Below are 56593 nucleotides of genomic sequence, written 5' to 3'. Positions count from 1 at the left end.
ACGACTACATTCATGGAAGGATGGCTCCAGACTGGGCTTCAAGGCGCCGGAAAGTGGTTGGGGCCGCGCCCGCTGTCAAGCCGGGAAATGATTAACCGTCTTCTTGATAGGCCAAAACTGTCAGCGAAATGAAAAGCGCGCAGAGGGCAGGGGACCAGGCCGCGATCAGCGCTGGGATCGCGCCCGACGAGCCGAAGCTCGAGGCGATTTGGGTGACAAAGAACAGCGCCACAGCCGCCCCTGCGCCCACCGCGATCAAGCGGCTGGTGCCACCCAACCGAGAGAGCCGCAGGCAGACAATCGCGCCGATGAGAGCCATCGCTGTGTACAGGACAGGAAGCGATGTAAGCCCGAACCAGCGCATCGAGAACCGGGACGTATCCAGCCCGGCGCGGCTCGTTTGACTGATAAACGAGGGTAGACCCCAAAACCCGATCGTATCCGGGGACGTGAAGCGAGAGAGTAGCGTATTGGGATCAAGATCGGTCTCAATCGCTAAGCTGGCAAGTTCTTGCGGCGGGTTGCCTGGTGTGTTCTCGATCAGATTGGAAAGCTGCCAGAAGCCTCCTGATATACGTGCGGTGTCAGCATCGATGCGGCGCGTGAACCGAAATCTTGAGGTAGGCCGCGCGCCTTCATAAATGCGGCCTTCCTCCAAAAATCGAACCTTGGTGAACACCTGGCCAGTGCTGTCGACCGTCGCAGCATGGATGACGATTTGGCTATCATCGGTGCCTTGACGCAGCCAAACGTCTGACCGCTGCCGCTCGACCACTTGCCCGCCCGCTTGCAATAAATTGGCGCGGGTTGTTTCGAACCGTTCAGACAAGTGAGCGCCGAGAGGATTGAGCACCATCATTGCGAATAGGCCGAGACCCGCTGCCATGACCATGACTGGCGCCAGGAATTGCCAAGCCGATTGCCCGGTAGCGCGGATGACGGAGAGTTCCGAACTTTTCGAGAGCTGATTGTACGCAATCATCGCCGCAACCAGGACCGCAAAGGCCAGAGTCTCTTCCAGAAGGCCCGGCAATTTCATCAAAGACAATTGAACCGCTGTCAGGGGCGAGAGATCTATATCGCCGCCTACTGTCCGTAACTGTTCAACCACATCGACGAGCATAATGGTAATCGCGAAGATCCCGATCACCAGCCCGAGCGCCATCAGGCAGCGCATAAAAACATAGCGTTGGATCATCGAGCCCGTCACGTTTTCGGGGCTCCTTTGATCCGATTGCCGCTGACGAAGAGCACATAGGAAAGCCCGCCGATTGCCGCGATTGGCACGATCCATTGGCCAATATTCATCATCGCGTCACTGCCGCTTTGCGACTGGACGGAGAGTTGCACGATGATCAATAGCAGCGCTCCGCCTGATGCGATGACAATCCGTCTCGAATACCCGCGACGACTAAAATTACCGCCCATCACCGCGAGTGCCGCCAATAAGGCCATAGCGATACTGATCAGAGGTGAGGACAATCTCGAATTTGCCTCGGCGAGGAATTCCACTTCGTTTCGGCGCTCATTATAACTTGAGCGATCAATGAATAGGAGTTCGTGCAAGAATCGGTCTGAGGCCTTTAAGACCAGTTTCCCATCCTCCCGCGTGAACGGGGTGAGATCAAAGGTGGATTGGTCGGAATAGAGGATATTCAAGATCCCATTTTCATCGAAAAAGTGAATCTGCACATTGAACATGACAATGGCGGGCTGGCCGTCAATTTCGATAAACCGGCCACGTTCCGCCAAATAGTCTCGGGCATCGGGTTGCCCCACGCGCTCGGCGATTTGCACGCCAATCAGGTCGGCGCCTTCTTGCTCTCGCGCGAACACAGTGAGATTGGCATCTGGCGTTGTAAACTGTCCCGGACGCACCAGCGACGAAGCGAGATCGGCGCGGGCTTCGCTAATTGTTTCGCGCATTTCGCGTTGAGCTGAGGGTTGGATCCAAAGATTGACCCCCAAATGCACGACAGCGCCGAGAACCGAGAGCCGGATGATTGGCGAGGCCACCTGCCAACGCGTCATCCCAGCTGCTTGGGCGACAACGATTTCGCTGTCCCGATGCAATCGATTGAGCGCCCAAATCGTCGCTACGAACATCGCCATCGGTGTGAGCAAAGCGACGATTTGCGGAACGCCCAGGGCGACGATTTTGAAAAAGGTCAGCGCACCTTGGCGATTGTCGACAATAATTTCGGTTTGAGACAGGCCTTGAGCCAAGATTGCAAGAACGGTGAGACCGCCCACAATTATCAGCACAGATCGCAAAACGCGATTGAAGAGATAGCGCTGGACTTGGTTCATGGGTGTTTTTTGTTTGTTTTCCTGTCTGTTTTTCCTGACTAGCGAGTTGCACGCGGCGCGTCGATGCTTACTTTGCGGCTCAAACGGAGTTGTTGCATGAAAATTACATTCACAGATGCCGCAAAAGGTGACATCCACGGATTCCTCGTCGATCAGGGCGGAAAATTGCCGCAAGCTGCAGAAGCGCTGGACGCGGAATCAGGCGGTCTGATTACAGAAGCCATGAAGTCTGGCCGCTTTGAAGGCAAAGAAGGACAGCAAGCGATTGTTGTTCTGCCAAAGGGTAGCGCAGCCAAACGCGCGCTCTTGGTCGGCGGCGGCAAAGCCAAAGCCCGCTCAGATCGCAGCCTCGAGCGGATTGGCGCGCGGGTCTATAAAGCCCAAGCCAATAGCGGGTTTAAAACGCTCGCCCTCACCGTCGACGATCCAGACGCAGGGGCGCGCATCGCTCTGGGTGCAAAGCTCGCGGCCTATCGATTCGATGATTATCGCACCAAGTTGAAAGAAGAAGACAAGCCGACATTGGCGACCGTTTCAATTGTCACAACAGACACCAAAGCTGCGAAAGCCGCATTCAAACCGCTCGATGCCGGTGCAGATGGCACCTATCTGGCGCGCGACCTGGTCAACCTGCCGCCAAATGATCTCTATCCAGGCAGTTATGCCAAAAAGATCGAAGAACTCGCTGAGCATGGTCTCGAAATCGAAATTCTCGGTGAGAAAGAACTCGCGAAACTTGGTATGAATTCGATGCTCGGCGTCGGCCAAGGCAGTGTTAAAGAATCAAAGCTCGGGATTATGAAATGGATGGGCGGCAAAGCTGGCGAAGCACCAGTCGCGCTGGTCGGTAAAGGTGTTTGTTTTGACACTGGCGGCATTTCGCTCAAGCCTGGCGCAGGCATGGAAGACATGCGCGGCGATATGGGCGGCTCAGCAGCTGTGGTCGGCACAATGCTGGCGCTGGCGAAACGCAAAGCCAAAGCGAATGTGGTCGGCTTGGTGGGCCTGGTAGAGAATATGCCAGATGGCGATGCGATCCGGCCCGGCGACATTCTAAAGTCCGCATCTGGCCAGACCATCGAAGTTCAAAATACGGACGCCGAAGGACGTTTGGTTCTCTGCGATGTGCTTTGGTACACACAAGAACACTATAAGCCTTCGACAATCGTTGATCTCGCCACGCTAACTGGCGCGATCGTCATTGGCCTGGGGCATCATCATGCGGGCATGTTCACCAATAATGACGATTTGGCTGACCAACTAACATCTGCTGGGCTTGCCGAAGGCGAGCGCGTTTGGCGGATGCCGCTCGGGCCGGAATATGACAAACAGCTCAAGTCCAAATTTGCCGACATGCGTAATATTGGCGGACGTGCAGCAGGTTCGATCACCGCCGCGCAATTCCTTCAGCGTTTCATCAATGAAGGTCAAACGTGGGCGCACTTGGACATCGCTGGCGTCGCCTGGGTTGAGGGCGAAAAAGCGCCAACCGATCCAAGCTGGGCGAGTGGGTTCGGACCGCGCCTGCTTGATCGTTGGATCGCTGATAATCACGAAGGATAATCTATGAGCGAGGCCCCAAAGCCAGAATGGTGGTTCTACCATCTTCAGCGCACCACGCTGGAACGGGCAGTGGGGCCTTTGCTTGAGAAATGTCTAGAACGCGGCTGGCGGGTGCTGGCCGTTAGTCCTGAGGCTGCGCGACGGGCCGCCCTGGATGAGGCGCTTTGGACCTATGATGATCAAAGCTTCCTGCCCCACGGCCAAGCCGAAGCAGAAGGGCTTGAAGCTGGCAAGCAGCCTATCCTCATCACGAAAGACACTGACAATCACAACCAAGCCGCCGTAGCGCTTCTCATGGATGGCGTAGACTTGCCAGTCGATGCCGCCTTTGAGCGCTGCATGGTGATGTTTGACGATGGCGACGGTGCGACCCGTCAAAAGGCCCGTGAACAGTTCAAAGCCGCCAAAGATGCCGGCTTAGTCGCGCGTTATTTTCAACAAGGTGGACGTGGCTGGAAGGAAGCTGGAACCTAAATGGAACTCATTCTCGGGAATATGAACTACTCGTCTTGGTCCATTCGAGCGGCTTTGGTGGTGCGAGGAAGCGGCTTGGACATTCCGGAACGCATTGTGCCTCTGGGCTTTGCGGAAACGCGGGAGACATTGATCAAGGAGACGGGCTCGCACACAGTGCCGGTCTTGCGCTCCGGCGCTCTGATCATTCGCGACAGCCTCGCCATCGCTGAATGGATCGCGGAAAAAGCTGCGCCAGGGCGTGTCTGGCCAGAAGACGAAAACCGCCGTGCCGTCGCGCGATCAGTCTGCGCTGAAATGCACTCGAGTTTCACCGGCCTGCGCAGTCAAATGCCCGTCGATATCCGGTCACGACATGAAACGCCTGCGATTGAAGGTGATCTGGAGACAGATATTGAGCGCGTTAAAACGATTTGGGCGACGCTCAGAGCGGAGCACCATGGAGCCGGGGACTTCCTATTCGGCGCTTGGAGTGCGGCAGACGCCTTTTATGCACCTGTGGTAACGCGATTTCGAACCTACGGTTATGCGCTAGAGGGGGCGCTTGCCGATTATTCTGACGCTGTGTGGGAGCACAAGCTGTTACAAAATCTTCGCGCACAAGCCGAGGCCGAGCCGTGGGAAATAGAAATGGGGTATCTCGGACCTGCGCGCGCTTGGGTCCGCGAATAGGCTAGTGCTTCTCACCAGCGGGTTTGGTGATCAGCGTGATGACAAAGACGATAAGCGTCAAAATCCCATAGCTGCCGACAACTTTGAGCGTGTGGTCCGGCAGTGATCCGGTCCACAAAAAGTAAATCCCGTAACCGGCAGCGATCACTGCAGCGATAGCAAGCATCATTCGTAGTGTTCCGGCCATAGAAAGCCTCCTCTTGTCCGGCTCGAATTTAACAGACTTACATCCAGTTATGAAGAATTGATGGCATCCTGCGTCCAGCGGTTGCCGGGGACACATTGCGTCGTTATAGGCGCGCCAAACCTTCATATAAATATTACAGGAGCCCGGCATGGCTGGCACTCGCACATTTTCGATCATCAAGCCTGACGCGACTGCGCGCAATCTCACCGGAGCGATCAATAAAGTGATCGAAGAGGGTGGTCTTCGCGTCGTGGCTCAGCGCCGCATTCAGATGACCCAAGCGCAAGCTGAGCGTTTCTACGACATTCACAAAGAGCGCCCATTCTTTGGTGAGCTGGTTGAGTTCATGACCTCGGCGCCAGTTGTGGTTCAGGTCCTCGAAGGCGAGAACGCTGTTGCGCGCTATCGTGATGTCATGGGCGCGACAAATCCTGAAGAAGCTGCAGACGGCACGATCCGTAAGCTTTTCGCGAAATCTATCGGCGAAAATTCTGCGCACGGTTCAGACAGCGACGAGAATGCCGCTCTCGAGATCGCGCAATTCTTCAGCGAGGCTGACATTGTCGGCTAAGCGTCTGATTGAAGACAGATAAAGAGACGAGCTGTGTCACCGCAGCTCGTTTTTTTGTGCCCGATTTTGGCGTGAGATTATCCGCGCGCTAAGATGTCTCTGGCTGCGATTGCCGCAGCTTTGGGGTAGAGCATATGTTCCGCTGGCAGCACTCTGGCCGCTAATGAATCGGCAGTATCATCCGGTAAAACAGGGACGCGCGCTTGGGCAATGACGTCTCCTTCGTCGACACCTTCAGTGACCCAATGAACAGAACAGCCCGCCTCTTTATCAGCCGCATCAATCGCGCGCTGATGGGTGTTTAAACCCGGATATTTTGGCAGCAGCGATGGGTGGATATTGATCATTCGACCTGACCATAGGTTGACAAACCATGGCGTGAGAATGCGCATGAAACCGGCGAGAATGATCATTTCGACGTTATGGTCAAGCAGCGTGGCTTGCATCGCGCGCTCAAACGCTTCCCGATCTTTGCCGAAGGCTTTGTGATCCACCACAATCGTATTTGTGCCGGCCTCAGACGCGTGTTCTAAGCCTGCCGCCTCTGGCCGATTTGAGAGTACGATCACTGGTGAGATGGGGTAGTCCGCCGCGCTAGCAGCTTCCAAGATCGCCGACATGTTCGTTCCGCGACCCGAGATCAGGATGGCCGTTCGTAAGCGCGTCACGCGTCTACCAAATCACCTAGGACAACCGCCGGTTCGCCCATTTTTTGAAGTTCAGAGAGGACTGCGTCCACTTTGTCGGGGGAGACGGCTAAGATCATCCCAATCCCCATATTAAATGTGCGGTGCATTTCATCATCATTGGTTTTGCCGACATCTTGCAGCCAATCAAAGACAGCGGGTGGTTGCCAGGCAGAGCGATCCACACGCGGGACCAGATGATCCGGACACATGCGAGGCGTGTTTTCGGTGACCCCGCCACCGGTAATGTGGGCAAGTCCGTGAACCAGGTCTTGCTTCAGCAAAGGCAGAACCTGCTTTGCGTAGAGGCGCGTTGGCGTCAGCAGCGCTTCTCCCAAGGCTTGCGCATTCGAGAATGGTGCAGAGTCGGTGTAAGAAAGCCCCGAGCGCTCGACCACTTTTCGGATAAGCGAATATCCATTCGAGTGCGGTCCGCTAGACGAAAGACCAATCAGGACATCGCCAGCCGCCATATCCGCATGGCGCGGCAATATGTTTGCGCGTTCAACCGCACCGACCACAAAGCCAGCGAGATCATAATGTCCTGGCGGGTACATGCCCGGCATTTCTGCTGTTTCGCCGCCAATCAGCGCGCAGCCAGATTGTTTGCAGCCTTCCGCGATGCCAGAAATCACTTGTTCAGCAATCCCGTTCTCGAGCTTGCCGGTGGCAAAATAATCGAGAAAAAACAGGGGTTCAGCACCTTGCGCGAGCACATCATTTGCGCACATCGCAACCAGGTCTATGCCAACCGTTTCGTGAATGCCGGTTTCAAAGGCCAGCATCAATTTTGTGCCGACTCCATCGGTACCAGACACCAGAACCGGGTCATCCCAACCGTCTTTTTTAAGATCAAACAGGGCGCCAAAGCCGCCCAGGCCGCCCATAACCCCCGCGCGTTTAGTCGCTTTTGCGAGCGGGCCAATCGCTTTGACTAAGTCTTCGCCTGCCTCAATATCGACACCGGCATCGCGATAAGACAGGGAATCAGATGTGTTCGTGCTCATGGCGCGCGCGTTAGCATGCAGGCTGTCAGGTGACCAGCGTGCATATACGGTTCACGTTCACTCTGACACTTGGTAAGAAAAGATAAGTTAAGAGGCTCAACACTATGATTCGTCTGCTCATCCTGGCGTTCGCGCTGATCACTTTCGGGGCCTTCGGCTCACAGGCACAAAGCCGAGATGCGTACACAATTAACGGCATCGCTGTTGACGAACGCGCGCCAACAGTCGGCGAGGCACAGATGAAGGCCTTTGCATCAGCTAAATTGATTGGGGCACGCCGCCTAATCGAGCGACTCACTTTGCCGGAAGACCGTCAGGCCGCAACAGATCTGATCATAGATCAAGCGTTAGCCGACCGGATCGCAGCGGCCGTTGATGTTGAAGAAGAAGTTGCCGGGGCAGGGCGCTATCGCGGCCAACTCGCTGTGGTCTATAATCCAGCGCAAGTTCGCGCCGCGTTGAGCCAAGTCGGACTGCCTTACACCGACAGTATGGCGCCGCGCGCAGTTCTGTTCACCACCGCCTCCAACGGTATGGACCTAGCCTGGAACCTGGCCTGGGAAGGCCCGCCCAAAGGCAGCCTGGTGCCGCTCATCGTCAGCCGCGCGACTGGATACTCATCGGAAACGCCTTGGGAAACATTGGAAACTGAAGTCGCGATCAACGGTGCTCAGCGCGCCATTTTCGCTGATTTGCGAGGATCAGCAGGCGGATATCGGGTTGATTTGGTCTCGGTCACGCCATCCGGTCCGCGTCGGATCGGGATCACGACCCGAGCGGCCACCCTGCAAGGTGTTATTGATGCGGTTGCTCTTCGATTGAATGATGATTGGAAACAGACCTCAATTGTTCGCGACACGTCACGGACCCTGATTGAAGCGACCGTCAAATACACTTCTCTAACCGAATGGATCACGCTTCGGAATGCGCTCGCGCAATCGCCGCTTGTCTCGAACTTCCAAACCCGCGCGATCTCGACAGATGGTGCGGTGGTCGCTTTTGCGTTTGCAGGCAATGGTGAGCGCTTGACGAAAGACCTTCGCGATCGGGGCGTGGTGATCAATGCAGACCCAATTGGATGGGTTATGACCTCCGCTATTAGTCCCGGACGCCTGATCGAAAGCCAGTAAAGTATGCCGCCTTCGAGGCAAATCCCAATTCAATACCCGGAGGCGCGGCTCAGTTTTGAGAGCATGGCGATGACCCCTGCCAACAGGTCGATCTGCGCCGCGCTGCGAAAGCCCGACCGATGGCCATATCATGCCTTTTGTTTGATTGGCGCGGTCGGCAGCGGGATTTCGACAATTGCTCAAGCATGGGCGGACGAGAGAGAGGCGCGTTATCTTAGCGCCAAAGCCTTCTCAGACCTCGGGATCGGCGAGATCGAGGCTTTGACCGACAAAGACCTCGCCATCGATGATGTCGAATCGCTCTCCAATGCGGAGACTCTGTTACTGACCCTGAGCAGTATCAAACGTCATGAAACGCGGATCTTGCTCGCAGCGCACAGCGTGCCGAGCCTTTGGCGTATTCAGTCTCCCGATCTCAGGTCTCGTCTCCAAGCGGCGCCTTTGGCCGAACTTCCAGCCCCAGATGAAGAGCTTATGCGGGCCCGTTTGCGGCGCGCATTTGCACGTACCTATTTAGACCTTCCAAAAACCGTAGAGGACTATCTTGTCACGCGGATTGGCCTGGATTACTCGCTAATCGAACAATCCGCTGAGATTCTGGCAGGAGCGAGTGGAGATCGCGCCCTTACCATTCCGTTGGCGCGCGAAATTCTCGGGGAAGAATAGACTGCATCATCGCAGAAAGAGTTGATCACATGAGTGTTGCGAGCAAAGCGCCAACGGCCGCCTCAGAGCGCTACATCAACCGGGAGTTGTCCTGGCTGAAATTCAATGAGCGCGTTTTGGAAGAAGCAAAGAATGGTCAGCATCCTTTGCTCGAGCGGCTACGTTTTCTTTCAATATCGGCGAACAATCTCGATGAGTTCTATATGGTTCGCTATGCCGGGCTGCGGGAGCAGGTACGGGCGGGTATCCAAAAGCTCAGCATCGAAGGCCGTACTCCGGCAGAGCAAGTTCGCGATATTGAGGCAGCGATCAAGCGGCTGATCAAGGATCAACAATCGTGCTGGGCGGAGCTCAGGTCTCAGCTTCATGATGAACAAATCGAAGTGCTCTCGATCTCCGATATGAAACGCACCGACATGACCTGGCTGAAGGAACTGTTCGAGACCCAGATTTTCCCAATTCTCACGCCACAAGCGGTTGATCCCGCGCATCCGTTTCCCTTCATTCCTAATCTCGGCTTCGCGGTCGCATTTCAGCTCAATCCGAAGGATGGCGCCGGTGAGTCTATGGTTGGCCTTGTGCCGATGCCGGCATTCTCAACGCGGTTCATTCGCTTGCCAGACAAGAAATCCGGGCTGTTGCGCTATGTCCGGCTCGAAAGTGTCATCGCGCATTTTCAGGACATGTTATTCCCGGGCTTTGATGGCGTAGGCCATTGTGTTTTTCGGATCGTACGCGATAGCGATATCGAGATTGAGGAAGAAGCCGAAGACCTGATCGCTGAGTTTGAGATTCTGCTTAAACAACGCCGCCGGGGTCGGATCGTCAGGATCCACATTGATTCCGACGGTCCAGAAACGCTGAGAAATTTCGTTGCGCGGGAAATCGGGGCTGAAAGCCGGGATGTCACGCTGATTGACGGCATGCTGGGCATGAAAGATCTTTCAGGCTTGATCGCGAAAGATCGACCAGAACTTCTGTTTCAGCCTTTTGAAGCGCGTTTCCCTGAGCGGATCCGAGAGATGGGCGGCGATTGTTTCGAGGCGATCCGCGCCAAGGATATCTTGGTTCATCATCCTTATGAATCGTTCGACGTGGTGGTTCAATTTATCCGCCAAGCCGCGCGCGACCCAGATGTGATTGCGATCAAACAAACCCTGTATCGCACGACTTTGAATTCGCCGATTGTTGCGGCGCTGATCGAAGCGGCTGAAGAGGGCAAGAACGTTACGGCTTTGGTTGAAATCAAAGCCCGGTTTGATGAGGAAACCAATCTGCGTCTCGCGCGGGATTTAGAGCGGGCGGGCGTCCAGGTTGTTTACGGCTTCATAGATTACAAAACCCACGCAAAAGTTTCGCTGATTATCCGGCGCGAGCAGGACGGCCTGCGGACCTATACGCATTTCGGGACCGGAAATTATCACCCGATCACGGCGAAGATTTATACAGATTTGGCGCTGTTCACCGCTGATCCCGCCATGGGCCGGGATGCTGGGCGTCTGTTCAACTATATCACCGCTTATAAAGAGCCGCCCTCTGTGGGGCCGGGGCTCGAAAAAATCATCATGTCGCCGTTCGCCATGGAAGCCTATTTGATCGAGCAGATCAAAAAAGAAGAGAAGGCGGCGAAAGCAGGCAAGCCGAGCGGCATCTGGGCCAAGATGAACTCGCTCGTCGATCAGGACGTCATCGACGCCCTATACAAAGCGAGCCAAGCTGGGGTTCCGATCCGCCTGGTCATTCGCGGTATCTGTTGTCTTCGCCCCGGCGTGCCGGGCCTATCCGAAACGATCCAGGTAAAAAGTCTTGTCGGCCGCTTCCTTGAACACTCTCGGATCGTCTGTTTTGCGAATGGGGAAACGCTTCCGTCAGAGCAGGCAAAAGTCTACATGTCCTCGGCGGACTGGATGGACCGTAATCTGAAACGCCGAGTTGAGGCTTTGGTTCCGATCGAAGTGCCAACCGTTCATCGCCAAGTGCTCAATCAAATTATGGTTGCCAATCTAAACGACGACGCGCAGAGCTGGGATATGGGCGCAGATGGCAATTATAAGCGGATCAGCAATAAAGGGTCCGATGGCGGCTTCAGCGCGCACAAATATTTCATGGACAATCCGAGCTTATCTGGACGCGGAAGCGCGCTTGTGGTCAGCGAACCCCCGCGCCTGGCGCCGCGAAAACGTGAGCGAAAAGCCAAATGAAGTCCGCCGAAAAGATTGCAGTCGTCGATATCGGGTCAAACTCGTGTCGAATGGTGATTTACGAGCAATCAGGCGCCGCGCTTATCCCATACTTCAATGAAAAGGCGATGGCCGGCCTTGGACGGGACTTATCAGAGACGGGACGGCTCTCCCCCACCGGATCTGAACTTGCGCTGCAAACGTTTCACCGGTTTCGAGCCATCACCGCCAGCTTAAACATCAAAAACGTTCGCGCCGTCGCCACTGCAGCCGTACGCGAAGCCTCTGATGGGCCTGAGTTCAAGAAACGCGCAGAACAGATCCTTGGCGCGCCGATCCAGGTGCTCAGCGGCGCGGATGAGGGCCGTTTGTCCGCTCTCGGCGTGTCTATAGGTTTTATCAATCCAAAAGGTCTGATTGCGGATCTCGGCGGCACCAGCATGGAACTTCGGCCCGTCGAACGCGATGCAGTGGGCGAGTCCTTTCTTTAAGGGCCCTTAGCACGCGCTATGGATGCAGATCTCCCGTTCGATAAACGCCGCAAGGCGATGCGGAAAATCCTGTCTGACAGCAGCCTCGTCAAACGTGCCTCTGGGCAGGATCTATTCGCGGTAGGCGGCGCCTGGCGCAATGTTGCCGCGGTCCATATGATGCTGCGAGACTATCCACTGCGCGTCGCGCATGGCTACAAAATGTCTCAGGCCGATGTCGAGAATGTCATCGAAGCCTCGGAACTCTCGCAATCAGATAAGCTAACCCGTGAGCAGCTTCTGGGCGTGTCTAAACGGCGGTTCGAAACACTCCCGCACGCGGCCCTACTGCTCAAGACGCTTATGGAACGGCTCGATATCGAAAAGGTCACCATTTCTTCCTTTGGCCTTCGCGACGGGGTCGCAGCGGACGGGATAAAAGTGGACGGTGCGAGCGGTCTGCTCGATGCCGTGCCGCTCTTCCTGCGATCGACGCCGCAAAGCCTGAACTTTGGGCGTGAGCTCTTTAGTTTTCTCCAACCCATCTCAAAACAGTTCAAGAAATCTGAGACCCTCTTGCGGGCGGTTTGCGCGATGGCGGACGCAGGAGCGCGTATGCACCCTGATCACCGGGCGCAACTGGTCTATGAGCAAGTCCTGCGGGCGCCGGTGCCATCAATGAGCCATTCTGAGCGTCTGTTCGCTGCCTATGCCGCCGCCTCACGTTATACGTTCAAATTCATTGAAGACCCGCGCTATGCTCGCTTGCTTGGCCTCGCAGCAAAACGCCGCGCGAAAGTGCTCGGGACAGCGATGCGTTTGGGTTGTGTTTATTCCGGCCGCTCAGGCAGCATTCTGGCGACGGCGAAACTAGCGATCAAAGACCAGTCTCTGCACATGATTGTTGATAAGAAATACAGCGATCTTGTGTCCGAAACAGTTGAACGCCGTCTCGCGCAACTGGCAGGGCTGATGCAATTGCAGCCACGTTTATTGGTCGAGTAAGCGCTACAGCTCGAATAGGCGAACTTGCCCGTTTTCAAATGATAACGCCAATTTGCCCGACAAAAGCGCGAGGGCTTTTTTGCCGAATAGCTCATGCCGCCAGCCATTTAGAGCGGCGATGTCTTTTGACGTTTCACCGCGCGCCAGCCGCTCTACATCCGCTGAATTAGCAATCAAGCGAGGCACCACATTCGCTTCATCGCTAACCGCTTTGAGGAGCACTTTCAGCATTTCCGGCGCGCCGGCGGGCATCTCTGGATTGTGCTGCCGCTTTGGCAGTTTCGGCGCGTGCGCATCGGGATCTTGGATGGCGGCATAAACGGCGTCCATCAGGCCTTCCGCATATTTCGAGCGAATGAACCCTTTTGGAACCGCGCGTAGACGCTCAAAGGCTTTCTCAGATTGCGGTTTTTGATCGGCAATCTCTTGGATCGCGTCGTCTTTTAGGATCCGGCGCCGTGGTTTGTTGAACACTTGCGCTTTGTCTTCCCGCCAACCCGCAACCGAGGCGAAAACGGCTGCATATTCCTTATTGGGCTTGCGCATTTTAAGGCGCTTCCAGGCATTTTCTGGTGATGTGTCATACAAAGCGGGATCTTCGAGATCCGCCATTTCCGCTTGTGCCCAGCTCATCCGGTCTTGTTCTTTCAGCCGGTCGAGCATGATCAAATAGGCGTCGCGCAAGTGGGTAACGTCACCCATCGCGTAGACCAGTTGTTTGTCGGTGAGTGGACGCCGCTTCCAATCGGTGAACTGGCTCGACTTATCGATCCGGCGTTTAAGTACGCGTTGGATGAGATTGTCATAGGAAACAGAGTCACCAATCCCCAGCGCCATGGCCGCGATTTGCGTATCGAATACAGGGCGAGGTGGATGCCCAATCAGTCGATTGAAAATCTCAAGATCCTGCCGGGCGGCGTGGAAGACTTTTGGCCGGCTCTCATCCGCCAACAAGGTCAAGAACGGCCCAATGTCCAAGTCTTCCGCCATCGGGTCGATAATGACCTCATAGCCTTCGCAGGAGGCCTGTATCAGGCAAAGCTCAGGCCAATAAGTTGTTTCGCGGTGAAACTCGGTATCGACGCAGATGAAGCTGCCTTCAGCCAGACGCTGACAGGCGATATCAAGTTCAGATTGTTGGGTAATTGGGGTGAGATGCTCTCGATTCATTCGTGTGCCCCTAAATGAAGCCGCGCGGAATTGCGACCCTCATTCTGCAAATTAGGCACGACTAATCAGATTTGCGTTTCAGCAAAGAGCGCGGTTTGAGCGTAACATCAGACTCATGGTTCGTATGCGACGGTCGCGTCGGCTCAGGCAACGGTTCTTCCATCAAGACCCATTCTTCTGCCTCGCCAGCAGCTTGATGTTCTTGAGACGTAGTCCCGCGTAGCGAGGTAACGATGTCCATCATATTGGTGTCAGCTTGCGCGACGACGCTATCGCCGTCTGAGACGTTCTGGCTGGATGGGCGGGCGCTCACAGCGAGATTGCGGAACCGCATCCGCATTGGAGTCGAGACAGCACTCCCAAAGGCAATACATTCCCGGTCTGCGAGAGAAGACAAGAAAGCCAAAGTCGAACGCGAGCCATTCGAAATTGCTTTTCGCATTACGTTTTGGTCTTCATCATTACCCAATCGTAGAGAGAACACCGTGTTACACTGCGAGAGAATGGTCGGATCGAGCTCGTTCGGGCGTTGGGTAATAATCGCCAGTGAAACGCCGTATTTCCGGCCTTCTTTCGCGATCCGGGCGATGGCATCGCGGGTAGGGGCGAACGCGCTGCCGGCATCGCTTGGAATATAACGGTGCGCCTCTTCGCAAACCACCAAAGTCTTCACTTTTGACTGGCTGGCGAGCGCAATATCGAAGGCCAAGCGGCAGAGTACGGATGCGACGGAATTTACAACTTCGGACGGGATACCGGACATCTGGAAAACGGTGATCGGTTTTCCGGCGATTGGCACGCGATAGATATTGCTTAGGACGCTATCAATTCGGTCGGTCGCATCATGCGATCCAAACAAAAAGGCAAATCTCGGATCATTGATCGCCGCTTCAATCCGCGATTTTAGCAAGCGGAGCGTCAAACGTCTTAGTGCGCCGTCCAGAGACCCAATTTCTTCTTCGATGAGTTTGAGCAGATCTGCGAGGCGATAGGGGACCGGCGTGTCCGCCGTAAACGAGCCGCCGCTTCCAGCTTTGCGGCGTACGCCATTGCCTGCGCCATAGCGATAAATTGTCTTCGCCTTGGGAATGAATTCGCGTAGCGCATCGACTTCTTCTTCAGAACCTTCGCGGCCGCGAAACACAACCTGTTGAAATTCTTCGAGATTCAGGAGCCAGAAGGGCAGGTCCAAAGACTCTGCTGTAATCGTATTGGCTTTGTCGCCAAACGCGCTCGTATATTCATTGTGCGGGTCGAGGATTAGGATGCGCTGGTTCGGCTTATGCTTAGCGATCAGGTGCAATAGCAAGGTTACCGCGGTCGATTTACCTGTACCGGTCGTCCCCACCACGGCGAAGTGACGCGACAAAAGGGCGTCGACAGAAACGACTGCTGGGATATCGGCGGCCTGGCTGAGCGCTCCGATGGTAACCGAAGATTTATCGCTTGATCGATATATTGTTGTCAGATCCTTTTTGCGGATCCGGTGCGCGATCGCGCCTATGTACGGATATTGCGTAATCCCGCCAGAAAAGACCATGCCGCGATGATCATCTGCTCGGACTTCCCCAGAGAGTTCAACACGCAGTAAGATAGTGTTCTCGCCGTCTGGATTCCAGCTGTCTGACTCGTTCTCGACGGTGTGCAGCAGGCCAACGACGCGGTTTTTGCCAACTTGGATAGAGATCAACTGACCGACGGCCCAATAGGAGTCTGAGGCTTCTGTATTGCCTGCAACGGTCGAGATCGTAGCCTCGGTACCATTACATTCAACGACAATGCCCTCGGCGCGGTCGCGCAGCAAAGGACCAACATTTTCTGCTTCAACAGGAATCGGTGACTGATTCGACATAGGTGCAGTTAAATAAGCAGGACTGAAAAAGCCGTTAATATCTCGCTGTCTCATGTCCGGTGCTGGTGGGCCTTGACATTCTGAGCCCACGAGCGCCAAAAGCCGCCTTTATTTCTCCTCCCAAACGGAGCGTATCATGCACGCCTATCGCAGCCATACCTGCGGCGAACTTCGCAAGTCCCATGTCGGGAAAACCGTCAAACTCTCTGGCTGGCTTCACCGCCGCCGCGATCACGGCGGAGTAATGTTTATCGACCTGCGCGATCATTACGGCCTGACCCAATGTGTGTTCGATCCCGACTTCCCGGCTTTTGCCGTGGTTGAACGCCTTCGCACGGAGAGCGTGATCACGATTGAAGGCGAAGTCCTGGCGCGCGACGCAGAACTCGTGAATCCAAATCTCGACACCGGCGAGATCGAAATCCGCGTGAAAGAAGCGTCGGTTCAGTCTGAAGCGGCAGAATTGCCGCTGCCTGTATTTGGTGAGCCTGATTATCCTGAAGATATTCGCCTGAAGCACCGTTATCTCGACCTGCGCCGGGAAACGCTGCACGCGAACATGATCTTGCGCTCCGAAGTAATCGCTTCAATCCGCCGCCGCATGGTGGAGCAGGGGTTCACGGAGTATCAAACGCCGATCCTTACTGCATCTTCGCCAGAAGGCGCGCGCGACTTCCTCGTGCCATCGCGCCTGCACCCAGGCGAGTTCTATGCGCTGCCGCAAGCGCCGCAGCAATTTAAACAGCTGCTTATGGTCTCTGGCTTTGACCGCTATTTCCAAATCGCCGCCTGTTTCCGCGATGAGGATGCACGAGCAGACCGCTCACCCGGCGAATTCTATCAGCTCGATATAGAGATGAGCTTCGTCACCCAAGAAGACGTCTTCCAAGCGATTGAGCCTGTTATGGCCGGCGTGTTTAACGAGTTTGCGGACTGGCAAGGCAAAGGCCGCGTGGTGCCGGAAGGCCCGTTCCCTCGCATTCCATATGCTGAAGCCATGGCCAAATATGGCTCGGACAAACCGGACCTGCGCAACCCGATTGAACTCGTCGATGTCACTGACTTCTTTGAAGATGACAGTAAGACCGGCTTCTCGATCTTTGCCAAAATCATCAAAGGCGGCGGCAAAGTCGTTGCTATTCCGGCGCCGAAGGCGACTGAGACCCAATCTCGGAAATTCTTCGATGAGATGGACAAATGGGCGAAGAAAGAAATGCAGGCCCCAGGCCTCGGCTATGCACGTCTACGCGCCGGCGAGGATGGCACAGTTGTCAGCCAAGACCCGGTCCTCAAGAATTTTGACCCTGAGCATTTGAAGGCCTTCCTCGAAGCCACAGGGCTCGGTGATGGCGATGGCATCTTCTTCTCAGCCGGGATGAAAGGCGACGCCTATAAGCTCGCTGGCGCGGCGCGGACGAAAGTTGGCCAAGAACTCGACCTTATTGAATCAGGCGTGTTCCGCCTTTGCTGGATCGTGGACTTCCCGATGTATGAGTGGGACGAAGACAATAAGAAAGTCGACTTCTCGCATAACCCGTTCTCGATGCCGCAAGGCGGTCTAGAGGCTTTGGAAGCCGCTAAGACAGACGAAGACCTGCTGGCGATCAATGCGTTCCAGTATGACATTGTTTGTAACGGCTATGAGCTATCCTCAGGCGCGATCCGGAACCACCGTCCGGACATCATGCTGAAGGCCTTCGAAAAAGCTGGCTATGGCCCAGAAGTGGTCGAAGCTGAGTTTGGCGGCATGCTGAACGCGTTCCGTTATGGCGCGCCGCCGCATGGCGGGATCGCTCCTGGTGTTGACCGGATCGTCATGTTGCTCGCGGATGCGGATAATATCCGTGACGTCACGCTGTTCCCGATGAACCAGCAAGCGCGCGATCTGATGATGCAAGCGCCAAGCCCGGTTCGAGACGAACAGCTGCGTGAGCTTCACATCCGCCTCGCACCGCAGGTGAAAGAGAAATAGCCGTCGTTCCGAAGATACCTGCGCAGGCAGGTATCCATGGACGGCTATCTGCCACTGCGCACAGACTTTCTTTCGGTCCATGGACCCCAGCCTTCGCTGGCGTCTGCGGAGATCGTGATCGGTGAATTCCGCCACCTCCTGTGGACGAATCCGGTTCAGGCGCTTAGGAGCGTCATCGCACATAATACAAGGTCGATCCCATGTTCGATATTCGCGCCATTCGCGACAATCCTGAAGCGTTCCGTGAGGCTTTTGAGCGCAAGCAAAAAGGCTTAGGCGAGGTGGTCTCGCACATGTTGGATCATGACGCCGCGGTCCGCAAAGCCGTCTCGGATAAGCAGGAAGCTGAAGCTGCGCGCAATGCGAAGTCGAAAGAGATTGGCAAGGCCAAAGCCAGCGGCGATGAGGCTTTGTTCGAACAGCTGCGCGCCGAAGTTGCTGCGGCCAAAGATGTGATCGAAGCGGCAGGTGAGCAAGAAGCCGCCGCCCGCAAAGAACTCGATGCATTGCTCTATGGCACGCCCAACATTCCGATGCCGGAAGTGCCGGAAGGCGAAGATGAAGCGGGCAATCTTGAGCAACACAAATGGGGGCAGCCGAATGCGCATGTCGGCGGTCGCAACAATGTTCAGGATCACGCAGATCTCGGCGCGGCGCTGAAGAACAGCATTGGTCAGCCTTTGATGGATTTCGAAGCGGCGGCCGCGATGAGCGGCGCGCGGTTTGTTGCTCTGCGCGGACAAATGGCGCGCCTAGAGCGGGCTTTGGCGACCTTCATGCTGGATATTCAGACTGGTGAGAATGGCTATGAGGAAGTCAATCCACCGCTTCTTGTGCGCCCGGAAGCGTTGGTCGGGACAGGGCAGTTACCAAAGTTCGGGGAAGATTCCTTCGAGACCACCGATGGCCATTGGCTGATCGCAACGTCTGAGATTTCGCTCACCAATCTTATCCGCGAACAAATCTTGAGCACCGCTCAACTCCCAATTCGGATGACTGGCCACACACCCTGCTTCCGCTCTGAAGCGGGCAGTGCAGGGCGGGACACCAAAGGCATGATCCGCCTGCACCAATTCAACAAAGTCGAAATGGTCTCTATCGTCCGCGATGAAGAAGAAGGCCTGGCCGAGCTTGAGCGAATGACGAAATGCGCTGAGGGCATCCTCGAAGCGCTCGATCTGCCCTACCGCCGGATGCTGCTCTGCTCAGGCGATATGGGTTTTGGCGCGCGCAAAACCTACGATCTCGAAGTTTGGTTGCCGAGCCAGAATACTTATCGCGAGATCAGTTCCTGCTCTTATTGCGGTGACTTCCAAGCCCGCCGCATGAGCGCCCGCTGGCGTCCCGCGCCGAGCGAAGAGAATGCCAAACCGAAACCAGAATTCGTCCACACGCTGAACGGTTCTGGCCTCGCGGTTGGGCGGACGCTCGTGGCAGTGCTCGAGAACTATCAGAATGAAGACGGCTCGATCACGATACCAGAGGTGCTGCGGCCTTATATGGGCGGTCTAGAGGTGGTCTCTTGAGGATCCTGCTGACCAATGATGACGGTATCAATGCGCCTGGCCTTGACGTCTTAGAACATATCGCGCGCGAACTTAGTGATGATATCTGGATTGTGGCCCCAGAGCTGGAGCAATCCGGCAAAGGCCGCGCGATCTCTCTGACGGAGTTTGTCCGCGTTCGTAACATCGAACCGCGGCGCTATGCGGTCAACGGAACGCCCAGCGATTGCGTGCTCTTGGCGCTCGACGAGTTGATGCCCGAACGGCCTGACTTGATCTTGTCTGGTGTCAATGCTGGCCAGAACATCGCCGAAGACACAACCTTTTCCGGTACAATTGCGGCCGCGCTGTTCGGGATGCAGCATGGTGTGCCGAGTATCGCCCTCAGCCAGTCGCGTGGCTTTCAAAACCCGCATTCCTGTCCATGGGAAACACCGACCGAATGGGGCGCCAAAGTGCTGCGCCCGATCATCGACAAAGGGTGGCCGAATGATCTGGTGATCAATGTTAACTTCCCTGATCGCGCGCCGGACGATGTCGCTGGTATCAAATTTACGCGCCAAGGGCTCCGGGATGAGCGGATCATTCGCACAGAAGCCCGCGAAGACCTGCGCGGCAATGATTATTACTGGATCGGTTATCGCGGAAAACTCTCAAATCCGGACGAGGGGACGGATCTGCGCGCAATCTATGATGGTTACATTTCTGTATCCCCCCTACATGTGGATTTGACGCATGAGGCTTTTCTCGCTGAGATGCGAGAGACATGGCCGACCTGATTCCTGACCCCTTGCGCGCTGCGCGACTTGTCCTCTCTTTGCGACGCCAGGGGATCACAGATGATGGTGTCTTAACCGCGCTCGAAACGGTCGATCGCGGGGTTTTCGTTTCCGATGACTACAAAGCGATGGTGGCAGAGGACTGCATGCTGCCAATACCATGTGGCCAGAGCATTCCCCGACCGATTGTGACGGCGAAGCTGCTCCGCGCGCTACAAATCCCGCCAGGTAAAGAAACCCGCGTTCTGTTGATTGGGTCAGGTAGCGGATACACAGCCGCGTTGCTGAGCCAGACGTGCCGGCATGTCTATGGCGTCGAACGCTATGAACGGCTGGTTGAGCAGTCCAGAGCGCGCCTGGAAGAGCTTGGCGTCGACAATGTCACCATTCGACATGGCAATGGCCTCACAGGCCTCCCGCAGCACGGACCTTATGACCGCATTCTTCTGGCTGGGGCGATTAAAACGATTCCATCCGTACTGATCGATCAATTGGCGAAAGATGGATTGCTCGTCACCCCGATCGAACACAGCAATGGCCCGCAAATTCTGAGAACCGTTAGCGATACAAAAGAAGTGTTAGACGAACCGATGCCGGATCGGTTGGCATTATTGTCTGAAAGCAGCGCTCTAACGCTTTAGCTTAATCGGTATCCGGGCTGTCACACTCGCCTTCGATGGCGACGCTCACACCATTCGCTGCGGCATCGCAGGCATTTGGATAGGTCTGACCATCACAGCCGCAGACAGGCATGTATTCGCGGGTGCAGATTTGCGGAATAGGCTGGCAGGTGCCGGCGCCATCCATCACCTCAAGACATTGCCCAGGCTCTTGTTTGCAATAGTAATTTTCAGGACACTGTAGCGCGGCGATCCCACCGCAGGCCTCTCCCGTTGGGTCGATAACCGGCTCTGGGGTCTCAGGTGCGGAGACCTCGGTCACTTCTGGTTCGGAAATATTCTCTGTAGGCTCCTCCGCTCCGCCGCAAGCGGCAAGTAGAACGAAATAAGCTGATAAGACTAGTCGACGCATTTGTCGCTCCCCGTCAGGCCCATGCGACTCTCTAATAAATAAGAAAAACCGGCGAGGCTATAGGCCACCGCCGGTTTCGTTAATTTTAATGAAAATGCTGCAGAATTAGGCTTTAGCAGCGGCCTCTTGCAGGCGGGCAAAGATATTGGCGCCGTGACCAGAGCCAGAATCAAAGTGCGTTTGCGTGCTCGTGTCGGTGATTTCGTCCCATTTCGCTGCGACCGCTTCAGCCGTCAGAGCCTCGCCTTGGCCAACAAAAGCGCCATTGGTTTCAACGATTTGCGCCATTGAGAAGGCGCCAGCGCCGGCTGAGAGGATCATTCCGGTTGGCGCATCTTCCTTGACCAGGTTCATCACACCCGGTGTGACATATTCAGGCTTGAGATTGTCGAGCATCGCTTGAGGCATCAGGCCTTCGGTCATGCGGGTTGCCGCAATAGGACAAACAGCGTTGATTTTGATGTCGTTTTTGGCGCCTTCAATTTTCAGCGTGTTCATCATGCCAACGACACCGAGCTTGCCTGCGCCATAATTGGCTTGGCCAAAGTTGCCATACAGGCCGGTGGAAGAGGTGGTCACGACGATCCGGCCGTAATTTTGCTCTTTCATGATGTTCCAAGCGGCGTGAACCGGTTTGAATGTCCCGCGCAAGTGTACATCGAGGACCAGATTGATGTCGGCAGTCGTCATTTTGGAGAATGACTTGTCGCGCAGAATGCCCGCATTGGCGATGATGATATCGATCCGGCCAAAGGCATTCATTGTGTCATCGATCATTTTCTGAACGCCAGCATCATCGGCAACAGAAGACCCATTGGCGATCGCTTCTCCGCCCATGGCTTTGATCTCAGCGACAACCGCTTCAGCCGCCTCAGAATTTCCACCAGAGCCATCCATTGACCCGCCAAGATCATTGATCACGACTTTTGCGCCGCGTCGGGCGAGTTCGAGGGCGTGCTGTTTGCCGAGGCCGCCACCAGCGCCAGTGACAATAGCGACGCGGTCATCAAAACGAATGGACATAAGTGTGTCTCCTAATACTTTTACTCATTGTGCGAGTGCGAAGGCCTTCCACCATCCGCTGACGTAAACGTCAAGCTGCGACGCTGCGTTACCTCTTGCCTTCGAAATTGGTGCGTGGTCCGTACGGCCAATAGGCATTACAGGAGGACACCATGCTCGCTTATGTTACGCTCGGGTCGAACGACACGAAAAAAGCGCTCGAATTTTATGACCAAGTGCTTGCCGAGCTCGGGGCCAGCCGGTTTTTCGACAATGGTCGCCTCTACTTTTACGGCACCGGCCCAGGCCAGCCCATGCTCGCCATTGGTGGTCCGTATGATGAAGCGGCCGCGACAACTGGGAATGGCGTCATGCCCGCGATCGCAGCGCCAGATAATGAGACGGTGGACCGAGTATACGCGAAAGCTATCGAACTCGGCGCCGCAGATGAAGGCGAACCGGGTCAACGCATGCCGACTTTCTATGGCGCTTATTTCCGCGATCCGGACGGTCATAAAATTTGTATCTGTAAACTCGGATAGGCGCCTCGCTGACATGTGGACTAGCCCGCGCGGAATGTGCGGGCTAGGTCTTAATCCGGGAAACGTAATGAAGAGGATTGGCGATGGAATGGGGTTGGGACAATGCACGCGCGATTCTCGGAATCGTGATGATTTTTGGCATCGCGTGGGGGCTGTCGAGTAATCGAAAAGCCTTTCCATGGAAGATTGTACTCGGTGCAGTGTGTATCCAGTTCGGGTTTGCGCTGATCCTATTTGGTATTCCGATCATTCGTGAGGCGCTCTTCGCCGCCAACGTGGTCGTGGATAGCTTGATTGCCGCGACAGCCTACGGCACCGCGTTCGTCTTTGGCCCAACCTTCGGCACGCAGGCCGGGTGGGAGGAGCTTTCAGGACAGCCTGGGCCGATTTTTGCGGTCCATCTCTTGCCCCTCATTATTGTTGTTGCGGCTTTATCAGCGATCCTTTGGCATTGGCACATCTTGCGTTGGGTGACCAAAGGCTTTGCCTCAATTTTCCGCCGCTTCATGGGCCTAGGCGGGGCGACCTCGCTCGCTGTCTCGGCCAACGTGTTTATGGGCATGACCGAAGCGCCAGTTCTGGTGAAACCCTATTTGAAAGGTATGACCCGATCAGAGATCTTTATTCTGATGGTCACGGGCTTTGCGACTGTCGCAGGTAGCGTGCTCGTTCTTTACGGCGTTTTCCTGCAAGACGTGTTGCCCAATGCGCTCGGACAATTGCTTGCCGCTTCGTTGATTGCTGCGCCAGCAGCGGTGGCTCTAGCGCTGGTGATGGTTCCGGAAAGTATCGAGGCGAAACAGCGCGCGCATGAGCCTGATTTCGAGTATGAATCGACCATGGACGCGTTTGCGACCGGGGCTTCTGATGGTCTGAAAATCCTCGCGAACATTGTGACGATGTTGATCGCGGCTTTCGCGTTACTTTATCTCGTAAATGCAGGGCTTGGCGCACTGCCAAACGTTGGCGGAGAAACCTTGTCGATCGAACGGATCCTGGGTTGGGTCTTCGCACCGATTATGTACATGGTGGGTGTGCCGATGAATGAAGCGGCGCAATCGGGATCGCTGATTGGCATCAAGACGGTGCTGACCGAATTTGTCGCCTTCCTTCAACTCGCTGGAGAAGGCGGAGAAGGCCTGTCACAGCGCACATCGATGATCACAGCGCACGCCATTTGCGGCTTTGCGAACTTTGGGTCGATAGGCATCCTGATTGGCGGTCTTTCAATCATTGAGCCAGCCCGACGGACGACGTTCCTTGAGCTGGCATGGAAGACTTTGGTCGCGGGGACACTCGCAACATGTTTGTCTGGTGCGGTGGTGGGCGCGCTGCCAGCCGCACTCTTCTTCGGAAGCTAAAAGGACCCCGAATGCTGAAACACTCGCTTTACGCCTCGGCGGCGCTCGTGCTTGCAGGTCAGGCGCACGCGCAGTTTGCATATGATGAAGCCCAGCAAGAGGTGTCAGCGCAAGTCGCGGCCTGTTTAGAGGAGCGAGGCTTACCGGCCGATGCCAGCTCCCCTTTCTGCCCCGAGCGGACCAATCGTGTATTGGCGACCATTACAACCTTTGGGGATCGGAGCCCAGAAGGTGCCGGTGCGGTTTCGATCTTAGATGCAGACGCGATTGCCTCGATCGCGGCAGATCATCCAGCAGAGATTCTGAACACGCTGCCGGGCGTAAATATTCACACCAATTCAGGGCAAGAGCATTTGATTGCTATTCGCTCGCCGGTGCTGACCGGCGGCGCGGGGCAGGGGAGTTTCCTGATCCTAGAGAATGGCGTCCCAACGCGTTCGCCTGCTTTTGGCAATGTGAACAGCTTGCTTGAGCCCCATCACGAGACCGCTGAGGCGATTGAAGTTGTACGAGGGCCAGGCTCGGCCAAGTATGGTTCAAACGCCGTGCACGGCCTGATCAACGTCATCCTGACAGACCCCAGCGGCGAGCCCCTGCGCCAAGCCAATGCCTCTTATGGCAGTCTCGGGCGGTACAAAACTGATCTGATCTATGACCAAGGTTATGTCGGCCGGGCGTCGCTTTCTGTGCAAAAGGACACGGGCTGGCGGGACAATACGGGCCTGTTCCAGTTAAAGGGGTCGGGCGTGGCTGAAACGGTCTATGCGGGTTGGAATGTCACCGCTTGGGCCTCTGCCTCCTATCTCGAACAAGAAACCGCCGATTTCATTCAAGGGCCAGACGCCTTTGAAGATCGCGACATTGCCAAAGCGAATGATGATCCGCTCGCCTATCGCGACGCTTGGTCAGCACGTGGTGCGCTTCGTTTAGAGCGTGAGGTTGCGGAAGGTACGCTAACGCTGACGCCATTTGCGCGCACCCAGCAAATGGATTTCCGCCAGCATTTCTTGCCGTATCGCGGCTTTGAAAAGAACGGCCATACCGGGATTGGCGTTCTGAGCCGATATGAGCGTGCCCTATCAGACGCACTGACCTGGCGTGTCGGGGTCGATATCGATCTCGCGACAGGCTATTTGCGCGAAACCCAACCTGCACCTTTTGGTTTCTTCCCGGGCGACTCACGGTTCCCTGTTGGCGTGCATTATGACTATACGGTCGATACGATTGTTGGCGCTCTTTGGGGAGAGGCGGATTGGGCGGTATCTGAGGCGCTGACAGTCTTGTTTGGACTACGCGGAGAGGCTCACGCCTATGATTACTCCACTGATGCGGCAGTCGGTATCAATGGCCGCTTCAATGTGCCCGCGGATCGGACAGACGAATTCGACTTTGTGACGCCTAAGATTGGGCTGGTCTATGAGGCCACCGACGCGATTAGTCTCTATGCAAACTACGCGCGCGGCAGCCGAGCACCTCAGGCCAGCGATCTCTATCGGCTACAGTCTCAGCAAGGTGTGGCGGAAGCCGAAGTCGAAACGCTGGACAGTTTCGAAATTGGCGCGAGAGGCTCTTTGGCGGGCGGCGACCTGGTCTTTGATGTGACCGCCTATACAGCTGAGAAGGACAATTTCTTCTTCCGCGACTCTGATGGCCTCAATGTCACAGATGGCGAAACCCGTCATCAAGGCGTAGAAGTCGCGGCGCAATGGCAAATCAGCGATCAATTCGTCTTAGGCGGTAATGTCAGCTGGTCGGATCAGATCTACACCTTCGATCGCGTGGTCGGTAACGGCTCCGAAGTGATCCGAAATGGAAATCAAATCGATACTGCGCCGGAATGGTTGGCAAACGGATCGTTCACATGGTTACCAAACGATAAGTTCAGTCTGCAAGTATCGGCCAATTATGTTGGCGAATATTTTACCAACCCCGCGAACACCCAAGACTATGATGGGCACCTGATTGGCAACCTTCGCGCCGCTTATGCGGTCTCCGATGCGCTCGAAACCTATATGATTGTTCGGAACATCACGGATGAGAAATATGCCGACCGCGCCGATTTCGCATTCGGCAATCAACGCTTCTTCCCGGGTGAGCCGCTCAACCTTACGGTCGGCATTCGCAAAACGTTTAACTAATCGCTCTCAAGGAGAGAAAGATGCAACTCTATCACGCCCCCAAAGCCGTAAACCCCGAACGCACCTACAATTTCCTCAAAGCCAAAGGAAAATTGGATGCCGTAGAACTGGTCGAGATCTCGATCATGAAAGGCGAGCACAAGCAGCCTGACTATCGCGAACTCTCTCCATTTGCGCAGGTCCCGGTCCTGGTTTTGGATGATGGCACTACGATCACCGAGAGCCGCGCGATTTGCAGTTTCTTTGAGCATATGTTCCCAGAGCCGAACCTGATGGGATCAGACGCCAAAGAAAAAGGTCTAATCGAGATGTGGGATCGCCGGGTTGAGTTCATGATGATGATGCAATTCGCCACATGGTTCCGGAATGCGCATCCGATCATGGCCCCACTCGAAAACCCGCAGCTTCCAGACGCCGCCGCAAAAGCCGAAGCGAGTGTGAAAAAGTTCGCCGAGCGGTTGGATCAGCATCTTGATGGCAAAGACTGGATTGCGGCAGATCGGTTCTCGATCGCCGATATCACGCTCTTCCTGACCTGCGGCTTCTGCGGAGTCATGCAATGGAAGCCTCACAAAGAATATGAGCACATTTCACGGCACTTCGGCACAGTGAAAGAACGTCTAGCTTAAGATTTCTCGCAAAACCCGGCCAATCTCTCCGAACAGGTCCTGTGGCACTAGTCCAGGACCAATGCGTTCGGCCGCTCGGCCATGGACCCAAACCGCAGCGCAAGCGGCTTCGAATTGAGGCATCCCTTGCGCGACAAGACCGGCGATGAAGCCCGCTAAAACGTCTCCCGTGCCAGCCTTGGCCAGATAAGGCGTGGCGGTCTGGTTTTCGACCGTTCGACCCGATGGATCGCAGATCAGAGTCTGCGCGCCTTTTAGAACAAGCACGCATTGATTACTCCGGGCGGCATTACCGGCCGCTTCGGTGCGATTGTCTCCGATGGGGCAGAAATAACGCTCAAACTCACCCGCATGCGGCGTGACGATGGAATCGCGAAGCGCGACTTGGCCCAACAGTCGAATAGCATCTGCGTCCAGCACAAAACGGACGTTCGCATCCGTTCGATTTAAAGTGTCCGCTTGTGCCTCAGAGATTCCGCCAGGCCCCGCCAGAACCGTATTTACATTCCGGCAATTTGAAAGCGTTTCCGCTTCAATCATGATATCTGGAGGCAAACAGGTGCGGTACAAGTCTAACCGTGCGGTATTCAACACTGTCACCAATCCGCTGCCGATGCGCGAGCACGCTTCAGCCGCGAGCCGGGTGGCTCCTGTATATCGGTCAGAGCCGACAATGACCGCGTGCCCGCGTGAATATTTGTGGTCGTCAGGGCCAGGGACTGGAAAACTATCACGCCAAAGCTCAGGAGTGTTGATCTCGACCATGGCTTACTCTGCCGCAACAGGCTCCGTAGATTGCGCCTCGAGCCAAGCAGACACATGTTGCAAGGCTCGTGCTGCTTGCACGCGTTTCTTGGCGCGACCTTTATCTTTGCCGCGCAGGCGTTTTCCGGTTTCAGGATCCTTCGTCGGAACCAGATCCGGATCAGCCGGTGGGAAGAGGCCGAAGTTGATGTTCATCGGCTGGAACGTCGCTTTGCCTTCGAGATGCCCGCCCGTGATATGTTTGACTAGAGCGCCCAGTGCTGTGGTTTCCGGCGGGTTGGGAAGATCCAAGCCAAGCCGATCCGCGGCCGCAAATCGTCCTGCGAGTAAGCCCATCGCTGCGCTCTCGACATAGCCCTCAACGCCGGTGACCTGACCCGCAAAACGCAATCGCGGCATCGATTTGAGGCGCAGGCGCTGATCGAGTAATTTCGGCGAGTTCAAGAACGTGTTGCGATGGATCCCGCCAAGACGCGCGAATTGCGCATTTTCTAGGCCAGGGATCATTTTGAAAATATCAGACTGCGCGCCATATTTCAGCTTGGTCTGAAACCCGACCATGTTCCAAAGGGTTCCAAGCGCATTGTCTTGACGCAATTGAACAATCGCGTGGGCTTTGACGTCAGGATTATGCGGATTGGTGAGGCCGACAGGTTTCATGGGTCCAAAGCGCAGCGTCTCCCGCCCACGTTCCGCCATTACTTCAATCGGCAAACAGCCTTCGAAATAGGGCGTGTCTTTTTCCCAGTCTTTAAACTCGGTTTTATCGCCATCGATTAGGGCGTCGATAAACGCGTTATACTGATCTTCATCCATGGCGCAGTTGATACAGGCCGCGGTGTCTCCGTGCGGGCCTGGTTTGTCATAGCGCGACTGTCGCCAGGCTTTATCCATATCGATGCTCTCGAGATAGACGATAGGCGCAATGGCATCGAAGAAGGCGAGATCGGCTTCCCCGGTCTCTGCGCGAATGGCTTCTGCCAAGGGCACAGATGTGAGCGGGCCGGTTGCGATAATCACGCTCGACCAGTCCTTCGGCGGCAAACCTGAAATCTCTTCGCGCACAATTGTGATCAACGGATGCGCTTCAAGTTTCGCTGTGACGGCTTCAGCGAAGCCTTCGCGGTCGACAGCCAGCGCGCTGCCGGCTGGCACTTGGTGTTGGTCCGCGGTTGGAATGATTATCCCATTCGCCCGGCGCATTTCTTCATGCAGAACGCCGACGGCGTTTAACTCATGATCATCAGAGCGGAACGAGTTTGAACATACGAGTTCGGCCAGCTTATCGGTTTGATGGGCATCGGTGCCTTTAACGCCGCGCATTTCGTGCAGGATGACGGGCACGCCCATATTGGCCGCTTGCCAGGCTGCTTCCGAGCCCGCCATGCCGCCGCCGATAATATGAATGGGATCAATTTCAGCCATGATCGGGGATTTGCGTCTGATCCTGAGCAAGGTCAAGCGTAACGTGGCAGACAAGGGCTAGGCATAGCGTTAGACGCTCTCTAAATGGGGCGAATGACACAAACTGAGCTTTCTCCCGAATCCGTCCTCTCCACCCTAGTCGAGGCCTGCACCAAAGCAGGCGCGAGCGCAGCTGATGCCTCGTTTGGGCGCTCGGATGACGTTAGCGTTGAAGTGCGTGAGGGCAAGCTCGAAGGGATTGAACGCTCTGAATCGCAAGGCGTCGCGTTGCGATGCTTTTTTGGGCAGCAACAAGCTTCTGTTTCCGGTTCAGATACCTCGCCCGAAGGTCTAGCAACCCTGGCAGAGCGCTGCGTCGCCATGGCCAAAGTCGTTCCAGAGGATCCTTATTGCGGTATCGCTCCTAAAGCGGACCTTGCGACAGATCTGCCAGCCATAGACGTGACTGGCGACGGGGAAATCGCGACAGAGGTGTTAGAACGCGATGCTCTTGCAGCAGAGGCGGCAGCGCTTGCGGTTGAAGGCGTTCAACAAGCCTCGGGTTGCGGGAATGGCTGGAGCACCAGTGAGCGTTGGGTCGCGACAAGTAACGGTTTTTTCGCCACCCGCAAAAGCGGATCAACCGGTCTTGGTTTAGCCGCTGTTGCTGAAAAAGATGGTGCGATGGAGCGAGACTATGAGAGCCGATCAGTCCGTCGTCTCGAAGATCGCCCTTCGCCTGAAGACATTGGCCGGATTGCCGGCGAGCGCGCAGTCGCACGTTTGGCGCCGCGCAAGATCAAAACCCAAACTGGGGCGGTTCTCTATGATCGCCGCGTAGCTGGTAGCCTGATCGGCGCATTTCTATCCGCGATCAGCGGCCCCAGCGTCGCCCGAGGCGTTTCGTTTTTGAAAGATCAACTGGGCGAACAAGTCTTTGGCGATGGCATTAACCTGGTCGATGATCCGTTTCGTTTGCGCGGCATGGGTACCCGCGCGCATGATGGGGAAGGGCGTGCGGTCTCTAAGGTGAATTTGATCGACAATGGGCGCCTCACGCGCTGGCTCTTAAATGGCGCCTCTGCAAAACAGCTCGAGATGTCACCGAATGGCCATGCCAGCAGTGGCTTCGGCTCGACGCCGGGTGTCGGTGTCTCAAATGCCTATATTGAAGCCGGCGCGAAAAGCCCTGCTGAGCTGATGGCGGATGTGGGGAAAGGCCTTCTTGTGAGCGATATGTTCGGCCCGTCGATCAATCCAAACACTGGTGACTATTCCGTCGGTGTCGCTGGATTTTGGTTTGAAAACGGAGAGATCCAGCACCCTGTCTCAGAGGTGACCATTGCGGGCGATTTGCCGGGTATGTTTAAGCGCCTTGTTCCTGCCTCCGATCTAGAGTTCCGCGGCACGCGCGACGCCCCATCACTTCTCATCGAGGATATGTCGATTGCAGGGGAATGATCTCGACAAAGAAGATCTAGACATCCTGAAGCGGGTTGCCCGGGAAGCCGGTGAACTCGCCCTCGACTATTTTGAGCGCTCCGACGTGCGCTTCTGGGATAAATCGAAAGACCATCCCGTCACCGAAGCAGACCTGGCCGTCAATACGTTGATCCGAGACCGACTGATGGAGGCACGCCCGGACTATGGCTGGCTGTCGGAAGAAACAGCGCTGTCCAACGAGACGCGGACCGCAAATCGCGTCTGGATTGTCGATCCAATAGACGGCACCCGCGCCTTCATGCGTCAGGAGCCTTATTGGTGCATCGGAATCGGGGTCTTGGAGCGCGGGTTGCCACGGGCAGGTGTTATTCACGCCCCCGTGTTGAAAGAGACTTATTCGACTTATTCAGGCGGCGGCGCGTTTCTGAATGGAGAGCCCATCCATGTCAGCGATTGCAGCCAAGAAAAAGGCTGCCGAATCATCACCAATGAAGGCATGTTGACCCATCCTGCTTGGCCCGTCCCGTGGCCCGAAATGGAGCTTGCCAAGCCGAAGCCTAATGCAACGCTGCTCCGCCTTTGCTGGGTGGCTTCTGGGAAGTTTGATGCGGTGGTGACACTATGGCGCAAATCTGATTGGGATTTGGCGGCAGGCGCTTTACTCGTTCAGGAAGCGGGCGGTGTCGCGACAACCCATCTCGGCGAGCCGTATCTGTTTAATCGCGGGGAACCTGCACAAAGAAGCCTGTTGGCGGCTGGAAACACCCTGCATTCCCTGTTATCAGCGCGAGTCAAAGGGGTGCGCTTGCCAGATCCGAACTGGACGGTTCGCCCATTCGATTCGACACAGACGACGGAGCGCCAAATCATGGCCGAGACATCTGAAGCTAAACAACTTCTCCACATTGTAATTGGAGGCGAACTTAAAGACGTAACCGATGTCGAGTTTGAGGATCTCTCAAAAATCGATTTTGTCGGTGCATTCCCGAGCTACAAAGCCGCATATGACGCCTGGAAAGGTGCCGCGCAGCGGACTGTAGACAACGCTGAAGTGCGCTACTTCATCCTGCACGCCCACAAGCTGCTCGACCCAGAGACGGGTGACCACCATCACGTCTAAGACGTCCGAAACGCTTAAAAAATCGGGCAGTCTGTTCAGGCTGTTTACGACGTATTTTCGTCCGCACTTGGGATGGTTTCTTGCCGGAACGTTGTTCGCGGTTCTCACAGCATTGTTCGCCAATGCCTATGCCGCTATTTTGGCCTTTGTCGGCAATGGCATTCAAGGCGCGATAGAAAACCCAGATGGCAGCACGGATTGGGTCTGGTGGGCTGCGGGCGGCATCGTCGCGCTAGCAAGCGGGCGCGCCTTGTCGCTCTATCTGATGACCATTCTGAACAATACCGGCGTACAGCGCGCCTTGGTGGATGTTCAGCAAGTGCAATATGATCACCTGATCGACGGTGATTTTGCGCGGTTAAGTGGCGATGCCTCGGGCGGGTTCGTATCGCGCTTTATCAATGACGTGAATGCCATTCGCGATGCCGGGCTGCGTTTCGCCAATAATTTCACCAAGAGCGTCGTCACCGTGGTTGGCGCATTCGGCATTATGCTCTGGCTCGACTGGCAGCTGACACTGATTCTGCTCGTGGTTTACCCGATAGCGTTTTGGCCGGTTATTGCGCTTGGAGAGCGGGTGCGCAAACGCGCGAAACGGGCGCAAAAGCAAGTCGGTGATGTAACGGCGTTGCTCTCTGAGGGTTTCCAATCGCACCGGATCATCAAAGCTTATGGGCTCGAGAGCTATCAGAAAGACCGAGCCAAGCTCGGCTTTGTTGAACGCTCACGTCTATTCTTGAAAGTTCTTACCGACAAAGCGGCGGTCGATCCGATTCTTGAAGTCACCGGCGGTGTCGCTCTAGCGGGTATCCTTGGCTTCTCCGCCTGGCGAATTGCTAGCGGTGACAGCTCGCTGGGTGCGCTGCTTGGCATCATAGGCGCTATTGGTATCGCTGCGCCCGAACTTCGCGCGCTCGGAACCCTTAACGCTGTTGCGCAGGAGGGTGGGGCGGCTGCGGATCGCGTTTTCGAAGTTGTCGACCAAGTTCCAACGGTCGCTGACAAAGATGGCGCCATGACCCTGAGCAAGGTCAAAGGCGACATCCGGTTCGAAAATGTTGCTTTCAACTATCCTGATGGCACGCCCGCACTGAAAGGGTTGTCTTTCGATATCGCTGCGGGCGAGACCGTCGCCTTTGTGGGCCCAAGTGGCGCGGGCAAGTCGACCATCTTTAACCTCATCCTGAGGCTGTACGATATCAATGACGGCACGGTTGCATTAGATGACATGGATTTGCGGGACTTGGATGCCGGTGCCTTGCGCTCGCTGTCCGCGATTGTCTCGCAGGATACCGCGTTGTTCGACGACACGGTCGGCGCCAATATTGCGCTTGGCCGGATTGGTGCGAGCGATGAAGAGATTCAGCGCGCTGCAGAAGCTGCGAACGCGCATGGCTTCATCTCAGAGTTACCAGATCAATATCGTACTGAGGTCGGCGAAATGGGGCGCAACCTGTCTGGTGGCCAAAGACAACGCGTGGCATTGGCGCGTGCCATTCTGCGTGATGCGCCCATTTTGCTGCTGGATGAAGCCACCTCAGCCCTAGACGCAGAGAGCGAGGCCAAAGTCCAAGCCGCGCTGTCAGAGTTTGCGCAAGACCGCACAACATTGATCATCGCGCACAGACTATCGACGGTCCGCGCGGCCGACCGCATCATTGTGCTCGACGATGGCAAAGCCGTCGAAAGCGGCACACATGATGAGCTTATGGCGCTGGATGGTGCTTATAAAAAGCTGGTTGAGGCTCAACTCAACTAAGTCGGCGCGCCAGCTTGCGGGCGTTCGCCGGGGACATGCTCGGCGGCTGATCTCAGGAATCGCGCGATTTTTTCAGATGTCTCAGCGCCTTGGACCGCGATTTGGCGATGCGCGATGAAGGTTGGCACGCCGGAAATACCCATTTGGCGGAAAAAGTTTTGCTCATTCCGGGTGTTCTCAACGTCGGCCTCGCCGGCGAGTAAATCAGAAACCAAATTGGCATCCAGTCCAATCTTGGCGGCGATGGTCACCAAGGTCTCATGGTCGCCAATGTCTTGGCCGTTTGAGAAGACGGCCTCGAACAAAGCCTCTTTGGCTTGCAGGCCTTTGCCTTGGCCTTGCGCCCATCTCACAACACGGTGGGCGTTAAAGCTGTTGGCGCGACGGGTGATACAGTCAAAGTGGAAGGGGATGCCTTCTTCCTCGCCATATTGGATGAGCAGATCGCGCATTTGATTGGATTTCTCGCGGCCTTGGTCGCTGCCGAAGCGCGCTTTCATATATTCCTTATAATCGGTGCCACCTGCGGGAACGGTCGGATCGAGTTCAAACGGGCGAAACAGGATTTCGACCTCGAGCTCTGGCACCAGTTCAATCGCGCCTTGTAAGCGCCGCAACCCAACCCAGCACCAAGGGCAGGCCAGGTCCGAAACCATTTCGATATGAAGTGTCATCTGGTGGATCCTTCCGCGGCGTGGGCTTTTAAGTGAGCAATGTCGACAATGGCGAGCGTTTTACGGTGCGTCGCATTGAGACGTACAGGCGGCGCAACGCCCATTTGTCGAGCTTCTTCCCAGCGTGAGGCACATAAGCACCATTGGTCGCCTGGCTTTAGGCCCGGAAAACGATATTCAGGCCGCGGAGTGATCAAATCATTTCCGCGATTGAAACTGTATTGGAGAAAGTCAGCTGTCACCATGACGCAAACGGTGTGCATGCCATGATCCATCGGGCCTGTATTGCAGCAGCCATCGCGGAAGAAACCGGTCAGCGGCTCGTGGCTACATTCCTGTAGCTCGCCGCCAAGCACATTGCGGGCTTTGATTTTGGTCTCATTCATGCGGGCGCCATCGCTTCGGGTTTATTCGAGGCAGATTTCAACACGCGCCAATAACTCTCTTGGACTTCCATACGCTCTGTCACGCCTCTGCGTTCGAGCAGCTGGTGCGCTTCGGCGAGACGATAGCAGGGCAGGTGCATGAACATATGGTGCTCGCAGTGATAGTTCACCCAATAGGGCGCTAGGAAGATCCGCTCCAACAGGGTCGCATGGGTGGTGCGGGCATGGCGCATTGGGTCATTATGGTCGGGCACGACGGCATGCTCGGCGATGTTGCGTAGGCGTGTGACCATCATGTTCCAGGTCGCCATCGGCAAAAGCCAAAGCACGAAGAAAGCCCACCAATATCCGATCACGGATAGAAAGATGAGCAGCACTGCATTGGTCAGCAAAAAGGGGACGGCGGCCTCACGCGCCGCTTGCATCCGGTTGCCGGCACTAGCGCCTGTCCGAATATTAAACCCCATCGCATTGGACAGCTGATTATAGCGTTGTTTGAAGAAGGTTTGGCCGGTCAGGTCGCGGAAAATTTTTCGCTTTAGCGAGGTGCGCGTGATGGGGAAGGGGGCCGATAGCACCAGATCTGGGTCTTCCGGTTGTTGGGCATATTTGTGATGCTGCAAATGGTAGGGGCGATAGGCTTTGAGGCTGCCGCCAATCGGCGCGCCAGATAACCAATGACCAAAAAAGCTGTTCAGAGCTCTGTTTTGCGACAGGCCGCCATGTGCTGCCTCGTGCATAAGCACGGCGAGACCGAGTTGCCGGGCGCCAATGATAGGAACAGCGACAATGATCAAAAGCGGCTGCCAGATTGCTGCCGCCATCGCTAAGCCAATAACCGCCCAGCAATGAATGACCATGCCCAGTCCGATCAGATCGGATCGACGAGACACATGCTCCCATTCCTCACGGGAGAATAGATCAAGCGGGCGGATTCGTTTTGCAGCAGCCATAGAGGGGAGTATACAGCCCTCTCCTTAGGTCAGACAAGAATAGGCTAGAGGAAAGCCGCGAGGCAAAGCCCGGCGAGCACAATCAAGCCAGCATAAATGTTTGATTTAAACACGCCGAGCGCGCGCGCTTCTCGCTCATTTGAGAGGGTTGAGACTTGCCAGACACCGTGGGCGAAGAATCCGAGCGCGAGGAGCGCACCCACACGGCCAGCACCGGCGAAATAGGCGCCCAAAAAGATCAAAGTCGTCGCTAACATATGGAACACAAACACACCGGTCAGTACTTTGTCTCCAAATAGGCGCGCGGTTGATTTGACACCAAGCATCGCATCGTCTTCGCGATCTTGCAGGGCGTAAATTGTGTCATACGCGACCGTCCAGCAGACCAAGCCGAGATAGAGAACGACTGTTGCTCCAGTGACGCTCGTGGCCGTCGCAGCGCCAACTAGCGCGCCGAAATTGAAGGTGAAGCCGAGCCAAGCTTGCGGCCACCATGTGATCCGCTTCATAAATGGATAGGCCGCCACCATCGGGATCGCCAGAAACGCCACGATTTTTGCGTCATTTGGCAGGGTCAGCCAGACCAAAAAGCCGACGCCGATCTGAGCCGCCAAGAAAATGTAAGCCTGTTGAAGTGTGACTTCGCCGGCTGGAATGGGGCGAGACGCGGTCCGAGTCACTTGGGCATCGATATCTTTGTCTTGAATGTCATTCCAGGTACAGCCAGCGCCCCGCATCGCCACTGCGCCGATGGCAAAGAGCGGGATCCATAACAGATCCATCCATTGGAACCCCGCGGGGATACGCATTTGCGCGAGCCCGATCCAGCATGGGATCAAAAGCAGCCAGATCCCCACTGGTCGATCCCATCGCGCTAAGGCGGCATAAGGCCGGCTCGTATCCGGAAGGCTCTTCAACCAATCCGGGAGCGCGCTATCCATAGGGATGGCGCGGCGCGGCTCTTGATCAGGGTCGATCGACTCGTTCATTTGGCCTGTATAGCGATTTTTATTTGCGGTGCCATGACTTAACCTGCGTCGCAGTGCGCCCTATAGAGCCTCGAATGAGCCATATCGCCCGCCTTTTCGTTCCAGAGCCGCTTATTGCGGGGCAAGAAATCAACCTTCCCCAAGACCAAAGCCGCTATCTAACCCGTGTCATGCGCCTTCAAACTGGCGCCATAGTACGCGTGTTTAACGGCCAGGATGGCGAATGGCGTTGCGTTTTGGCCGGGTCACCTAAATCTGTTGCACTGGTCCCCGAACGCCAGATGCGGTCACAGATTGAGGGGCCAGACCTCCAACTCCTCTTCGCGCCAATCAAAAAGACGCGAACAGATTTTATCGTCGAAAAGGCCACTGAATTGGGCGTGAGCGCCATCCAACCGGTCTTTACAGATTATTGCCAAACCCAACGCGTTCGAATTGATCGGTTTGAAAGCCTCGTCATTGAAGCGGCCGAACAGACTGAGCGTTTGGATGTGCCGCTGATCCATGAGGCGAGCGCGCTCATGAAAGTCCTGGCTGATTGGGACCCGGCACGGCCACTGATCTTCTGCGATGAGAGTGCAGAGGCGGCGCCATTGTCGAGTTTTTCTCATAGGATAAATGAGAAACCTGCCGGGGTCTTGATTGGCCCGGAGGGCGGATTCTCGTCGAAAGAGCGAGAAACCCTGCGCGCTCTCGAATTTGTGATCCCCATTACGCTGGGGCCACGCATCCTTCGTGCAGAAACTGCGGTTGTATCTGCACTGACACTTTGGCAATCGCAGGTTGGCGATTGGCAAAAATCTCCCTATCTGCCTGAAAGCTAAAAACTATGCGAGGAGGGCAGGGACGTGACAACGCCCACAAAAGACATTGATGAATCCGCCCCGCGCATATCGGGTAAAGCCGAGCTGGTCGAATGGTTTGAAGCTGGCGCGAAGCCGAAACAAGATTGGCGCATTGGCACTGAACACGAAAAGTTTGGCTTCACCTGGAATGACTTAAAGCCGCTGCCTTATGATGGCGCCGCATCTATCCATGCGATGCTTGCCGGCTTGCGCGATCAATTTGGTTGGACGCCTATTGAAGAGAATGGCTACCTGATTGGCCTCAAAAAAGATGGCGCCAGTGTCAGCCTAGAGCCCGGCGGCCAGTTTGAACTATCCGGAGCGCCGCTCGAGCACATTCATGAGACGTGTAATGAGGTGGGGAAACACCTCGATGAGGTCCGGCAAATCGCCGACCCGCTCGGGATTGGTTTTATTGGTCTTGGAGCGAGCCCAATCTGGTCGATGGAAGAGACCCCAATCATGCCTAAAGGCCGCTACAAGATTATGCGCGCCTATATGGAAAAGGTTGGGCGATTGGGCCGTCAGATGATGTTCCGAACCTGTACGGTGCAAAGCAATCTCGATTACGGCTCCGAAGCCGATATGGTCAAAAAGTTCCGCACCTCCTTGGCCTTGCAACCGCTTGGGACAGCTTTGTTCGCCAATTCTCCTTTCTTGGAGGGACGTCCGAACGGGTTCCTGTCTTATCGTTCACAGATCTGGACAGATACCGATCCTGACCGAACCGGCATGCTACCTTTTGTGTTTGAAGACGGGTTTGGGTTCGAGCGCTATGTTGATTATGCGCTTGATGTTCCGATGTATTTTGTCCGCCGCGGCGGCACATATATGGACGCCTCTGGTCTCAGTTTTAGAGATTTTATGGACGGCAAACTGCCTATCCTGCCAGGGGAACTGCCTGCCATCGATGATTTTGAAGACCACCTCTCCACCATTTTCCCCGAAGTGCGCCTCAAACAGTTCTTAGAGATGCGCGGCAGCGATTCAGGCCCCTGGTCTCGCCTTTGCGCCTTCTCTGCCTTCTGGACCGGTATTTTATACGATGACGCCGCGCTCGAGGCTGCATGGGAACTGGTCAAAGACTGGACTGAAGGCGACCGCGAAGCCTTGCGGCAAGCTGTTCGCACCATCGGTCTGAAAGCGCCCGTACCAGGTGGCCGCACCCTTCAAGATTTTGGCAAAGACATCTTAGACATCGCGCGTGCGGGTCTCCGTTCCCGCGCCAAATTCTCGGTCTCAGGCGACGATGAGACCGGCTTCCTCCAAGAGCTCGACCGAACCCTCAGCTCCGGCAAAACACCCGCCGAGGAATTGTTGGATGCCTATCACGGCGAATGGGCAGGTGACGCAAGTAAAGTATTCAAGGCGCTCGCTTACTAGTATAGCATAAATACAACACCCATTCTTTTTGTTAGTTGCATTCGCAATTGAGACAATGAGACGATGAGTGCCCTGAATATTACCTCCAATGCTTGAGCAGCAGCGGGAGAGAGCTCGGCCTTGTGTCGGGACCGCATGCTTTGTGTTCAAACATCGCGAGGGAAGCAATGAACAACTCAAACCTCAAAACAAAACTAGCGCAAGCAACAGCGCTCTCAATCCTATTTGGCGGGTTCACTCTGCCAGGCGCATTGGCGCAAGATGAAACGAGCGCCCCTGAAAGCGACGCACGCCAAGAGACAATCATCGTGACCGGTTCGAGAATTGCTCGGACCGATTTGTTGGCGGCTTCGCCCGTAAATACGGTGACCGCTGAGGCGTTCGACATTGCAGGTGCCACCAACCTACAAGACATCGTCAACGAGCTACCTTCGGCAGGTGTGCCGGGTCTAACAGATACAAGCTCAAACTTTACTTTGAACGGTGGTGGCGTCAATTTCGTCAACTTACGAAACCTCGGGGACGAGCGTACGCTTGTTCTAGTGAATGGCCGTCGGCACGTCGGCGGCCTTGCTGGCGATCCCACGGTTGACCTAAACATGATCCCTTCAGCGCTGATTGAACGGGTCGATATCGTCACGGGTGGTGGCTCGGCGGTCTATGGATCGGAGGCGATCGCTGGTGTTGTGAACATTATCTATAAAGACGACTTTGAGGGCGTAGAAACAAACCTTCGCTATGGTGAATCGATAGAAGGCGGCGCATCCGAAACAGATTTCAACATCCTAGCCGGATCAGATTTTGCAGACGGTAGAGGTAACGCGGTGGTTTATCTCGGCGTTTCAGATTCAGGCCAGTTGAGCGCGTCGCAAAGAGAAATTTCGGAAAGCGATGCGACAAACTCCTCTTTCGGTCCGTTTAGTTCGTTCCAAATTCCCGGTGGTGGCTTTATCACGCTAGATCGAGACACTGGTTTGTTTGACAAGGATTTCGTCAATTCTGAAGACGGCTTTGATCGAAACGCAGTTCGCTTGATTCGTGTCCCAACAGACCGCCTGCAGTTCGCGAGTAATCTCGATTATCAAGTCAATGATTACGTGAATTTCTTCGCTGAAGCGAGCTATAATCAGGTTGAGTCTTATCAACAGCTCGAACCAACCATTATGGGCCAGTTTATCTCCGTTGGCTCTGTTCCCGATGTTAACATGCCGGTCGATAACCCATTCCTGCCGGATGAGCTACGCGCAGCAATTCTAGCGGCGGATCCGGATGCAACGGAAGTCACGTTCAGGAGGCGATTCACAGAATTGGGGCCGCGCACGACTGACCAACAACGTCAAACATTCCGATATGTAGCTGGCCTTGAAGGCACAGCACCTGACGAATGGGGCGGATTTGATTGGGAAGTCTACTATCAGAATGGTCGTCAAACACAGGATCGCGTCAATGGCGGCATTGCAAACACCTTAAACGTGTATAACGCGCTACGCACCGAGCCTGATCCAGCTAATCCTGGTGAATTTCGCTGTGAAGATGAAATTTCGCGCAGCCTAGGTTGTGTTCCAGTGAACTTCTTCGGGACTGGTACGGTCGACGGTGCAGCTCTCGACTTCATCCAAACGACCGCTCAAACGACGTCTCGTGCTGTGCAAGAAGTGTTTGGGGCGACAATTACAGGCCAAGCCTTCGAGCTGCCAACGGGATCTATTGGATACGCTTTTGGGGCAGAGTATCGCAGCGAAGAATCTGACTTCGTATCGGATGGCCTCGCGGCGACAGGACTAACGACGGGTAATACATCACCGAGTGTCCGCGGCTACTATGACGTAACCGAGTATTTCGGAGAAGTATTGGTGCCGATTCTGTCGGAACAACCGTTCTTCCATGAGCTTTCATTCGAAGGCGCCTATCGCGTCGCAGATTATAGTACAATTGGGACGACAGATTCCTACAAAGCGTCGTTGCTCTGGAAGCCGGTGAACGATCTTACATTCCGAGGGGGAGTTAGTACCGCGACGCGCGCTCCGAATATCGGCGAACTTTTTGACCCAGGTTCAGAGACGTTCCGCACCTTTGAAGATCCCTGTAACTTCGGCGGTGCCGGTGGTGCATCCGCCGATGGCCTTGTGACGTACGCTGCTCAATCGTCGACGGTGCAAGCAAATTGCGCAACGTACACAGGTTCAGCGACTCTCGATCAGGGCGCTGTTAACATTCGATCGGCTGGCGGGTTTCAAGCCGGCAACCCGGACCTGACAGAAGAAACTGCTAAAACAAAAACAATTGGATTTGTATATTCTCCTTCACAAATTCCAGGTTTGAATATCACGGTCGATTACTACGATATCCTCGTTGAAGACGCGATTGATACGTTTACCGCTCAAGACACAGTTGATCAGTGTGTTCGGCAACCAAACTTCCCGGATAACCCATTCTGTGGCCTCATCCAACGCGATCCAAATACGGCACTGGTCCTTCGGATCGATGCGTTAGAAATCAACGTTTCAGAGCTGAAAGCGGAAGGGGTTGATTTTGCCGTTGATTACACCACTGAGATTGCCGGAATCGATTGGTATGGAGCGCTGATCGCGAACCATACGATGGAAGACTCAATTCTTCCATTCGCAGGAGGTGATATCGTAGACGATGCGGGCGAAGTTGGGTCACCAGAGTGGTCTTTCAATACTCAAATCGTCGCGAATTACGATAAGTGGCGTGTCGCATGGTCGTCGCGATGGATTGATCAGGTCAACATTGATAACGAAAATCCATCAGCGGGACCGGCCGATGCTGGAGGTAAAATCGACAGTTTTTGGTATCATGACATCAATGTAAACTATGAGGTCAACGAGACATTCGACGTAGCAATTGGGATCGATAATCTGTTCGATGAAATTCCGCCATTGTTAGGCCAAGGGACAAATGGCGACGTCACTGGAACGAATACCGCTTCGGATGTATATGACGTATTGGGCCGTTACGCGTATGTGAACCTGAGGGCGCGTTTCTAGTACCTTTCGAGGTAAAATCGCGAAAAAGGAGATCCAAAACCAGAGATGGCGGGCCGATTGGTCCGCCATTTTTTATCTGCGCACAGCCGGCACCTCGATCTCTAAGCCTTGCGCTCTTGTCGCGAGATAGAGTTCGACTGCTGTATAAGTCGGGTCGCCATAGGGGAGGGGCTCGGCGCGGACGCCGGTGTCGCAATCGCGTAATCTGCGTTGCAGCGATCCAAGAGCTTGCCATTCCAAACGGTAGGCCGGAAAGCCATTGCCATGGCCTTGGCTGAGTGTGTCACCGCGCAATTGTTTGCCCCAATTTTCGGTATGGCATTGTTGGCAGGACAGGTTGAACTGTCCGCGGCGGGTCAAGAAATAGTCGCGCCCTTGTTCGTAGAAATGTCGATTGTTGTCGTCCACTGTGATTTCGATCGGCATGCCCTGAGATTGTTCGGCCACATATGCCGTGACAGACAGCAATTCCTCGCTCTCATAAGGCCACGGCGCCTCACCTTGGTGCTCTGTGCGGCATTGATTGATCCGGCCTTCTAAATTGAGCAATTCGCCAGAGGTTTTATCGACTGCTGGGTAATTCGCGGCCACGCCAGATAGCCCATCGGAATGGCAAGACACACAGGATGGAGAGTCACCGGTAGTGGTTTGGAATAATTCTGCGCCCCGATCGACCCACAAATAACCTGGATTCTCAAACGGATCGCTTTGAAGGATCTGGGTTTCTGGCGTCAAAAACGCAAAGCCTGATTGAAGATCTTCCTTGGATAGTTCAACTGCGTCACCGGCGTCTTGTTCGGCAGCGCATGCGACCAACCCTACTACCAGCGCTGAGGCAATAATTCGGATCATGTGACAGAAATGGAGGCTGTATCGCTCCAGACTTCACCCTTTTGATCGGTCCAGCGAAAGGTTAGCACGCCGCTTTGCGTCGCGCGCATGTAGAACGTGGTGAGCGGATTTGCGGCGATGCCTGGTTGAAAGTCTGAGGCAAACACCAAATCGCCATTCAGATCACATTCGAACCGTGTGATAATATCCCGTTCGATGACCTCTCCTCGAGATCCGCGCCGAAATCCGCTCTCCATTGGGTGGCGGATTAGGGCTTTGATCTCGACCACTTCGCCCTTGGCGGCGGTTTCGGGAACGGCGAGACGAATACCTGTCATAATCCTCTCCTAAAGCACCACACACGCGGCAAGCGTGACCAGGGTTTCCATGCGGCCAGACCAGAGCGAGCCGTCACTCATTTCTGCGACAGCTTCGATGGCTTGCGTGCCTGACAGTCTAATCCGCGACGAGACCTGCGCCCGACCCGACAGCGGCGTTAGGTGGTGCCGAGCGAGCAAAGGCAACGGATTGCGGGGCGAGAAGATGGCGATTTGTTTGACATAGTCATCCTCGGTCATCGGGCTATCGACACTGACAGTGAGTGGCACCGAATGCCCATTCTCTGCAATTGGCGGCAGTTTTACCGTGACCCGTCCTTCTTGGGTGGCGCGATCGCCAAACAGTTCGGCGCGGGCTCTGAGGAGATCAGCTTCATCTGCGTGTGTTTTGAGAGGGAGGGATGAGATTAGGATGGCTCCCCCGCCAGCGGCGAGGAGTTGGCGGCGAGTGGCCTTGAAAGCGGGATTGTCACGCATGCTTTATCTCCTTTCGCTCAAATAGCTGACCAAGTCTTCAACCTCTTGGGCGCTCAGGACAGGGGCGCCTTCATAGGCTTCACCCACCTGATACAAGTCATGAATGCGATAATAGGAGGGCATCAAGGTGCCTGGCCGTACAGTTTCATAATCAACAATTCGTAGCCTGATCTGTCCGGGGTTCAAGCGGGCGCCGACAAAAGTGAGATCTGGGCCGACGTTGCCTTGAAATTCGGCGTCGAGGCCATTCACCGCGTGACAAAGAATGCAATGGCCGCGCTCGCGGTCTGTGAACACGCCTTCGCCTTGGTTTGCATTTCCGTGGGTTTCGGTTAGCGAGATTGGGATCGCATCACCAACGATCTGATCAGGGGTGACGAGCTGCGGCTTTTCCCCGCCACATGCTGCGAGCGAAACCATAACGCAGACCAGCCAAGGTTTCACCCAAAAGCCTCGGCAGTGATCGTCTCAAACCAGTGCGCTGCCTGGGCCGCTTCGGCATTGCGGGTGGCCTTATTGGCGGCAAGCGGACTAATTCCGCCTGCGCCTTCAATGCTCGCGAGTTTTCCGTCCGCATTTGAGTAGACCCCAGCGATTGAAATCGCTTCATTTGGTGTCGTGTAGGAATAGCATGTGTTTGCGAGCACGGTTGGGGCCGGGTCCAAATCCGACAGCATGCGCGCCACTGCATAGGCGCAGATTTTGGCTTGAAGGTTGGCCGAGAAGGCAGATTTCGGCATCGGCGCGGCGATGGTGGCGTCGCCGATAACATGGATCTTGTCTTGCAGGGTTGAGGAAAATGTCAGCGGATCAATGGGGCACCATCCGGTGAGATCTGTCGCTCCGGCGCGGTCTGCGATACTGCCCGCTTTTTGTGGCGGGATGACATTGATAACGGGCGCGCGGATCTCATCAAAATCAGTGTAGACCATCCCAAGTTTGGCATCGACGCGAGTCACGGCGCCATCATCGATTGCGCCGCGCCATTCCAAATGATCGGGATAATGCTCCGCCCAAGCTTCTTGGAAGAGGGCCATTTTCGAAAACTGATCTTTCGCATCGAGTACAATCAATTTCGAGCGCGGCTTTTTCGCTTTGAGATAGTGCGCGATCATTGAGGCGCGCTCATAAGGCCCAGGTGGACAGCGATACGGAGCAGGGGGCACGGTCATCACCACCGGAGCGCCATCTTCCAGCGCGACAAGCTGAGCTTTGAGTAACTCGGTTTGCGCGCCAGCTTTCCAAGCATGGGGCATGATCTCGGCGGCGGCCTCTGAATAGCCCTCTCTAGCGCCCCAGCGCATGTCGACACCGGGCGAAAGAATTAAGCGGTCATAGGAAAGCTTGCTGCCGTCTTGCAGCGTGACGAGCTGTTGATTTGCATCAACTTCCGCAGCGCGCGCAGTAATCACTTCGACCCCAGTCGAGGCGATCGAGTCATAGGCAAATTTCTGCGCCGAGAGCGAGCGATCCGTCCCAATCACGAGATTGCTGAACGGGCAGGCGGTATAGATGGGGTTAGCTTCGATCAGAGTAACTGTGGATGCGGGCAGCAATTGCTTCAGCACCCGTGCCGCACTCGCGCCGCCGAACCCGCCGCCGACAATGACAATCTTTGCGCGGACTTGGCTAATGGCGGACAGCGGTAGGCTCGCTGCCCCCGCGCCGAGTAGAGCGCTTTGCAACAGCGTGCGGCGGGTGAGCGATGCGGGCATCAAGAGGCGTCCTCCGCGCCGAGATAGGCGCTAATCAGCTCTATGTCGGCGTCCGAATACCCTCGGGCGAGACGATGCATCACTGTCGTCCCATTAGGATCGGTTTTATAAGCGAGAAGACTGTCTCGCATGAGGTCAGACGGATAGCCCGTAAGAGATGCGATTGCTCCGGATCGATCGCTGTGGCAACCGCTACAGGCGAGCGCGAGGACGGCGGCACGGTCAGTTGATTGGTCTAGAGACGAGTCTTGAGTTGCATTTTCTGCATTTCCGCATGCCGCTAAACCAAGAAGGCTTAGCGGCCAGATTGCGGTCATCAGAGATGCATTACGCATCCCGAAGGTTTTGATCCTTAATCGGAAGTTGGCGAACACGCTTTCCTGTCGCCGCATAAATGGCGTTCAAGACCGCTGGCGCGGCCACCGCAATGGTTGGCTCACCAACGCCGCCCCAGAAACCACCGGACGGCATGATAATGGTTTCGACTTCTGGCATGTCTGCGATGCGCAAGGAATTGAACGTATCAAAATTCCGCTCTTGGACTTCGCCGCCTTCATAGGTGATTTCGCCATACAGCATCGCGGATAGGCCGTAGACAAAGGAGCCTTCAACCTGCGCTTCAATTTGTTGAGGGTTGACCGCATGGCCTGGGTCAGTCGCGGCAACAATGCGATCAATCGAAAGCGCGCCATCATTGCTGACAGTGACTTCCGCACAGGCGGCGACATAGGCGCCAAAGCCGTACATCACGCACAGACCGCGCGCTTTGCCATCGTCTTGACCCCAGCCTGACTTATCCGCAACCGCCTGCAATACCGCTGCGGCGAGCGGGGCGTCTTGCAAATGGGCGAGACGGAATTCAAGTGGATCACGACCCGCCGCGTGGGCGAGCTCATCCATGAAGCATTCAAGGTAGATTGCGTTCTGATTGAGGTTCACCCCGCGCCAGAATCCTGGGCGCACAGGCGGATTCCGCATCGCGTGATCGATCAAGAAATTATCGAAAGAATATTTTAGCGTCTGATCTTCCAGACGCGGATCGACGCCTGAAGGCAACAAGCCCTGGAAGGTTGCATAGTCGACACCATTCTGGAGCGCTTGCGGGATCAGAGCCGCCAAAATCGACTGCCCGGAAATTCGCATATGCAAGCCGGTTAAATTGCCATCCGCGTCCAAAGACCCGCGCACCTTAGCTTTCGTTGTTGGATGAAAGAAGCCATGCATCATGCTTTCTTCGCGGGTCCAAAGCAGCTTGATCGGCGTGCCAGGCATTTCCATCGCAACCCGCACGGAAAGGTGGACATAATCAGGCATACCGCGCCGACCAAATCCGCCGCCGAGATGGATTTTATATACTTCGCACTGTTCGATTGGGAGCCCAGACGCCTCAGAAACGGCCGCCAATGCAGACTCGCCATTCTGAGTGGGACACCAAATTTCGCAACGATCTTCGGTATAGAGGGCCGTCGTATTCATCGGCTCCATACAGGCATGGTTCTGAAGCGGCATATTGTAGGTCGCTTCAACCATCTGAGCGGCTCCTTCAAACGCGCCGGCCAGGTCTCCGCCGCCATTGCCGACAAAGGCTTCGTCTGCGGTGAGACCTTCATCCAATTCCGCTTCGAATTCAGCTGTTGAAAAATCAACGCCGCCTTCCCACTCGATTGGAAGGGCTTCGAGCGCCTTATTGGCTTGCCACCACGTATCAGCGATCACCGCCACGGCATTATTGTCTTCGCCGAACGGGTTTTTAATCGCCGCAACTTTGCGAACGCCGGGCATGCTTTCAACCGCTGAAGCATCAAATGATTTCAGTGTCGCGCCAATCTTCGGCGCCTGCTTGATGGATGCGTTGAGCATGCCCTCGAGCTGAAGGTCCGCGCCATAGATTTGCTTCCCAGTCAGCTTATCAGCAGTATCAAGGCGTTTCTTAGCTTGACCAATGATCTTCCACTCACTGGGGTCTTTGACCCTGACCTCAAGTGGTGGCGCAAGCTCTGCCGCCGCATTGGCGACTTTGCCGTAAGTCGTCGTCTGACCACTTGGCCCATGTGTGATCACGCTATTTTCTGATGTACACTCGCTTGCCGGAACGCCCCATTCATTTGCAGCGGCTTCAATCAACATCGCTTTAGCCGCCGCAGCGCCCTCGCGGACATAATCCTGCGACCCGCGAATGCCTTGGCTTCCGCCTGTCGAGTAATCCCGCCAGACGCGCTCACGGGCAAGGTTTTCGCCTGGTGTTGGGTATTCAGTGGTCACCTTGTCCCAATCGGCATCGAGTTCATCGGCCACCAATTGCGCGAGCCCGGTCAGCGTCCCTTGACCCATTTCAGAGCGGGCGATGCGCACCGTAACGGTATCATCGTGATCGATGTGCACCCACGCGTTTACCTCTGGATTTGGCGGCAAATCTGAATAATCAGGCGCCTCTGGTTCATTTGAAGCTGGGGCGCAGCTCGCCAAAATACCAATTGTGAGTCCCGTAGCGCCGGTTCCGACAATAAATCCGCGGCGGGAAAGTAATCCTGTATCAGCCATGATGTTTCCCCTTATGACTTATCGACGGCGAGTTTGATGCCTTTACGAACCCGCGCGAGCGTGCCGCACCGGCAAATGTTCGTAATCTCGGCATCAATGTCTTCGTCGGTTGGATTTGGATTGTCATTGAGCATGCCAGCGACGGCCATGATCATGCCAGGTTGGCAATATCCGCACTGAGGGATGTCCAGTTCTGCCCAGGCCTGTTGAACTGGGTGGCTGGCATCGTCTGAAAGGCCTTCAATTGTGGTAATTTCTTCTTCACCGCTCAACGCGCCGACGGGATAGACGCAAGAGCGAACGGGCGCGCCATCAACATGGATGGTGCAGGTCCCGCATTGAGCAATGCCGCAACCATATTTTGCGCCGGTGAGCCCGACTTGTTCACGGAGCACCCAGAGCAGAGGCGTATCGTCCTCCACATCTACCGTCACCGATTCTCCGTTTATCTTAAGTGTCGCCATTGCGTGCAGCCTCCAGCACTTGGCGCGGTCGTCCCCTATAGAACAAACCTTCGCGCGTTAACCTAAATAATGATCGAAACGTTCAGCGAGTAAAGTGCAATCACGAGGAATTAATCGATTATCTTTGCAGATGCGTCACATTCGCAAACTGTAATGTTCAGGTCAGAAGCGAACCGATCACCAAAGCGTCTGCGGTTTCCCCAGCCGCCAGGGTAGGGGCGTTCGGCAGACGGCGTAGAAGCGCGTTACATGTTAGGAATGGACGCAACAAAGAACTATCCTGATTGATCGTCGGATCGATCTCAAAACCGCCATCTGCTGCAACACTTAAACGGGCGCGCATCAAATGCTCCCGCGGGCCATTTGCTTCGACACTTTTGATCAGTTTGCCTTTGACCAGCGACTGATACGGGTCGTGGCCCACGAGTGTCGATAGAAACATGTGCGCGCAGACCATGGCTGAGGCAGGGTTGCCCGGCAGGCCCAAAACAAGGGCATTAGTTGATTTGGAAAACCAAGTGGGTTTTCCGGGGCGCACGGCAATCTTCTCAAACACAGGTTCAAAGCCGGCATTCCCAAAGGCGGTCCGCATGTGATCATGATCGCCCACTGAAGCGCCGCCGATCGGAACGAAAACATCTATATCTTTCGCGCGAGAGATAATGGTTTCGATGGCTTCAACACTGTCGCCTGCGATACCTAGATCAACCGCTTCTCCGCCCCAATGCTCGACCAAGGCTTTCAGCCCATAAGGATTAGAGTTGATAATCTCGCCGGGCCCCAGATCCGAGCCTGGGGGGCGCAACTCATCCCCATTGGCGAGCAGGCCAACTCGGAAACGTCGCTCGATGACCACGTTCGCATTATTGCTAGCCGCCGCAGCGGATAGATGAGGCGCTTCAAGCTTAGTGCCTGCTTCGATCAAAACATCGCCAGTCCTGAAATCCAAGCCTGCCGCCCGGATATGGCGTGGGTGATCATAGGCCTCCAAACTGACAATCTGATCGCCGTCGCGCTCAACATTTTCCTGGATGATAACCGTGTCAGCGCCTGCGGGAATGACCGAGCCGGTAAAGATCCGAACCGCCTCAGCAGCTCCAATTTCCCCTTCAAATGGACGCCCAGCGGGCGCCTCGCCAATCACTCGAAGTTGAGCGTTTTCTTTGCAAACGTCACTCAGCTTTACAGCATAACCGTCCATCGCCGACATGGCGGCAGGAGGATGCGTGCGTTGAGCAATCACCGGTGCCGCGAGCCGTCGTCCCAATGCTGCTTCGAGCGGGACGGATTCCTTTGACAAAGTCGGGCGATGCGCTTGAACGAGCGTGAGCGCTTCAGAAACGCTGATCATGCCGCTCATGCATCTAGCTTTCGATATAGTCCCGATTTTCCGCCAGATTTTTCCAGCAACTCTATCCCATGAATGACCATGGTTTTGTCCACGGCCTTGAGCATGTCATAAAGCGTGAGACAGGAGGTGCTGACGCAAGTGAGCGCTTCCATTTCGACGCCTGTCTTACCCGTGGTTTTTACCCGTGCAACCACTTCAAATGCACTACGATCAGGGTGTGGAACAATCTCGACTTTCACACCAGTGATCGGCAGCGGATGGCAAAGTGGAATGAGATCTGCGGTTCGTTTCGCACTCATAATGCCCGCGAGTTCAGCAATTGCGATCGGATCGCCTTTTTTCGTATCGCGCCCCTGGGCGAGGTCAAATGCGCTCTTGGAAACAGTGATGAACCCATGTGCGATCGCCACGCGGGCTGTGTCATCCTTGTCGCTCACATCCACCATGCGCGCGCGCCCGTCCGGTCCAATATGCGTCAGGTCACTCACTTAAGTCTCCATCAGTCGCGGCATGATCTCGACCAGATTGCAGGGTTTGTGGCGGCTATCGAGTTGTAGAGAAATAACTTTATCCCAACCATCTTTTACCGCGCCATTCGAGCCCGGCAGACAGAAGATGAACGTCCCATTGGCCAGGCCTGCAATCGCGCGAGACTGCAGCGTGGAGAGGCCAACGCTTTGATAGCTGACTTGGTGAAAAATCACAGAGAACCCATCAATCGTTTTCTCAAACAGAGGCGACACCGCCTCTGGCGTCACATCCCGGCCCGTCAGGCCGGTTCCTCCGCTAGAGATGACGACATCGACTTCCGGGTCATCAATCCAGGCTTTCACAGTCTCTCGAATTAAAGCTGGGTCATCGACAACAATTTTGCGGTCTGCAAGCTCGTGCCCCGCCGTCTGCAACCGATCCACCAGTAACGCGCCAGATGTGTCTGTATCGAGGGTCCGTGTGTCACTGACAACAAGCACTGCGATCCGCACCGGCGTGAAGGATAGGGTTTCATCTATTCCAGCCATTCTTAACTCGCTTTCTCGTCGCGCCAGCGCGCGGCATCTTGATAATCATCAGCGCGCGGTTCGATCCAATCCGCGCCGTTGTCGGTTGTTTCTTTTTTCCAAAAAACAGCTTCAGTTTTGAGATAATCCATCAGGAAATCCGCCGCCTCAAAGGCCGCGCGCCGATGTTTTGAGGCAGTGGCCACGAATACTATTGTTTCGCCGGGCAGCATCTTGCCTGTGCGATGAAGAATGTGGGCATTCGAGAGTGGCCATCGGGTTTTAGCTTCTGAAAGCGCTCCTTCGATGCCGTTCTCCGTCATCGGCGAATAGGCTTGCAGGGTGAGCGAGGTGACGCGTCCTAATTTCGACTCCGGTCGAACCTGGCCCGTGAAAATAACAACGCCGCCCGCGTCGCTGAGGGTCTTTTCGAAAGCTGCGATTGCTTTGCCTGCGTCAATGGATTTATCGGAAACTTGGATCATACTATCCGCCTCCAACCGGCGGCATGAAGGCAATCTCTTGCGCGCTGCCAAGCGGCGTCCCGTCGAAAATGATCTCTTGATCAAGCGCGATGCGTACTGTGGGCTCTAAGAGTGCGCCTTTGGCGTCAAAGCGTACATCTAGCCAGTTGCGGAGATCGCCAGCCGTCTCAACGGTATCGGGCAGGTCCAGCATTTCTTCTGTTTTGCCCGTCACGTCACTCAAGCGGCCGAAATAAATCAGTTTGATCATCCTAGCCTCCTGTCACGGACATATGACGCGGTAAGGACGGATCTTGGCCTCGACGGTCGATTGCGAATTCATGCCGTTCGGGTTTCTTAAATAGCGCCCGGTCGAGACACGCATTTAGAGCCTCATCTGGCGCAGCGCTGTCGCGCAAAGCGCTGCGTAGATCAATATGATCGTCTTGGCCGAGGCACATATAGATCCGGCCCGTGCAGGTTACCCGAACGCGATTGCACCCGGCGCAGAAATTATTGGTCAAAGGCGTGATGAAACCGAGTTTTCCGCCGGTTTCCTCTACGCGGACATAGCGAGATGGGCCCGCATTCACCCGCGTTTGGTCATCGTCGGTGAGCGTCCAATTCTGCTCGAGCTGATCCCGCACCATGGGGAGCGGAATGTATTGATCGATCCGATCTTCACCGGTTTCGCCAAGCGGCATCACTTCGATCAGTGTGAGCTCCATGCCTTTGCTATGCGCCCATTCGATCATTTGCGGCAGCTCATTCATGTTCTCATGCTTGAGCGCGACTGTGTTGATTTTGATCTTCAAACCAGCCGCGAGTGCCGCATCAATTCCGGTAAGGACTTGGTTGAGTTTTCCGCGCCGAGTTACGCGTGCAAACACTTCCGGATCGAGCGAATCGAGTGAGACATTGATTCGCTTTACACCATTCCGTGCCAGCATATCGGCATATTGCTCCAGTAGCGTGCCATTGGTGGTCAGGGTCAGCTCTTCTAGACCGTGCCCCAAATAGGACCCTAACCGCTCAAACAATTCAGGCATGCCTTTGCGGACGAGCGGCTCACCACCTGTGATCCTGATTTTCTGCACACCCCGCCGAATGAAAGCTTGAGCGACGGCGTCCAATTCCTCGATGGTGAGCAGTTCGCGCTTCGGTAAAAACTGCATCTTCTCGGCCATGCAATAGGTACAGCGAAGATCGCAGCGATCGGTAACCGACATACGGAGATAGGTCACCTGGCGTCCAAACTGATCGACCAGTGGTGCGGGGCTTGGTTGAATGAGGCCCTCAGGCATGAATCACCTCTTCGGCTTCTTTTAAATCGGCAACACAATCGATGTCTCGACCGTGTTCTGCGTCGAGGGGCAGCGTCGCGGCGCCAGAGTTGAGCGCCATAAACACAGATTTCGCCCCGCGATCGCCCTCCAGCGCTGCGAGTTCTTCAAAGTGTACGCGCTTAAACAGAGCAGGGGGGCACAAAACCCCTTCACAATCGCTCATGATCGCCGTCACCCGATTTTGTTCAGCCAAGGTCAGCATGTCTTTAAGATGACTGCTGGGCACGTGCGGCATGTCTCCTAAGAGCAGAATGACCTGGTCGATGTCTTTGTTGTGTTTAATCTTGTCCAAGCCGCATCTGAGCGACGAGGCCTGCCCATTTCGATGGTCAGGATTGCCGACAATCTCCCATCCTTGGGTTTGCAGCAGGTCAGAGCGTTTTGATCCAGATCCCGGTGTGATGGCGAGTTTGGCAGCGTAAGCGGTTGTGGCGGCTACGGTGCTCGCATGCTCCAATACAGACTTTCCATTCAGGTCCGCGAGTAATTTGTCGCCTTCTTCAAACCGGCTTGAGGCGCCAGCAGCCAGCAATATAACGGCTGTATTCTGACGCGCCGCCGTGATCACGCCAGGGAATGCATCGACAATCTCCGCAAGCGTGGAGATCGCAAGAAAAGAGGCATCTCGAAGCGAAGGAACCAAGCCAATCGGTCCACGCACGCGGACAATCTCGGAAGCATCACTCCCCGCCGTTTTGAGAGCTAAACATCTTCGCTCATGGGTGGTTCGGCTCCCTACGGCGCCAATGTAAAATGCGGATCCGGTAAGCGCCTGTTGAAGCAGCGGGATTTCCCAATCTTGGTCATGGAACAGCAGCACGAAGGCGGTCCATTCATCGTCTTGGGCGAGTTTCAAATCAGTCGGAACGGTGAGGCGCTGGACCTGCTTCAGGCCCGCGGCTTTGGCGTCATTAATGTCGTCATCGTCCAGCAATTGGCAAATAGTATCATAGCCCGCCGCTTCACTAATCTTCGCGAGCGCAAGCGCATCTGCGCCGCGTCCGGCAATGCGCATTCGCAGCTTCGGCGCGTAATGAAAAAATTTGCGGGTCGAAGCGCCATCGATACGACCAGGTCCGATTTGAAGCAAACCCTCTGGCATGAGTGAGAGATGTAGCTGTTGCCTGCCAACCAGTGTCTTGAGCGCCGTCTCAATCAAAAGGCGGTCAGGAGCAGGAATAATCTGCACCTCAATGGCGCCGCCACAGGGGAGGGGGAGATCGACGAAGGGTGAGCCAGCGCCATAGCGGAGCTGTTTGTGTTCGCTCAACTCACACGCTTGTCTCGCTTGAAAACAAACATCGGCATCAATGCAGCCGCCTGATATATAGCCAATATGTTGATCCGGTCCGACGGCCAATAGTGCCCCCGGCGCGCGGACCGCGCCGCCGGTCGTGTCTGTCACTACCACAAGCGCACAGGATTGACCGGTTTCAAGCCAAGCCAAGAGCTGTCTCAGCACGTCTTCCGCGTGTTCGCCGGTCATTGCCATCGCTGCCATAGAGGCGATGTAAACCACGATTTAGATCGAGGCCAGTCTAATCTCGAATATAACGGGACAATTTTTGGAAGGCTTCCGTGCTAGCGGCTTCCGCGGCCTGGCAAATTGCTTCATAGAGACCGAGCACGTCGCGTCCTTGTGCTGTCACATGTGTTCCGCCGCCATCCGCACCGCCATGTTTTGTTTCGACCAATGGGGCGTCGAAACTGTCATTCATTTGCTCGATCAGCTTCAAGGCCCGAGGATAGGACATTTTCAAACGCTCAGCGGCCGCCCGAATCGATCCAGTTTCAATCAAGGTCGAGAGTAGGGCGGCTTTGCCAGGTCCGAAACGTGTTCCGTTGGGCAAGTCGATCCGGAGGCTTAGGCGGGGCGCGGTCATCTTAGCTATTAAACAGGCCAAGGATATCAGCGCAAATCCGCTCAATGCTCTGCTCGCCATTGATCCGATGCGCCTCATTGGGTGCGGATAGGGCCTCAAGCTGATCCTGAAGCAAAGACGCTGGCATGAAATGATCTTTGCGGGACGAGAGCCGGCGCGCCAATTCTGCTTCAGAAACCTCCAGCAGGAACCAATGACACTCGGGCTCTAGTTCGCCGCTCAACCGTTCTTGCACATAGGGCGTCAGCGCAGAACAAGCGAGCAGGGTGTTTGTTTCGGTCCCGCCATTGACCGCGTTCACGATGCTGTCGATCCAGGCGGCGCGATCCTCGTCGGTGAGCGGATGGCCCGCCGCTTGTTTGGCGACATTCGCGTCTGAGTGATGATCGTCAGCCTCAATCATCGGCCAACCGGTCGCTTCACTTAGCGCCTCTGTGATCGAGGACTTCCCGCAACCAGCTGGGCCCATAATGATATAGAGTTGCCGCAAAACACATTTCTCATCAGCTGCTTAGGGTACATATCTAATCCGAACTGAGGTGTTTGAGAACTAAGCCTCTGCCGCCGCTTCGTCCTCGACCGCGACATCGCTTGCGGTTTCCTCTTGGAGCAATCCAGCCTCAATCGAAATGAACGAGTTAAACTCCGCGGTTTGTGGCCCGATGGTCAGCGCATCTTTCACGCCAGCCAAGACACAGACGTCGAAGAATTCTTGGATCAAGCCATCAAATCGGATCCAGTGTGCAACAGATCCATCGGCGAGGGAGATGACTTGCACGCCGCACCATGGATCAGCGTCTTTTTCTTCCAATGTGTCGGCCAGCGCCAAACCGTCAAAGCGCTTATAGCGCGGCTTGGACAGGGTCACGATGGCGTACCCATCTACAAATGCCAATCCGCGGATAAAGCCAGGGCAGAAGGCGACTGGTTGTAAGGTTTTGCTGTCTTCATCAATCCAGCCAATTTCTCCGGTACCCGAATTTGCCACCCATAATTTGCCGTCATAGACCCGCGGCGAGTGCGGCATTGAGAGCCCCTCTGCAACAATCTCGTCGGTCTCGATATCGATGATAACCCCGCCATCATGCCGCCGGTCACGCCAACCATCGACAACATCAGACCGGCATACCGCGCTGGCATATTTCGGTTTGCCGTCGAGCATAGCGAGGCCATTCAAGTGGCAGCGATCCTCGGGCACGATTTGGCTGATGAAAGAGGGCTTCCAGATCGGCTTGAAACTGTGTTTGAGGCTGAGCTCGCAGAGGCAGGAATATTTGGTGTTGATGAACACAACTTTGCCTTCGCTGGTCACGCCGATTTCATGCAGATCCACTGCGCCTGTGGTCTGAAAGTTCCGCGGGACATAGACTTTATCAAATTTAGAATTGGCGATTTGATCTGGCCCGAGCACGTTTTCGAGACGGATAATCTGATTGAGTGAGGCGAGATATATTCGTGCACCGTCACCCACCACGCCCATAGCTTGCGGATAGCGGGCTTGATGCAGCGAGAGTTTCCGATCCAGACCGTGGCCAAGAATGTAGAGAATGCCGGTCTGATATGACGTAAACGCCAGCGAAATCTGACGCGAGGCGAGAAAATTGTACAAGTCGCCTGAAAAGGAAATATCCGTCGTCTTTTGCTCGGATGGCGCAGTTTCTGTAGCCGCATCTGGGCTTGCGCCTCCATCAGGCGCATCGGGGGTTGGCTCTACGTCAGGCGGGGAGACGTCTGTTTCTTGGACGGCCATGGGCGTATCTATCTCGCTATCTCGGTTGGATTTGCCGAAGAGTTTCATCGCAGTCGTCCCTCTGGTTTGGATGGTGTGCAGAAACATCGACTAGAAATTTCTGGCCGCTTCAAGAGCGCCGAGAAAGATTGAGACACTGCGAGAACTACGCATCGATTGCGGACGTTCAGCGCCTCCGTGCTTTCTTAACGAAGCCTGAATCAGAGAATGAATCAGAAGAGGGGGGGAGGTAGCAGCGCTAGCGACAGAGTAAGCGATCACACGACCAGACTGAAGAAACTCGTGAATTTACGCCGTCCTCGGATCCATAATGATCACGGGAGGTCTTGTGATGAATATTCGATAATCTACATTATGTGCAATTATGGATCACACAGAGACCAGAAAACTAAGCATTTTCTGGTTTCGGTGATTGGTACGCCCAACAGGATTCGAACCTGTGACCTACTGATTAAAAGTCAGTTGCTCTACCAACTGAGCTATGGGCGCATCCGAACGGCCCATTTAGTTGAGTGCCTGGGCGCGGTCAACGTCTTTTGCTGCGGAAATAAATCGCAAAGACAGAAACTTGTCTTTCAGGCGTCTTGGTTTCAAAGTGAACGCATGACGCGTATATTTTTACCCCTTGTTTCGATCGTATCTTTTGCCGCTTGTGCGACCACCACTCCCCCACAAGAGACCTCTGCTGACCCCAACTCTGTGAGCGCTACCGAGCGGGCTGTGCAGCAGTCGCAAGATGGCTTCGGCGATGCCGCCGCCTCCCCTCTTAAGGACGTCAATTTGATCCGCGAGAATGCGCC

57 protein-coding genes, 1 tRNA gene and 1 pseudogene (2 of these 59 running past the window's edge) are annotated in these 56593 nt (G+C 55.3%); 24 read left to right on the top strand and 35 right to left on the bottom strand.

What is annotated here, in order from left to right; genetic code table 11:
- The 3 genes from topA to MY069_RS00870 form a co-directional block, all read right to left on the bottom strand.
- Positions 1–14, bottom strand: the beginning of a protein-coding gene (gene topA / locus MY069_RS00880) for a type I DNA topoisomerase (protein ID WP_482795191.1). The gene continues 2551 nt to the left of window position 1, outside the view; the window shows 14 of its 2565 coding nt (coding positions 1–14); it begins with the start codon at positions 12–14; the stop codon falls past the left edge of the window.
- 77 nt (positions 15–91) lie between these two features.
- Positions 92–1210 carry an LptF/LptG family permease gene (locus MY069_RS00875; RefSeq protein WP_482795190.1) on the bottom strand — a complete coding sequence of 373 codons (1119 nt, stop codon included), beginning with the start codon at positions 1208–1210 and terminating at the stop codon, positions 92–94.
- Positions 1207–2310, bottom strand: a complete 1104-nt coding sequence (locus MY069_RS00870) for an LptF/LptG family permease (RefSeq protein ID WP_482795189.1) — start codon at positions 2308–2310, stop codon at positions 1207–1209. Before MY069_RS00870 ends, MY069_RS00875 begins: the two co-directional genes overlap by 4 nt.
- A 96-nt stretch (positions 2311–2406) precedes the next feature.
- Here MY069_RS00870 and MY069_RS00865 point away from each other — a divergent pair, with 96 nt between their 5' ends.
- From MY069_RS00865 to MY069_RS00855, 3 genes are read left to right on the top strand one after another with little or no spacing between them, the layout of a single operon-like run.
- Complete coding sequence (locus tag MY069_RS00865; protein ID WP_482795188.1) at positions 2407–3873, top strand: leucyl aminopeptidase; 1467 nt, start codon at positions 2407–2409, stop codon at positions 3871–3873.
- 3 nt (positions 3874–3876) lie between these two features.
- A complete protein-coding gene (locus MY069_RS00860; RefSeq protein ID WP_482795187.1) occupies positions 3877–4347 on the top strand; it encodes a DNA polymerase III subunit chi in 471 nt (156 codons plus the stop codon).
- Positions 4348–5019 carry a glutathione S-transferase gene (locus MY069_RS00855; RefSeq protein WP_482795186.1) on the top strand — a complete coding sequence of 224 codons (672 nt, stop codon included), beginning with the start codon at positions 4348–4350 and terminating at the stop codon, positions 5017–5019.
- A 1-nt stretch (position 5020) separates the two neighbouring features.
- Here the strand turns inward: MY069_RS00855 and MY069_RS00850 are convergent, their stop codons facing one another.
- Positions 5021–5206, bottom strand: coding sequence for a hypothetical protein (locus tag MY069_RS00850; protein ID WP_482795185.1), 186 nt, complete (start codon positions 5204–5206; stop codon positions 5021–5023).
- A 148-nt stretch (positions 5207–5354) separates the two neighbouring features.
- On the opposite strand from MY069_RS00850, the gene ndk reads away from it, so the two are divergent.
- Positions 5355–5777: a nucleoside-diphosphate kinase gene (gene ndk, locus MY069_RS00845; RefSeq protein ID WP_482795184.1), complete on the top strand. Its 423-nt coding sequence runs from the start codon at positions 5355–5357 to the stop codon at positions 5775–5777.
- A gap of 77 nt (positions 5778–5854) precedes the next feature.
- Here the strand turns inward: ndk and purN are convergent, their stop codons facing one another.
- Together purN and purM are read right to left on the bottom strand one after the other, a co-directional pair.
- Positions 5855–6445 carry a phosphoribosylglycinamide formyltransferase gene (gene purN / locus MY069_RS00840; protein ID WP_482795183.1) on the bottom strand — a complete coding sequence of 197 codons (591 nt, stop codon included), beginning with the start codon at positions 6443–6445 and terminating at the stop codon, positions 5855–5857.
- Positions 6442–7470: a phosphoribosylformylglycinamidine cyclo-ligase gene (gene purM / locus MY069_RS00835; protein ID WP_482795182.1), complete on the bottom strand. Its 1029-nt coding sequence runs from the start codon at positions 7468–7470 to the stop codon at positions 6442–6444. The genes purN and purM overlap by 4 nt, the downstream gene beginning before the upstream one ends.
- A gap of 104 nt (positions 7471–7574) precedes the next feature.
- On the opposite strand from purM, the gene MY069_RS00830 reads away from it, so the two are divergent.
- The 5 genes and pseudogenes from MY069_RS00830 (at position 7575) to MY069_RS00810 (ending at position 12921) form a co-directional block, all read left to right on the top strand.
- A complete protein-coding gene (locus tag MY069_RS00830) occupies positions 7575–8600 on the top strand; it encodes a hypothetical protein (RefSeq protein WP_482795181.1) in 1026 nt (341 codons plus the stop codon).
- Between the two features lie 69 nt (positions 8601–8669).
- Positions 8670–9266, top strand: coding sequence for a hypothetical protein (locus MY069_RS00825; RefSeq protein WP_482795180.1), 597 nt, complete (start codon positions 8670–8672; stop codon positions 9264–9266).
- Between the two features lie 29 nt (positions 9267–9295).
- Positions 9296–11467, top strand: coding sequence for an RNA degradosome polyphosphate kinase (locus MY069_RS00820; protein ID WP_482795179.1), 2172 nt, complete (start codon positions 9296–9298; stop codon positions 11465–11467).
- A pseudogene (locus MY069_RS00815) lies at positions 11464–12333 on the top strand (Ppx/GppA phosphatase family protein); the annotation flags it as partial. The gene MY069_RS00820 and the pseudogene MY069_RS00815, both read left to right, overlap by 4 nt.
- A 24-nt stretch (positions 12334–12357) precedes the next feature.
- On the top strand, positions 12358–12921 hold the full coding sequence (locus MY069_RS00810; RefSeq protein WP_482796734.1) for a hypothetical protein: 564 nt from the start codon (positions 12358–12360) through the stop codon (positions 12919–12921).
- Positions 12922–12924: 3 nt separating this feature from the next.
- Here MY069_RS00810 and rnd read toward each other — a convergent pair whose 3' ends face one another.
- Entirely contained in the window at positions 12925–14091 is a 1167-nt protein-coding gene (gene rnd, locus MY069_RS00805) for a ribonuclease D (protein WP_482795178.1), read from the bottom strand.
- A 61-nt stretch (positions 14092–14152) separates the two neighbouring features.
- On the bottom strand, positions 14153–15943 hold the full coding sequence (locus tag MY069_RS00800) for an ATP-binding protein (RefSeq protein WP_482795177.1): 1791 nt from the start codon (positions 15941–15943) through the stop codon (positions 14153–14155).
- Positions 15944–16079: 136 nt separating this feature from the next.
- On the opposite strand from MY069_RS00800, the gene aspS reads away from it, so the two are divergent.
- The 4 genes from aspS to MY069_RS00780 all read left to right on the top strand — a co-directional run bounded on the left by aspS (position 16080) and on the right by MY069_RS00780 (position 20840).
- Positions 16080–17915, top strand: coding sequence for an aspartate--tRNA ligase (aspS, locus tag MY069_RS00795; protein ID WP_482795176.1), 1836 nt, complete (start codon positions 16080–16082; stop codon positions 17913–17915).
- A gap of 200 nt (positions 17916–18115) precedes the next feature.
- Positions 18116–19441 carry a serine--tRNA ligase gene (gene serS, locus MY069_RS00790; protein ID WP_482795175.1) on the top strand — a complete coding sequence of 442 codons (1326 nt, stop codon included), beginning with the start codon at positions 18116–18118 and terminating at the stop codon, positions 19439–19441.
- Entirely contained in the window at positions 19438–20199 is a 762-nt protein-coding gene (gene surE, locus MY069_RS00785) for a 5'/3'-nucleotidase SurE (RefSeq protein WP_482795174.1), read from the top strand. The genes serS and surE overlap by 4 nt, the downstream gene beginning before the upstream one ends.
- Complete coding sequence (locus MY069_RS00780; protein ID WP_482795173.1) at positions 20187–20840, top strand: protein-L-isoaspartate(D-aspartate) O-methyltransferase; 654 nt, start codon at positions 20187–20189, stop codon at positions 20838–20840. The genes surE and MY069_RS00780 overlap by 13 nt, the downstream gene beginning before the upstream one ends.
- Position 20841: 1 nt before the next feature.
- On the opposite strand, the gene MY069_RS00775 is transcribed toward MY069_RS00780, so the two are convergent.
- Together MY069_RS00775 and MY069_RS00770 are read right to left on the bottom strand one after the other, a co-directional pair.
- The gene (locus MY069_RS00775) at positions 20842–21231 is read right to left on the bottom strand and encodes a Kazal-type serine protease inhibitor domain-containing protein (protein ID WP_482795172.1); all 390 of its coding nucleotides are present in this window, start codon (positions 21229–21231) and stop codon (positions 20842–20844) included.
- 105 nt (positions 21232–21336) lie between these two features.
- On the bottom strand, positions 21337–22254 hold the full coding sequence (locus MY069_RS00770) for an SDR family NAD(P)-dependent oxidoreductase (RefSeq protein ID WP_482795171.1): 918 nt from the start codon (positions 22252–22254) through the stop codon (positions 21337–21339).
- 152 nt (positions 22255–22406) lie between these two features.
- On the opposite strand from MY069_RS00770, the gene MY069_RS00765 reads away from it, so the two are divergent.
- The 4 genes from MY069_RS00765 (at position 22407) to MY069_RS00750 (ending at position 26903) form a co-directional block, all read left to right on the top strand.
- Positions 22407–22775, top strand: coding sequence for a VOC family protein (locus MY069_RS00765; protein ID WP_482795170.1), 369 nt, complete (start codon positions 22407–22409; stop codon positions 22773–22775).
- 83 nt (positions 22776–22858) lie between these two features.
- Positions 22859–24136, top strand: coding sequence for a NupC/NupG family nucleoside CNT transporter (locus MY069_RS00760; RefSeq protein WP_482795169.1), 1278 nt, complete (start codon positions 22859–22861; stop codon positions 24134–24136).
- Between the two features lie 11 nt (positions 24137–24147).
- Positions 24148–26274, top strand: coding sequence for a TonB-dependent receptor (locus tag MY069_RS00755; protein WP_482795168.1), 2127 nt, complete (start codon positions 24148–24150; stop codon positions 26272–26274).
- A gap of 20 nt (positions 26275–26294) precedes the next feature.
- On the top strand, positions 26295–26903 hold the full coding sequence (locus MY069_RS00750) for a glutathione S-transferase family protein (RefSeq protein WP_482795167.1): 609 nt from the start codon (positions 26295–26297) through the stop codon (positions 26901–26903).
- On the opposite strand, the gene MY069_RS00745 is transcribed toward MY069_RS00750, so the two are convergent.
- Together MY069_RS00745 and trmFO are read right to left on the bottom strand one after the other, a co-directional pair.
- Positions 26895–27668, bottom strand: a complete 774-nt coding sequence (locus MY069_RS00745) for an NAD(P)H-hydrate dehydratase (RefSeq protein WP_482795166.1) — start codon at positions 27666–27668, stop codon at positions 26895–26897. The two genes, MY069_RS00750 and MY069_RS00745, sit on opposite strands and share 9 nt — an antisense overlap.
- Before the next feature lie 3 nt (positions 27669–27671).
- Positions 27672–29093, bottom strand: coding sequence for a methylenetetrahydrofolate--tRNA-(uracil(54)-C(5))-methyltransferase (FADH(2)-oxidizing) TrmFO (gene trmFO, locus MY069_RS00740; protein WP_482795165.1), 1422 nt, complete (start codon positions 29091–29093; stop codon positions 27672–27674).
- A gap of 84 nt (positions 29094–29177) precedes the next feature.
- On the opposite strand from trmFO, the gene MY069_RS00735 reads away from it, so the two are divergent.
- The 3 genes from MY069_RS00735 to MY069_RS00725 are packed head-to-tail and all read left to right on the top strand — an operon-like array spanning position 29178 to position 33394.
- Positions 29178–30533 carry a TldD/PmbA family protein gene (locus MY069_RS00735; RefSeq protein ID WP_482795164.1) on the top strand — a complete coding sequence of 452 codons (1356 nt, stop codon included), beginning with the start codon at positions 29178–29180 and terminating at the stop codon, positions 30531–30533.
- A complete protein-coding gene (locus MY069_RS00730) occupies positions 30520–31635 on the top strand; it encodes an inositol monophosphatase family protein (RefSeq protein ID WP_482795163.1) in 1116 nt (371 codons plus the stop codon). Before MY069_RS00735 ends, MY069_RS00730 begins: the two co-directional genes overlap by 14 nt.
- Positions 31616–33394: an ABC transporter ATP-binding protein gene (locus MY069_RS00725; protein ID WP_482795162.1), complete on the top strand. Its 1779-nt coding sequence runs from the start codon at positions 31616–31618 to the stop codon at positions 33392–33394. Before MY069_RS00730 ends, MY069_RS00725 begins: the two co-directional genes overlap by 20 nt.
- Here MY069_RS00725 and MY069_RS00720 read toward each other — a convergent pair.
- The 4 genes from MY069_RS00720 to ubiA form a co-directional block, all read right to left on the bottom strand.
- A complete protein-coding gene (locus MY069_RS00720) occupies positions 33391–34068 on the bottom strand; it encodes a DsbA family oxidoreductase (protein WP_482795161.1) in 678 nt (225 codons plus the stop codon). The two genes, MY069_RS00725 and MY069_RS00720, sit on opposite strands and share 4 nt — an antisense overlap.
- Entirely contained in the window at positions 34065–34454 is a 390-nt protein-coding gene (locus MY069_RS00715; protein ID WP_482795160.1) for a DUF2237 family protein, read from the bottom strand. Before MY069_RS00715 ends, MY069_RS00720 begins: the two co-directional genes overlap by 4 nt.
- Positions 34451–35347, bottom strand: coding sequence for a fatty acid desaturase family protein (locus tag MY069_RS00710; protein WP_482795159.1), 897 nt, complete (start codon positions 35345–35347; stop codon positions 34451–34453). The genes MY069_RS00715 and MY069_RS00710 overlap by 4 nt, the downstream gene beginning before the upstream one ends.
- A gap of 104 nt (positions 35348–35451) precedes the next feature.
- Positions 35452–36396: a 4-hydroxybenzoate octaprenyltransferase gene (gene ubiA / locus MY069_RS00705; RefSeq protein WP_482795158.1), complete on the bottom strand. Its 945-nt coding sequence runs from the start codon at positions 36394–36396 to the stop codon at positions 35452–35454.
- Between the two features lie 74 nt (positions 36397–36470).
- Here ubiA and MY069_RS00700 point away from each other — a divergent pair, with 74 nt between their 5' ends.
- The 3 genes from MY069_RS00700 (at position 36471) to MY069_RS00690 (ending at position 41635) form a co-directional block, all read left to right on the top strand.
- Positions 36471–37220, top strand: coding sequence for a 16S rRNA (uracil(1498)-N(3))-methyltransferase (locus MY069_RS00700; RefSeq protein WP_482795157.1), 750 nt, complete (start codon positions 36471–36473; stop codon positions 37218–37220).
- A 24-nt stretch (positions 37221–37244) separates the two neighbouring features.
- Entirely contained in the window at positions 37245–38624 is a 1380-nt protein-coding gene (locus MY069_RS00695; RefSeq protein ID WP_482795156.1) for a glutamate--cysteine ligase, read from the top strand.
- A gap of 167 nt (positions 38625–38791) precedes the next feature.
- On the top strand, positions 38792–41635 hold the full coding sequence (locus tag MY069_RS00690) for a TonB-dependent receptor domain-containing protein (RefSeq protein WP_482795155.1): 2844 nt from the start codon (positions 38792–38794) through the stop codon (positions 41633–41635).
- A gap of 72 nt (positions 41636–41707) precedes the next feature.
- Here the strand turns inward: MY069_RS00690 and soxA are convergent, their stop codons facing one another.
- The 19 genes from soxA to MY069_RS00595 all read right to left on the bottom strand — a co-directional run bounded on the left by soxA (position 41708) and on the right by MY069_RS00595 (position 56282).
- Positions 41708–42487, bottom strand: a complete 780-nt coding sequence (soxA, locus tag MY069_RS00685) for a sulfur oxidation c-type cytochrome SoxA (protein ID WP_482795154.1) — start codon at positions 42485–42487, stop codon at positions 41708–41710.
- Positions 42484–42804, bottom strand: a complete 321-nt coding sequence (gene soxZ / locus MY069_RS00680) for a thiosulfate oxidation carrier complex protein SoxZ (protein ID WP_482795153.1) — start codon at positions 42802–42804, stop codon at positions 42484–42486. The genes soxA and soxZ overlap by 4 nt, the downstream gene beginning before the upstream one ends.
- Positions 42805–42813: 9 nt before the next feature.
- Positions 42814–43281 carry a thiosulfate oxidation carrier protein SoxY gene (locus tag MY069_RS00675; RefSeq protein ID WP_482795152.1) on the bottom strand — a complete coding sequence of 156 codons (468 nt, stop codon included), beginning with the start codon at positions 43279–43281 and terminating at the stop codon, positions 42814–42816.
- A gap of 3 nt (positions 43282–43284) precedes the next feature.
- Positions 43285–43725 carry a sulfur oxidation c-type cytochrome SoxX gene (soxX, locus tag MY069_RS00670; RefSeq protein ID WP_482795151.1) on the bottom strand — a complete coding sequence of 147 codons (441 nt, stop codon included), beginning with the start codon at positions 43723–43725 and terminating at the stop codon, positions 43285–43287.
- The gene (locus MY069_RS00665; RefSeq protein WP_482795150.1) at positions 43722–44996 is read right to left on the bottom strand and encodes an NAD(P)/FAD-dependent oxidoreductase; all 1275 of its coding nucleotides are present in this window, start codon (positions 44994–44996) and stop codon (positions 43722–43724) included. The genes soxX and MY069_RS00665 overlap by 4 nt, the downstream gene beginning before the upstream one ends.
- Positions 44996–45331: a c-type cytochrome gene (locus MY069_RS00660; protein ID WP_482795149.1), complete on the bottom strand. Its 336-nt coding sequence runs from the start codon at positions 45329–45331 to the stop codon at positions 44996–44998. The genes MY069_RS00665 and MY069_RS00660 overlap by 1 nt, the downstream gene beginning before the upstream one ends.
- Positions 45324–47537 (bottom strand): xanthine dehydrogenase family protein molybdopterin-binding subunit, encoded by a 2214-nt coding sequence (locus tag MY069_RS00655; RefSeq protein WP_482795148.1) that lies wholly within the window; start codon positions 47535–47537, stop codon positions 45324–45326. Before MY069_RS00655 ends, MY069_RS00660 begins: the two co-directional genes overlap by 8 nt.
- 11 nt (positions 47538–47548) lie before the next feature.
- The gene (locus MY069_RS00650; protein WP_482795147.1) at positions 47549–48001 is read right to left on the bottom strand and encodes a (2Fe-2S)-binding protein; all 453 of its coding nucleotides are present in this window, start codon (positions 47999–48001) and stop codon (positions 47549–47551) included.
- Positions 48002–48158: 157 nt separating this feature from the next.
- Complete coding sequence (locus MY069_RS00645) at positions 48159–49361, bottom strand: molybdopterin molybdotransferase MoeA (protein ID WP_482795146.1); 1203 nt, start codon at positions 49359–49361, stop codon at positions 48159–48161.
- Positions 49358–49840: a cyclic pyranopterin monophosphate synthase MoaC gene (gene moaC / locus MY069_RS00640; RefSeq protein WP_482795145.1), complete on the bottom strand. Its 483-nt coding sequence runs from the start codon at positions 49838–49840 to the stop codon at positions 49358–49360. Before moaC ends, MY069_RS00645 begins: the two co-directional genes overlap by 4 nt.
- Entirely contained in the window at positions 49841–50371 is a 531-nt protein-coding gene (gene moaB / locus MY069_RS00635; protein ID WP_482795144.1) for a molybdenum cofactor biosynthesis protein B, read from the bottom strand.
- A 2-nt stretch (positions 50372–50373) separates the two neighbouring features.
- On the bottom strand, positions 50374–50835 hold the full coding sequence (locus MY069_RS00630) for a molybdenum cofactor biosynthesis protein MoaE (RefSeq protein WP_482795143.1): 462 nt from the start codon (positions 50833–50835) through the stop codon (positions 50374–50376).
- Position 50836: 1 nt separating this feature from the next.
- Positions 50837–51085, bottom strand: coding sequence for a MoaD/ThiS family protein (locus MY069_RS00625; protein WP_482795142.1), 249 nt, complete (start codon positions 51083–51085; stop codon positions 50837–50839).
- Position 51086: 1 nt separating this feature from the next.
- Positions 51087–52118 (bottom strand): GTP 3',8-cyclase MoaA, encoded by a 1032-nt coding sequence (gene moaA, locus MY069_RS00620; protein WP_482795141.1) that lies wholly within the window; start codon positions 52116–52118, stop codon positions 51087–51089.
- Positions 52111–53646, bottom strand: a complete 1536-nt coding sequence (locus tag MY069_RS00615) for an NTP transferase domain-containing protein (RefSeq protein WP_482795140.1) — start codon at positions 53644–53646, stop codon at positions 52111–52113. Before MY069_RS00615 ends, moaA begins: the two co-directional genes overlap by 8 nt.
- Before the next feature lie 52 nt (positions 53647–53698).
- Entirely contained in the window at positions 53699–54043 is a 345-nt protein-coding gene (locus MY069_RS00610; protein ID WP_482795139.1) for a winged helix-turn-helix domain-containing protein, read from the bottom strand.
- Position 54044: 1 nt separating this feature from the next.
- Positions 54045–54533 carry a gluconokinase gene (locus MY069_RS00605; protein ID WP_482795138.1) on the bottom strand — a complete coding sequence of 163 codons (489 nt, stop codon included), beginning with the start codon at positions 54531–54533 and terminating at the stop codon, positions 54045–54047.
- A gap of 60 nt (positions 54534–54593) precedes the next feature.
- Positions 54594–55841 carry a TIGR03032 family protein gene (locus tag MY069_RS00600; RefSeq protein ID WP_482795137.1) on the bottom strand — a complete coding sequence of 416 codons (1248 nt, stop codon included), beginning with the start codon at positions 55839–55841 and terminating at the stop codon, positions 54594–54596.
- A gap of 365 nt (positions 55842–56206) precedes the next feature.
- A tRNA-Lys gene (locus tag MY069_RS00595) sits at positions 56207–56282 on the bottom strand.
- 210 nt (positions 56283–56492) lie between these two features.
- Here MY069_RS00595 and MY069_RS00590 point away from each other — a divergent pair.
- Positions 56493–56593: the start of a hypothetical protein gene (locus MY069_RS00590; RefSeq protein WP_482795136.1), read on the top strand. The gene runs 397 nt beyond the window's last position; 101 of the gene's 498 nt are visible here — the first part of the coding sequence; its start codon is at positions 56493–56495; the stop codon falls past the right edge of the window.

This window comes from Hyphomonas sp. ske169 (assembly GCF_056850855.1).
The sequence above is the reverse complement of the archived record's forward strand: the minus strand, read 5'-3'. Positions and strand labels throughout refer to the sequence as shown.

Excerpts from the sequence above, each read along its gene's own strand:
- MY069_RS00755 (WP_482795168.1), top strand. The coding sequence starts at position 24,148 with ATGCTGAAACACTCGCTTTACGCCTCGGCGGCGCTCGTGCTTGCAGGT.
- MY069_RS00870 (WP_482795189.1), bottom strand. The coding sequence starts at position 2,310 with ATGAACCAAGTCCAGCGCTATCTCTTCAATCGCGTTTTGCGATCTGTG.
- moaA (WP_482795141.1), bottom strand. The coding sequence starts at position 52,118 with ATGCCTGAGGGCCTCATTCAACCAAGCCCCGCACCACTGGTCGATCAG.
- MY069_RS00855 (WP_482795186.1), top strand. The coding sequence starts at position 4,348 with ATGGAACTCATTCTCGGGAATATGAACTACTCGTCTTGGTCCATTCGA.
- MY069_RS00625 (WP_482795142.1), bottom strand. The coding sequence starts at position 51,085 with ATGATCAAACTGATTTATTTCGGCCGCTTGAGTGACGTGACGGGCAAA.
- MY069_RS00825 (WP_482795180.1), top strand. The coding sequence starts at position 8,670 with ATGACCCCTGCCAACAGGTCGATCTGCGCCGCGCTGCGAAAGCCCGAC.
- MY069_RS00745 (WP_482795166.1), bottom strand. The coding sequence starts at position 27,668 with ATGGTCGAGATCAACACTCCTGAGCTTTGGCGTGATAGTTTTCCAGTC.
- MY069_RS00750 (WP_482795167.1), top strand. The coding sequence starts at position 26,295 with ATGCAACTCTATCACGCCCCCAAAGCCGTAAACCCCGAACGCACCTAC.
- trmFO (WP_482795165.1), bottom strand. The coding sequence starts at position 29,093 with ATGGCTGAAATTGATCCCATTCATATTATCGGCGGCGGCATGGCGGGC.
- ndk (WP_482795184.1), top strand. The coding sequence starts at position 5,355 with ATGGCTGGCACTCGCACATTTTCGATCATCAAGCCTGACGCGACTGCG.
- MY069_RS00780 (WP_482795173.1), top strand. The coding sequence starts at position 20,187 with ATGGCCGACCTGATTCCTGACCCCTTGCGCGCTGCGCGACTTGTCCTC.
- MY069_RS00830 (WP_482795181.1), top strand. The coding sequence starts at position 7,575 with ATGATTCGTCTGCTCATCCTGGCGTTCGCGCTGATCACTTTCGGGGCC.
- MY069_RS00860 (WP_482795187.1), top strand. The coding sequence starts at position 3,877 with ATGAGCGAGGCCCCAAAGCCAGAATGGTGGTTCTACCATCTTCAGCGC.
- MY069_RS00865 (WP_482795188.1), top strand. The coding sequence starts at position 2,407 with ATGAAAATTACATTCACAGATGCCGCAAAAGGTGACATCCACGGATTC.
- MY069_RS00665 (WP_482795150.1), bottom strand. The coding sequence starts at position 44,996 with ATGCCCGCATCGCTCACCCGCCGCACGCTGTTGCAAAGCGCTCTACTC.
- MY069_RS00655 (WP_482795148.1), bottom strand. The coding sequence starts at position 47,537 with ATGGCTGATACAGGATTACTTTCCCGCCGCGGATTTATTGTCGGAACC.
- aspS (WP_482795176.1), top strand. The coding sequence starts at position 16,080 with ATGCACGCCTATCGCAGCCATACCTGCGGCGAACTTCGCAAGTCCCAT.
- soxZ (WP_482795153.1), bottom strand. The coding sequence starts at position 42,804 with ATGACAGGTATTCGTCTCGCCGTTCCCGAAACCGCCGCCAAGGGCGAA.
- MY069_RS00820 (WP_482795179.1), top strand. The coding sequence starts at position 9,296 with ATGAGTGTTGCGAGCAAAGCGCCAACGGCCGCCTCAGAGCGCTACATC.
- ubiA (WP_482795158.1), bottom strand. The coding sequence starts at position 36,396 with ATGAACGAGTCGATCGACCCTGATCAAGAGCCGCGCCGCGCCATCCCT.
- MY069_RS00630 (WP_482795143.1), bottom strand. The coding sequence starts at position 50,835 with ATGATCCAAGTTTCCGATAAATCCATTGACGCAGGCAAAGCAATCGCA.
- MY069_RS00765 (WP_482795170.1), top strand. The coding sequence starts at position 22,407 with ATGCTCGCTTATGTTACGCTCGGGTCGAACGACACGAAAAAAGCGCTC.
- purM (WP_482795182.1), bottom strand. The coding sequence starts at position 7,470 with ATGAGCACGAACACATCTGATTCCCTGTCTTATCGCGATGCCGGTGTC.
- MY069_RS00600 (WP_482795137.1), bottom strand. The coding sequence starts at position 55,841 with ATGAAACTCTTCGGCAAATCCAACCGAGATAGCGAGATAGATACGCCC.
- MY069_RS00760 (WP_482795169.1), top strand. The coding sequence starts at position 22,859 with ATGGAATGGGGTTGGGACAATGCACGCGCGATTCTCGGAATCGTGATG.
- soxA (WP_482795154.1), bottom strand. The coding sequence starts at position 42,487 with ATGATCCGAATTATTGCCTCAGCGCTGGTAGTAGGGTTGGTCGCATGC.
- MY069_RS00660 (WP_482795149.1), bottom strand. The coding sequence starts at position 45,331 with ATGCGTAATGCATCTCTGATGACCGCAATCTGGCCGCTAAGCCTTCTT.
- MY069_RS00690 (WP_482795155.1), top strand. The coding sequence starts at position 38,792 with ATGAACAACTCAAACCTCAAAACAAAACTAGCGCAAGCAACAGCGCTC.
- MY069_RS00770 (WP_482795171.1), bottom strand. The coding sequence starts at position 22,254 with ATGTCCATTCGTTTTGATGACCGCGTCGCTATTGTCACTGGCGCTGGT.
- MY069_RS00610 (WP_482795139.1), bottom strand. The coding sequence starts at position 54,043 with ATGACCGCGCCCCGCCTAAGCCTCCGGATCGACTTGCCCAACGGAACA.
- serS (WP_482795175.1), top strand. The coding sequence starts at position 18,116 with ATGTTCGATATTCGCGCCATTCGCGACAATCCTGAAGCGTTCCGTGAG.
- rnd (WP_482795178.1), bottom strand. The coding sequence starts at position 14,091 with ATGAATCGAGAGCATCTCACCCCAATTACCCAACAATCTGAACTTGAT.
- MY069_RS00615 (WP_482795140.1), bottom strand. The coding sequence starts at position 53,646 with ATGACCGGCGAACACGCGGAAGACGTGCTGAGACAGCTCTTGGCTTGG.
- moaB (WP_482795144.1), bottom strand. The coding sequence starts at position 50,371 with ATGGCTGGAATAGATGAAACCCTATCCTTCACGCCGGTGCGGATCGCA.
- MY069_RS00800 (WP_482795177.1), bottom strand. The coding sequence starts at position 15,943 with ATGTCGAATCAGTCACCGATTCCTGTTGAAGCAGAAAATGTTGGTCCT.
- MY069_RS00850 (WP_482795185.1), bottom strand. The coding sequence starts at position 5,206 with ATGGCCGGAACACTACGAATGATGCTTGCTATCGCTGCAGTGATCGCT.
- MY069_RS00715 (WP_482795160.1), bottom strand. The coding sequence starts at position 34,454 with ATGAATGAGACCAAAATCAAAGCCCGCAATGTGCTTGGCGGCGAGCTA.
- MY069_RS00675 (WP_482795152.1), bottom strand. The coding sequence starts at position 43,281 with ATGCGTGACAATCCCGCTTTCAAGGCCACTCGCCGCCAACTCCTCGCC.
- MY069_RS00650 (WP_482795147.1), bottom strand. The coding sequence starts at position 48,001 with ATGGCGACACTTAAGATAAACGGAGAATCGGTGACGGTAGATGTGGAG.
- MY069_RS00720 (WP_482795161.1), bottom strand. The coding sequence starts at position 34,068 with ATGACACTTCATATCGAAATGGTTTCGGACCTGGCCTGCCCTTGGTGC.
- MY069_RS00700 (WP_482795157.1), top strand. The coding sequence starts at position 36,471 with ATGAGCCATATCGCCCGCCTTTTCGTTCCAGAGCCGCTTATTGCGGGG.
- MY069_RS00735 (WP_482795164.1), top strand. The coding sequence starts at position 29,178 with ATGGGGCGAATGACACAAACTGAGCTTTCTCCCGAATCCGTCCTCTCC.
- MY069_RS00775 (WP_482795172.1), bottom strand. The coding sequence starts at position 21,231 with ATGCGTCGACTAGTCTTATCAGCTTATTTCGTTCTACTTGCCGCTTGC.
- MY069_RS00645 (WP_482795146.1), bottom strand. The coding sequence starts at position 49,361 with ATGAGCGGCATGATCAGCGTTTCTGAAGCGCTCACGCTCGTTCAAGCG.